Origin of the sequence: Enorma shizhengliae, from assembly GCF_009676995.1 — a bacterium.
Taxonomy (GTDB): Bacteria; Actinomycetota; Coriobacteriia; order Coriobacteriales; family Coriobacteriaceae; genus Enorma; species Enorma massiliensis.
In genome coordinates this window covers 518,245-575,915 of sequence record NZ_VTFZ01000001.1, presented here as the reverse complement: position 1 = coordinate 575,915, position 57,671 = coordinate 518,245, and the positions used below count along the sequence as shown (strand labels likewise).

Genomic DNA, 57,671 nt, shown 5'->3' with positions numbered 1-57,671 from the left:
GGCAACGGGCGAGCTCGATCATGCGGGGCGAAAAATCGAACGCGAGTACATCCACCCCGCGCTCCGCAAGGTAGGCAGCATAGTTGCCGTTGCCACACGCCACGTCAAGCACGAAATCGCCCGGCTGTGGGTTGAGCAAGTCGGTTACGCCCGGTCGAACCGTCTGACGGTGGAAAGCGTTTGACGCATCGCCCATCGCCGCATCCCAGAAGACGGCGTTCGCCTCCCATGCCTCACGACTATCGGCAACCTCGTGCTCCATGATATGGCCGCCTTCCACAGCATTCGCATGAGACACTTTAACCCGGCACAACTGTCTCACCTCGGAGCATGAGACACTTTAACCCGGCACAACTGTCTCATTAGGCGCGCTTGAGGCGGGAGCCGGCGGCGGTGTCCTCGATCACGAGACCCATGTCGCGCAGCTGGTCGCGGATGGCGTCGGCCGTCGCCCAGTCCTTGGCGGCGCGAGCCTCGGCGCGGGCAGTGAGGATGACCTCGGCCGCTTCGTCCACGCTATCGCCCGTGTACCCCGCAAGCCCGGCGGCCACGCCGAGCAGCCCCACCGGCAGCTCCTCCTTGGGCTCGCGAAGCTTGACGCCCAAGATGGAGAACGCGCCCGCGATCCCCGCGGAGCAGGCGAAGCACGCCTCTGCGTCCGCAGCGCCGCCCACCTCGTCGAGGTAGGTATTCGCCTCGGTCACGAGCTGGAAATAGGCAGCCACCGCACCCGCAGTGTTGAAGTCGTCGTTCATCGCGGCCTCGAACTCCGCGGAGGCATGTTCGGCGGCGGCGATCAGCGCTGCGGCGCGGTCGGCATCGGGCTCGCCAGATGCATGATTCGCCGCCCACACGAGATTCTCCACGCACGTGGCGATGCGCTCGAGCGAGTTCTCAGCGCCCTCCAGGCGCTCCCAAGAAAAGTCCAGCGGCGAGCGATAGTGCGTCTGCAGCATAAGCAGGCGGAGCGCCGCAGCCGAGTGCTTCTCCAGCACCTCGGCGAGGGTGAAGAAGTTACCGAGGCTCTTGGACATCTTCTCGCCGTCTACGAGAAGCATTCCCGTGTGCATCCACGTGTTGGCGAAGCCCTCGTGCCAGCAGCAGGTGGCCTGCGCGCACTCGTTCTCGTGATGCGGGAATGCCAGGTCGGAGCCACCGCCGTGGATGTCGATCGGCGTGCCCAGGTAGCGGTGAACCATGGCGGCGCACTCGGTGTGCCAGCCAGGGCGCCCCTCGCCCCACGGGCTCGGCCAGCTGGGCTCGCCCGGCTTGGCGGCCTTCCAGAGGGCGAAGTCGAGCGGGTCGCGCTTCTCCTCCCCCGCCGCGATGCGCGCGCCCACCATAAGGTCGTCCACGTTGCGGCCGGATACTTCGCCGTAGCTGGGGTCGCTGCGCACGGAGAAGTACACGTCGCCGTTATCGGCAGCGTACGCGTGGCCCTGCTCGATCAGGCTCTTGATCATGCCGATCATGGGGCCGATCTCCTTGGTGGCGCGCGGGCGAATATCCGGGTCCATCACGTTGGCGGCGCGCATGACGCCGATGAACTTCTCGGAGAACTCCTCCGCTACCTCGGCCGCGGTGCGCCCCTGCTCGTTGGCGCGATTGATGATCTTGTCGTCAACGTCGGTGAGGTTCTGCGCGAAGGTGACCTCGTAACCGCTCGCGATGAGCCAGCGGCGAATCACGTCGAAGCTGATGAACGTGCGTGCGTTGCCGATGTGGATGTTGTCGTACACCGTGGGGCCGCACACGTACATGCGGACCTTGCCCTCCTCGATGGGCTGAAAGTCCTCTTTGCGGTGCGTAGAGCTGTTGTAGATCTTCATGAGGGTCCTCCTGGGGGCGGTCGCCGTGCTCGCTTGCTGCTCGGGCAGTCCCCGCAAACCCCAGCGCGCTGAGGTTTGCTACGGAACTCGCAACAAGCGAGCACGGCGACCGCCTGTGCATGTCGACTCTTGGTGATATCCTAACCGACTACTGCGTCGGCAGGCATAGGACTCGCCGAAACATCGCGGCGGGCAGGAATCCTTAACAGGAAAAAACTGAAAGCATCAAACCTAACATCGCTGCTCGAGCAGGCAGACGGCCCAGGCACCGATGCCCTTGCCCTCGCCTTCCCAGCCGAGGCGCTCGGTCGTAGTAGCCTTCACGCCCACGCACTCCACGGAGACGCCGAGCGCGCGACTCAGGTTCTCGCGCATCTGGTCGCGGTAGGGCGTGATCTTGGGCTCTTGGCACGCCAGGGTGCAATCGGCGTCTACGAACTCATAGCCGCGCTCGCGCGCGTATTCCATCACGCGGGAAAGCAGTACCAGCGAATCGGCGCCCTCGTAGGCAGGATCGGTATCGGGGAAGAGCTTCCCGATATCTCCACCGCGGCATGCACCTAAAATCGCATCGGCAAGCGCATGGGCCAGCACGTCGGCGTCCGAGTGCCCGAGCAAACCACGATCGTGCGGAATGTCCACGCCGCCGATAATGCAGCGACGCCCCTCCACCAGCTGGTGAACGTCGTATCCGTGACCGATGCGCAGCATGCGCCGACCTCCTTTGCATGTCGTTCTAGACATATCAGGCTTCATACCCAGAACTGCGCCGCAGCGCCCCGGCAACCACAGCCAGGTCCTCGGGCACCGTCACCTTTATATTGTCGCGCGGGCTCTCCACGCAGAGCACGCTTCCGCCGGCGCGTTCCACCAGCGAGGCGTCGTCGGTGCCTACGAAGCCCGTGCGATCGGCAACCTCAAACGCACGTCGAAGCGCCGCGACCGTAAAGATCTGCGGCGTCTGCACCGTCCAAAACTGGCTGCGCGGCGGGGTGTCGATGATGCGGCCATCGGGCTCAACGCGCTTGAGCGTATCGATAGCGGGTTGTCCGCACACCACACCATCGATTTCAGAATTGGCCATGAGGACCCGAGCCGCGCTGTCGATGGTCTGGGGCTTGATGAGCGGCCGGGCTCCGTCATGCACGGCCACGTAGGAAAAGCCCTCCGGCGCCGCATCCAACCCCGCACGAGTGGAATCCTGGCGGGTAGAGCCGGCGTCGGCATAGGTTACGGGCGTCGCATATCCAAAGGGTTCCACGGCGTCGCGGGCCATCTCGCACCTTCGCTCCTGCGGGCACACCACCACGATGTGGCCTACAAGCTCAGCGCGATCAAAGGCCGCGATGCACCACGACACGAGCGGCCGGCCCTCCACCATCACCAGCTGCTTTCCGCCCGGGTTACCAAATCTCGACCCGGTACCCCCCGCAACGATAATCGCGCAAACGGGCGCAGCCATGCAGGGCCCAGCAGAGACCGCAGCCTGTTGTGGAGATGCGAACGCGTGCCGCTGCCCGGTCGGTTCGTACTGCCCCTCGGCCATCTCGCTCACGCAGCACCACCGCGCTTGCCCTGCATGCGGTACAGCGAGTCTGCAAGAATCGTGGGGTTGTTCACGCCGAAATCGCCCAAGCGCTCCGGATCCTTCTGGATATCGTCGAGCAGCTCCTGAAGTGACCCGTACTCGTCCACGATCTTCTCGGCCACGCCATCGCGCACGACCGACACCTGCGAAAGCGTGCGCAGGCCAAGCGGGGTCATAACGGAATCCTCGTCCAGGTCGTCGTAACCAAGAGCCTGCGCCACACGCTGCGGGTTGGTGAGCTCCTGAGGCGTCATCTCGCTAAAGAGGCTGCGGATACGGCGGGCGTTATCCTCCGATGAGTCCGAGGCGTAGTCACGAATCATGAGGTTGTAGTCGTTCTCGATCGAGGTGCCCGCAAGCTGCTCAAGTTGCATCTGAACGAGCTTGCCCTGGCTACCGAGCTTCACGATGCAGAATTTAAGCTCGTCTTTGGCCTGCTGCAGGATCTCGAAACTCGAGAAGATGTCGGTGATGTCCGCAAGGGTCACATAGTCGTCCAGCTCGAGGGCCGTAAGGCGCAACAAGGCGCGGTCGAGCGAGGCGCGCGTGGTCTGAAGCGTCGAGACCAGCTGGTTCACCGATGCCATGATCTCAGAGACCGGCTGGATCTGATACGACTTGCCGCGCACGTACACGTTGACGACGCCGCGGCGCTCGGAAACCGAGATCACGATGGCGTCGGTGAGCACGCTCATGCGCGCAGCGGTGCGATGGCGCATGCCCGTTTCGCTCGTTGCCAGCGACGGATCGGGGTTAAGGTGAAAATTAGCTCGCAGAATCTGCGAGAGATTGTCGTCGATCACGACGGCGCCATCCATCTTGGAAAGCTCGAAGAGGCGGTTGCTGGTAAACGAGATGTTGAGCGGAAACCCGTCGTTGCCTGCCGCAAGCACGTGCTCGGTATCGCCCACGCAGATGAGCGCGCCAAGGTGCCCGGCGATGATCATGTCGAGGGCGGTACGAATGGGCTGTCCGGGGGCAGTGAGGCGAATGGCCTCGTTCATGCGCTTTTGAATCTCGTTCTTATCCAATATGCTCTCCCCTCTCGTACATCTCATACGTCAATCACTCATACGGTGTCTATTTTCTCATGGATTGGCCGATGCTCGGCGGCGCGGCTTAAGAATTCAAAAAAGTCGTGAGGGGCGGTGGGAGCAGGAGCAGCAGCGGTTAGACGTCCGGCGGCGCGGCTTAAGAATTCAAAAAAGTCGTGAGGGGCGGTGGGAGCAGGAGCAGCAGCGGTTAGACGTCGCGGCATATTAATGCCTCCCCTGTCTGCGGGAATCTATCCATATTTGCGCTAAGTCGGTCTATTTTCCTGTGGAACGCGGGTACCTGCCGCCCCACGCGCAGGTAGAGCGCTCGCCGCGGGCCGTCTACCAGCGCGGCGGGCGAACCCGACACCCGAACCGCAGGAAAAAAGACCGACTTATCGCATTTTTGGCTACAAAAGCCCAAATAGGGGGTGCATAAAAAAGGGCCGCGTCCGCATACGTGCGAGCGCGGCCCTTCTACTGAGGCCATGGTTTGCTAACGCGTGCCGCTTCCAGACTGGGCGGCGCCGCCAGGACCACCGGCAAGAGCAGGCGCGGCGGCACGTGAGCGCGGCGCGGGCTCAAACGAGCCGCCGAGCGCTCCGGTGCTTCGCGGAGCCGGAATCTCCCCCGTCCCGTGGCTAAACACAAACGAACCGTCGACCACGTCGCAGAGCACGGTATCGCCCGCGTTCCACTCACCGGCCAGAAGCTCCTCAGAAAGCGGGTCCTCAATGAGCTTCTGGATCGCACGACGCAGCGGGCGCGCGCCATTGGTGAGGTCGGTGCCCTCGGCCACAATCTTGGCGATGGCAGCATCCGTCAGCTTGATATTCATGCCGTTGGCAATGAGCCGCTGACGCAGGTCGTCCACCAAGAGCTCGGCAATCTTGGTCAGGCTCTCGCCCGCAAGCTTCTGGAAGACCACGATGTCGTCCACGCGGTTCAAAAACTCCGGACGGAACAGGCGCTTGAGCTCGCCCATCGCTCGGCTCTTGATCTCGGTGGAAGAGAGGCCCGCCTCCCCGGTGCTGCCAAAGCCCACGCTCGACTCTTGCGCGATCTCGCGCGCGCCAACGTTCGACGTCATGATGACGACCGTGTTGCGGAAATCGACCGTCTTGCCCTGGCCGTCGGTCAAACGCCCCTCGTCGAGCACTTGCAACAAGATATTGAAGATATCCGGATGCGCCTTTTCAATCTCGTCGAAGAGCACCACCGAATACGGGTGACGGCGAACGGCCTTGGTGAGCTGGCCGCCTTCCTCGTGGCCCACATAACCCGGGGGGCTACCGATGAGCTTAGAGACCTCGTACTCGCTGGCAAACTCAGACATATCGAAGCTGATGAGCGCGTCCTTGCTGCCAAACAGGTATTCGGCAAGGGTCTTCGCCAGCTCGGTCTTGCCCGTGCCCGTGGGGCCCAGGAAGATGAACGAACCGCCGGGACGGCGCGAATCTTTGAGCGGGGAACGGGAGCGGCGGATGGCCTTGGCCACCGCGTTCACGGCCTCGTCCTGCCCGATGATGCGCGTCTTGAGCACGTTCTCGCAGTTGAGAAGGCGCCGCGACTCGTCTTCGGTGAGCGACGAGACGGGAACGCCCGAAGCGACCGACACGATATCGGCAATCTGCGGGACATCGATCACGATGGGAGCGGCATCCATCTGGGCGTTCCAGGCGGCGCGCGCCTCGGAAAGCTCGATTTCCGCCTGCTTCTCCTGCTCCTTGAGCTCGGCGGCGCGGTTCATGTCGTCGTTCTCCGCCGCCTCGTCGGCCGCCGCCTTGAGCTCGCCCAGACGGGCCTCGGCCTCGCGCACGGGCTCCGGAGCGCGGTTTCGTGCGATGCGGGCGCGGGCACCGGACTCATCGATGAGGTCGATGGCCTTGTCGGGCAGGAAGCGATCTTGGATGTAGCGGGACGAAAGCGTCGCCGCCGCCTCAACCGCCTCGGGGGTGTAGTGCACATGGTGGTGCTCTTCGTAGCGTGGGAGCAGAGCGGTAAGGATCTTGACCGTGTCCTCGATACTCGGCTCCTCGATATCGATGGATTGGAAGCGCCGCTCGAACGCCGGGTCCTTGGAGAGGTATTTGCGGTACTCCTCCGCCGTGGTGGCGCCGATAATCTGGAACACCCCGCGCGCGAGCACCGGCTTAAGCATGGAGCTCGCGTCGATGGAGCCCTCGGCCGAGCTGCCCGCTCCGATGAGCGTGTGCATCTCGTCGATGAAAAGGATGATGTCGTCCGCCTCGGTGGCCTCCTGGATCACGCCCTTCAGGCGCTCCTCGAACTCGCCGCGGTACTTGGCGCCCGCTACGAGCCCCGGCAGGTCAAGCGACCAGATATTCTTGTTCATGAGGTTCTCGGGCACGTTGCCGGCAGCGATTTCCTGCGCAAGGCCTTCCACGATGGCGGTCTTGCCCACACCGGGGTCGCCCAAGATGAGCGGATTGTTCTTGGTGCGCCGAGAAAGAATCTCCATCATGCGCGAGACCTCTTTTTCGCGGCCAATCACCGGGTCGAGCTTGCCGTCGCGCGCTTCCTGCGTGAGGTTGGTGCCGAACTGCTTGAGAACCGAAGCCTCTTCGCCCTTGCCCTGGCTGGCGTCGCCCGAGAAGAACGGCAGGCCGGAGCCGGGGCGCACGGACGCGGCGCCCGCGAACGGACGGCGCCCCTGGTCCTTCGAGGTGAGCTTCTCGACCGCCTGGCGCACGGAAGCCGCCGAGACACCAAGGCGCATGAGGATGTCCATGGCCATGCATGACGATTCGTCCACGATGCCGAGCAGCAGGTGCTCGGTGGAAACGTAGGTCTGGTTGTTCTCGCGCGCATGGCGGAAGCTCTTCTCCATCACGGTGATGACGGAGGGGGTGAAGGCGAGCTTCCCCTGCCCGGCGTTGCGGCCAGAGGTGCCATCGGGCGTTGGCGCACCGGCAGCGGCCGCACCGGCGCCGGCAGCGCTGGTTGCAGAAGCGGCGTCCGCGGTAGCGCGAGCGCTCTCGCTAGGAGCAGATGCGGCGCCTGGCTCAGAGCTAGCGCCCTCGTCCCCCGAGGGGCGGGCGCTCTCGCTGGGAGCGGAATCGGCGTCATCACCAGCTGTGCCTGAAGCAGCCTCCGACGAGGCTCCGCCGGCAGGCTCGGCCGCAGCGGCAAACCCAGCCGCGACGGCAGGCTTGGTGGTGGCGGAAGAAGCCGCCTCCTTGATCTGGTCCATAACGTCGTCGTATGAGATGTCGAGCGATTGCAGCGCCTCCGAGGCGATGCCCTCTTCCTTGGCGAGCGCGAGCAGCAGATGCTCGGTGCCCACCTTGGTCGACGATAGTGCGATCGCTTCTTCCTTCGCCATAGACATGACGCGGCGAGCACGATCGGTAAATCTGTCTAACATGCTGAAAACCTCTGCTGTGCCGACTTGTTGTCTATCGGAATGCGCAGGCAGCACGCTGCGCATTCCCCTTCTTTACCCAAAGGTGCACCATCATAACAGCTCAGCGCGAGAAAATGAGACGGCAGGCCCACCACATGCGCAAGATGTGAAGGATCGGCACTGCAAGGGCCATGCACCGCGAACCGAACAGAACTCAATGAGCGAAAAGGCGCCTAATCGTGAGCCAAAACGGACCCGTCCCAGAATGACTCAGCAACGTGCCGGCAAGAAAGAGCAGTACCGCGCAAAACGAGAGGCTCCCCGCCGCCACGATAGAGGCAACAAGCCGCGCATCCAGCTTGCGCTCGAATGATTCAACCATGCATTCTCCCTTCTTCTTGGCCCGTCGCGCACGCCTGGTTGCAAGCGCGCGCCTCCGCCGCCTGGGCACGCAAACAGACGAAGGCCGGATGCGCCACCCTCACCCCATAAGGAAAAAGGGTGCCCGCCCAAAGGGGCAGGCACCCTCGACCTTCACCGCTCGCAGGGGTGCGCCCACACGAGCGGAAAGCACAGCAAGCTCGCTACGCCGTCTCGGCAGAGGTCTCGTCGGCCTCTTCCTGAGCCACGAGCTGCTTCTCGTAAGCCTTGTAGAAGGGGTAGTACAGCAGGGCATCGATGGCAATCAGCGCCACGACGAGGACCACGGCCTTCCAGTCGAAGGTCGAAAGGTACGCGCCGAAGATGCTCGGCATGTTCCACGAGAGGAGCGCGAACGTCTTGGCAACAAGGCCCGTCATCATGCAGACATAGGCAATGATGGCGTTCACCGTAGAGGTGAGCAGGAAGGGAATGAAGAACATGGGGTTCATCATGAGAGGCACGCCGAAGATGATCGGCTCAGAGATGTTGAAGAACGCCGGCACGATGCCCACGCGGCCGATGGTACGCAGCTGCTTGGACTTGGAGCGGATGAGCAGGATGGCAAGAGCCAGCACCGAGCCGCAGCCGCCGATCACGACAAAGTAGACCCAGAACGGCGTGGTGAAGATGTTCGGGAGCGCCTCGCCGGCCGCCTGGGCAGCGGCGTTCACCGAGAGGCCGCCATCGCGGATGGGACCGAGCACACCGGAGAGCGCAGCGTCATGCACGCCGAAGAACCAGAAGAACTGCACCAAGAGCGTAGCGATCGCAGCGAATCCGAGCGAATCGGTCGCGTTGAAGACAGGAGCAAGGTTGGTATAGATGAACGCGGGGAGCGTGGTGCCCATCGAGTTGAAAATCGCGAAAATCGCGGTGTCGACGGCAAGGATGATGATGCCGGGAACAAGCGAAGCGAATGCCTCGGAGAGCGACGCCGGGACCGAGGGCGGGAGTGCTATGCGGCCCACATTGTGCTCGCGCATGGCGCGATATCCCTCGACGGTGAGAATCGACAGGAAGATCGCCACGAGCAGGCCCTTGCCATCAAGATAGAGGATATCCGCCGTCTTGGCATCCCAACCAAGCTCCACCGGCCCGAAGCAGATGAGCAGGAAGCCGCCCATCGTGAGCACCAGCGGGATAAAGGCATCGATCTTGTAATGCTTGCACAGGAAGTACGTGACACCGAGCGCGATGTACACCGAGAGCGCGCCCATGGTCATGGTATTCGCCCAGGTGAGCAGCGTCGAGTTGGCCGCAGCGAAGTTGGCCCAGGCCTCAAGCAGGAAGTTGCTGCCTGGCTCGACCGCCGGCGCGGACGAGAGGATGGTGCAGATACCGCCGAAAAGCGTGACCGGCACCAGCGAGATAAACGAATCGCGGATGGCATGCAGGTGGCGCTGCGTGCTCAGCTTGTTGGCTATCGGTAGAACGTGCTTTTCCAAGTACGCTGTCAGAGAGTCCATGACGTTGCTCATATTAGGCTCCGATACGATCGATGATCTGCTGATAGACGGCCTTGCCGTTCATAACGCCGTAGTGCTGCGGAGCGATGGAATCCACCGGACACGACACCTTGGCCTGAATGTTGGGAACGAGGTAGCGAATTTGCGGCCCCACGAGAATCATCTCGACGCCCTCGAGATGGTCTTCGAACTCAGCCTCACCGTAGGCAGAGACCTCCAGGGTGCCCTCGCTCGCCTCCTCGATCTTCTTTGCCATGATGCCGGTGGACATCCCAGCGTTGCACACCAACATGACTTTTCTCATCGTTGCCCCTCCTCCTGATAGGGTTTTCCAGTCTGCTCGCCCGCGATGAAATCGCGATACCAGCGGTAGCTCTTCTTGGGGGTACGGGTGTACCCGTTCTCGAAGTCAACCGCGACAAGCCCATAGCGCTTGCGGCACCCGTTCTTCCATGAATACAGGTCGAAGGTGCTCCATACGAAATAACCGCCTACGTCGGCCCCAGCTTCCTGGGCAGCCTTGATGGCGGCGATATGATCTTTCATAAAGGCGATGCGATAATCGTCCTGGACCTCGCCCTGGCTCACATCCTCGGCCACACCGATGCCGTTCTCCGTGATGTAGATGGGCAGATGGTAGCGACGCGTCACTTCAATGAGGCCACGGCGCAGACCGTCGGGATAAATCTCAGTGCCCCATTCAGTCGTCTGCATGTTGGGATCGTCGAGCACCTGCTCGAACCAGCCCTTGATCACCACGCGTTGGGACCCCTTGAATGCCGAGCCGGAATTGTTCACCACGAGCTGGGTCTCGCCATCGGTATAGGGCCGCACGAGTACGCGCGAGTAGTAGTTGAGACCCAGGAAGTCGACGGTACCCTCGCGAAGCGCCTGAAGCTTGTCGGGCGTAATGTACGACAGGTCAAAGCGACGGTTGAGGTCGGTGAGCAAATCGATGGGGAGCTCGCCTGTAGCAGCGGTATCGAGAATCCAGTTATTGGCGTAGTTGTCGGCGAACCGCATGGCAATCTTGGTCTCGAGGGTGTCATCCACACCGTCGACGGGTCCAAAGCTGTGCACGATGCCGATAGAACCCTCATAGCCGCCCGCGCGGAACGCCTTCACGCCGAGCGCCGACGCATACATGACGTTGAACGCTGCGTGCGCGCACTTCTCGGGATCCTGCAGGGCGGGCGGATAGTTACCGATGAGGTACCCGCTCATGACGAACCACTTGGGCTCGTTGAAGGTCGCCCAATAGCGCACGCGGTCGCCGAAGCGATCGAAGCAGACGCGTGCATAGTGCTCGAAGGCGTGCGCCGTCTCCTCGTTCAGCCAGCCGCCCTCATCCTCCCAGTACTGCGGAAGGTCCCAATGGTAGATGGTTACGAAGGGCTCGACACCGAACTCGTGGCAGGTATCGATCAGGCTGTTGTAGAAGGCAATGCCTTCCTCGTTGACCTCACCCTCGCGATTCTTGATGATGCGGGGCCACGAGAGCGAGAAACGATAGGCGTTCTGGCCACCTTTCGCCATGGTCTCGATGTCCTCACGGTAGCGGTGGTAGTGGTCGCTCGCCACATCGCCATTCTCCAAATCGTTTTCATGCAGGTAGCGATCCCACATCGATTCGGCCTTCCCGCCCTCCTGCCAGGCTCCTTCACACTGGTAGGAAGCAGTCGCGCTCCCCCAGAAAAACGGTGCGGTAGTGTCCATGTTCCCTCCCTGGGTCCCCTGCCGGCATGCCGCCAGCATTACGACAAGTGGCTACGCGTTGCGGACGCGATACAGCTCGATAAGCTCGCGAATGAGCTCGCGCGCGAGGTTCGACGTCATAAGATGGTCCTGGGCATGAACGAGCATGACGTTTACAGGCATGTGCTCGCCGTTTGCCTCCTTGACCAGAATCTCGGTCTGCGTATTGTGCGCACGCAGATAGGCCTCATCCGACTGCTTCATATAGTCATCGCACGCTTCGAAGTTGCCCTGTTTGGCCTCGTTCAGTGCCATGAACGCAAGGCTCTTGGCCTCGCCGGCATCGGCGATGAGCGCAAACGGGATGAGCTCGACATCCTGCCCCCCGACCTGCTGCGCCTCCATGCTCCGCTTTTCTTCAGACATGCTCAGCTCCTTTCCTCGCCATGGGCGATTTCCTGCATCATCACTTCAAAACTTCGGTCGTCCACGATGCGCTTCACGCGCTCTTCGTGAGATAGCAACTCGGCCATGCGCGAGAAGAACCAATCCAGCGCGTTGCGGCCGTCGTCGCCGATCGCTACAAGCAGCACCAGCTCAACATCCTTGTCACCCCAACGGATGGGGCGGTTGGGAATGCCTGCGCACACCCTCGTGGGTCCGGGCAGGGAGCGAATGGGATGAGGGAGCGCTAGACCGCTACCGAAAGCGGTTGATGCGGCGCTCTCGCGCTCCAATGCGAGCTCCACGAGCTCGGCGGGTGCCCCCGCACGCTCGACCATGAGCTCGGCAAGGCCGCAGATAGCCTCATGGGGCGTCTCCGCATCGAGATGGGGGTCGAACCAGGCCGGGTCGAAGAGCCCCGCACCCGCACCCATATCTGCCGAGGCGCGAAGCAGCTCGTTAATCTGCCGCACGTCAACCTCGTTCAAGAATGAGTGAATCTCCTGCACGGGAATCGGGAACTCGCCCTCGAGGGGTACCGTCGTGAAGATGTAGTCGAAGCCGGTGAAGTCCATCGCCTCGACATGCAGGGCGTCGCAGGGTACCACCTTATCGATGCGATCGCCGAATTGCCTCCTAATCGCATGCTCAAGCAACCGTGAGGTCCCGAGCCCCGAAGCGCACACCACCACAACGTTGCGGCGCGGCCCCTCCTCGCGCAAGCGGTCAAGAGCAAGCGCGAACGCAAGGGCGATATAGCCCGTCTCCGCCTGAGAGAGTGTGGTGCCGTAATGCCTACCGAGCACGTCGGCCGCATCGAGTGCCATCGCGAAGGCGAGCGGGAACCTCGTCTTGATATCCGAAAGCAGCGGGTTGTCGATGCTCATATTGAAGCGCAGGCGCGTAACCAAGGGGACGATGTGCCGAGCAAGATTCATGCGCAGCTCGAGATCGTCGCGAAAATCGAAATGGAAGAGCTCCCACACGCGGTCGAGCATCTCGGTGACCACGTTCCACACCTCATCGGGAATGATGACCCCGCGAGCGTCGTGGGGTGCAGCGCCCCTCGCGTCGCCATGGGAGCCCTCGGCGCCTGCATGGGCTCCCTCGGCAGAAGAAGCATCGGCAGCAGCGCTCTCCTCGGGGATGATGCTCTTCTTTCCTGCAAGGTGAATGGCGATGTAGGCGACCTCCGATTCGGGCAGCGTGATGCCAAAGGCCCCATCGAGCTGTTTAGCAACGCTTCTGGCTGCGGCAAACTCGGGCGTGAGGCGAATGCGGTCGAGCGTCTCGTCATCGAGAAGGATCAGGCAGTCCTCTTTGATGCGATAGAACGCAACCATAAGATGCACTACGAGATTCTGGAAGGCGAGCATGCTCATGTAGACCGGATGCTCCTCGAGCGCCCGTTCGATGCAACCGGCGATGGTCTTCACCACCTGGGGAACCGTTTCATCACCGAACGGATTCGAGCCAATCACGCCTTCCGTTGCGATACTTGCAAGGCAGAGGCGGCGGTTGAGCTCGGAGCCTCGAACGCGCACGCCGTAGCGCGGACGCTTCTCGAGCGCCAGGTCGTACTCGCCGAGCTTTGCCTCCACGGCTTTTAGGTCCTTCGAAATGCTCTGAGGCGACACGTAGAGAACCTGGGCCATGCTCGCAACGGTCACCCAATCGTCGCGCATGAGCAAATCATTGATGAGATAGGTGACGCGCTTATCTGAGGCGCTGCCGTCGAGGTCGCCGAACCGGTGCATGCGGTCCAACCATTCGCTGAAGCCCTCTTCGTTGATTACAGAGAGCACATAGCCACCCTGCTTGCGCGCATAGGAGATGTGGGCAAGGCCTTCGAGCATCTCGTTGGTGCGTTGAATATGCAGACGCACCGTGCGAGCGCTCACCTCGAACTCGGACGTCAGTTCATCAATCGATGCAGCCTCGCGCTCATTCAGATATGTTACGAGTTCGATCGCCTTCACTAGCGCCCCCTTCGACAGCTTCATCCTACGGGGCGCACGTTCCCGACTCCATCACAGGCTATGCCGCGTTCGTGGCAATGTGTATATAAGAATGGCCTTTACCTGCATTTATGTCTGGCACACCTGCTCGGCGGGAAATTCGGGCGCCCTTGTGGCGAGCAGGCGGGAACGATAGAGTATCACACCGGCAAAACGAAACGCACAGGAGGGATTGCCATGCAAGCAGATGTAGCCATCGTTGGAGCTGGGCCTTCGGGCATCTTCACGGCGCTCAGGCTCATACGCGAGCGTCCGCAGCTTCACATCGTCATGGTTGAGAAGGGCCTACCCATCGAAAAGCGCTCGTGCCCCAAAGCGCGTGCAGGCCGCTGCGTTCAGTGCAGCCCGTGCCGCATCACCACGGGGTTTTCTGGGGCCGGCGCATTCTCGGATGGCAAGCTGTCTCTCTCGCACGAGGTGGGCGGTGATCTTCCTGAGCTCATTGGGTGCGACCTTGCCCAAAAGACCATCGACGAAGTCGATGGCATCTATCTTGCGTTTGGTGCCGATGAGCACGTCGAAGGGATCGATGCGCCGGATTCTGTACGTAAGATTCGCCTGCGAGCAATCCAAGCCGGACTTAAACTCGTCGACTGCCCCATCCGGCACCTCGGAACCGAGAAAGCCCAGGAAATCTATGGGCGAATCGAGCGCGACCTCATTGACCGAGGCGTAGAGATCGTGTTCAACACCGACTGCCGCGATCTCATCATTGAGGATGGCGCGTGCCGAGGCGTCGTCGCCGAAGGACCCGAGGGGGCGCTGCGCATTGACGCCGAGCGCGTTATCGTGGCAACGGGCCGCCGCGGAGCGGATTGGCTCGAGCACCTTTGCTCCGAGCACGGCATCGACCATGTTCCGGGCGCCGTTGATATGGGTGTACGCGTCGAGGTGCGCAACGAGGTGATGGAGCGCGTGAACGACGTGCTCTACGAGAGCAAGCTTATCGGCTATCCCAACCCCTTCCGCAACAAGGTGCGCACGTTCTGCCAAAACCCCGGCGGCTTTGTAAGCCAGGAAAACTATGACGGCGGCCTGGCGGTGGTGAACGGCCATTCGTACAAAGAGCGCAAAAGCGAGAACACCAACCTAGCCGTGCTCGTGACGCACAATTTCCGTGAGCCGTTCAACCAACCCATCGCATACGCCCAAAATGTTGGACGCCTCTGCAACATGCTTGGAGACGGGCACATCCTCGTCCAACGCTTTGGCGACATCATAGACGGCAAGCGCACCTGGCAAAAGGAGCTCTCGCGCTCGAACATCAAGCCCACCCTCGTGGATGCCGTGGCGGGCGATATCACAAGCGCGCTGCCCTACCGCACCATGACCTCGATCGTGAACTTCATGCTCGCCGTCGACCAAGCCATCCCCGGCTTCGCCTCGGCCGAGACGCTGCTCTACGCTCCAGAGCTCAAGTTCTACAGCAACCGCGTTCGCATGGACGAACGCTTCACCACCAACGTGCGCGGCCTGCACTGCCTGGGCGACTCAAGCGGGTGGACGCGCGGCCTCATGATGGCAAGCGTCATGGGCTACCTCATGGGTGGCTACCTAGCAGAGGAGCTGTAGGAAGAGCGCCCGCCGCACGGGCCGATGCGCGCAGCGCGAGGCCCCCGGCAGAGCTCCCCACCCGCCCATCCCCGTGCCCGCCGCACGGGCCGATGCGCGCAGCGCGAGGCCCCCAAGCCCCTCTCATCCCCTACATCCCCCCACGAGCCCGTAAACGCAGGGAAGCCCCCGGTTATTCTCCTGAGCGCTTCCGCAGCAGCTCGGCTCTGCCGAGCTGCGAGGACCAGCGAAGGAGAAAACCGGGGGCTTCCCGTCGGGAGTTCTAGGACTCGCGATTAGTACATTCCGCCACCCTGAGCGCCAGCGGTCGCAGCAGCAATGGCATCCTCAAGCGCGGTGTTCTTCGGAACATCGGTCACCGTAGCCTCGGTGATGAGGATGAGGGACGCAACGGACGCGGCGTTCTGCAGCGTGGTGCGGGTGACCTTGACCGGGTCGAGCACGCCCATCTCGATCATGTTGCCCCACTCGCCGTTGTAGGAGTTGAGGCCCTCGCCCGCGGGCAGAGAGGCAACCTTGTCGACGACGACGGCACCCTCGAAGCCAGCGTTCTGGGCGATGGTCGCCACGGGGGCGGTCAGCGCCTTCTTGACGATGTCGATACCGATCTTCTCCTCGGGATCCTCGACCTCAATCGAATCGAGCGCGGGAGCAGCGTCCATGAAGGCCACGCCGCCACCAGCAACGATGCCCTCCTCGACGGCGGCACGGGTCGCCTGCAGGGCGTCCTCGACGCGGTGCTTGATCTCCTTGAGCTCGGTCTCGGTGGCAGCGCCCACCTTGATGACGGCCACGCCGCCGGAGAGCTTGGCCAGACGCTCCTGGAGCTTCTCGCGGTCGAAGTCGGAATCGGTGTGCTCGAGCTCGCCCTTGATCTGGGCAACGCGGGCCTCGATGGCCTCCTTGGAGCCGCCGCCATCAACGATGGTGGTGTTGTCCTTGGTCACCGTGACGGACTTCGCGGTACCGAGCATATCGGCGGTGATGTCGGCAACCTTGATGCCGAGCTCGTCGAGCGCAACCTGGCCGCCGGTGAGCGCGGCGATGTCCTCGAGCATGCGCTTACGACGGTCACCGTAGCCCGGAGCCTTCACGGCAACGACGGAGAGCGCGCCGCGGACCTTGTTGAGCACGAGGGTCGGCAGGGCCTCTCCCTCGATGTCCTCGGCGATGATGAGCAGGCTCTTGCCGGCGCGGCTCACAGCCTCGAGCACGGGCATGATGTCCTGCACGTTAGAAATCTTCTGGTCGGTCATGAGGATGTAGGGATCCTTGAGCGTGGCCTCCATACGATCGTTATCGGTAACGAAGTAAGCGGAGACGTAGCCCTTGTCGAACTGCATGCCCTCGACGGTGTCGATCTGGATGTCGAAGGTCTGGCCGTCCTCGACGGTGATGACGCCGTCCTTGCCCACGACGTCCATGGCGTCGGAGATCTTCGCGCCAACGTTGGGGTCACCAGCGGAGATGGTGCCCACGGAGGCAATCTGCTCCTTGGTCTCGACCGGCTGCGCCTGCTTCTTCATCTCGTCGACCGCAGCGTTCACGGCCTTCTCGATGCCGCGGCGAATGGCCAGCGGGTTGGCGCCGGCGGCCACATTGCGCAGGCCGTCGTTCACGATGGCCTGAGCGAGCAGGGTCGCGGTGGTGGTGCCGTCGCCCACGGTGTCGTTGGTCTTGGTGGCGACCTCCTTCACCAGCTGAGCGCCCATGTTCTCGATGGGGTCCTCGAGCTCGATCTCCTTGGCGACGGAAACGCCGTCGTTGGTGATGGTCGGCGCACCGAAGGAGCGCTGGAGCGCCACATAGCGGCCCTTGGGGCCCATGGTGACGGTCACGGCGTCAGCGAGCTTGTTAACGCCCTTGGCGAGCTTGGTGCGCGCCGCGGTATCGAACGTAATATCCTTTGCCATCTTGTGTATCCTCCGTTACCTAAGATGTAGTACTTAATGAATGGCTAAGCCATGCCGGCAGGGCTACTCGACGATCGCGTAGATGTCGTCAACGCGCATGAGGAGGTAATCCTCACCGTCGATCTTGACCTCGTTGCCACCGAACTTGCCATAGATGACCTTGTCACCGGGCTTGACGTCCATGGGGAGACGCTCGCCGTTGTCGTTGAGCTTGCCCTCGCCCACCGCGACGACCTCGCCGCGCTGCGGCTTCTCCTGCGCGTTGCTGGCGATGTAGAGACCGGATGCGGTCTTCTGCTCAGCAGCCTCGGGCTTAATCAGGACGCGATCACCAAGCGGCTTAAGACTCATAGAAGGTTCCTCCTTCAGCGGTTGCGCGGAGCACCTAGCCTCCGCAGCACCATGTCCTTTACGTACGCAGAGAATAGTACCCAGCTCTGAGAACTTATACAACTCGAAGTCAAAAAATCTTATCAATTGACACTTAGATTTCTTGAGCGCCCACCCAGTACCGGCTACGGGCTGTGCGCCATCCGTACGCCATCCGCGCCCCGTGCATCTGCATCAGGCCCCTACCGCCCCTGCATGCGCGCTCCAACATCATGCAGCAGCTCGTCTCGGGATCGCTGCATGGCGGGCGTCATGGGCGAAAGCACCTTTTCGTCGAGAAGCTGGCGCGCAATCTCGGTATCACCGTGCGCCAGCTCATACTCGGCCAGGCGCAGGCACCAGCTCGCGCGTTCGTTGTGGGCCTGGGCCCCTTCAAGGCGACGAACGATGAGCGCAAGATCGGATGCATCCCATGTCTCGACCGGGCGCAGCCTCTGCTCCACGCTCTCGCAGACCGAAGCGGCGGCCGCCTTTGCCGCCCGGCTCCGTGCAAAGCGGTCGCCGAACTCCTGCGCAGATCGGAGCGCCTGTTCGGCAGCCTCCTGGTCTCCCAGCCAGTACAAGCTGAGCGCGCGCGTGTTTAGGATCGTCGCCCACAAGGCGCTTCTCTCGCCAACCGAAATGGACGCCAGACGCCGGATCGCATCGGCATACCTGCCGTCGGCGTAATCTGCCGCTGCGATATTGCACGCGATCCTCCGCCGCACGAACCCCCGGCGGTTGCGCGCGTCGTAAAGCTCCATGAACCTGCGCCACTTAGCGCTGTCGCAATCTTGCGTGATGATTTCCGTGATGCTGCGCTCGCGCTGGCCCACCACGCTCCGGAAGAGGACCGCGGAAAGAATGGCCAGGCCGAGCAATACGAAATACCACACCATATAGCCGAGCATCCCCGCGATGAGGGCGACGGCGGCAAGCCCCAGCACGCCGACGATCTCCATGAGGCGGAGCCGTCTGAACCAACGCCAGTAGTCATCAAATATCTCATCGGCTGTCTGTGCTCTATACCCCGACGGCACATCCCGCGCCATGAGCGCGCGCACCGCCGCAACATCGACGCCGCCCGCTGACAGCACGAGGGAACGAACCTCGCTCTTCTTGGCTCCCGTTTCTTCCCCAGCCATAGAAGCCCCCATTCATATGGCCCAACACCTGCCGATAAAGCGTAAGATTGTTCACAGCTACGAGTATAGCCGATGGCACGCACGCTACCGGAAGCAGGAGGGCGCATGGCAGGCGAACAAGCACGAACGGCATCGGAATCGCAGGCGCGGGGAACGGCCGATGCGACCGCGCGCATCCGGGAGCTCGGGCGCGCGGCAGAGCCGTACGTCATCGCGCAGCGCCGCTACTTCCACCAGCATCCTGAGCTGAGCCTGCAGGAGGTGGACACCACCGAGGCGATCGCCCGCGAGCTCGACGCTATGTGCATCCCCTACGAACGCCCGCTTGACACAGGCCTCGTCGCCACGCTTGCCGGCACTGCACCCGACGCCTACCGGGAGGACGGCTCGCCGCGGCGGCGCCTGCTCATTCGGGCCGATATCGACGCCCTCGCCGTTACCGAACGCACCGACGTCCCCTTCGCCAGCGAGCGCGCGGGGGTCATGCACGCCTGCGGGCACGACTGCCACATCGCCATGCAGCTCGGAGCGCTCCGCGTACTCGCGCAGATGACCGACGCGCTCCACGGCGAGGTGCGCGCGGTATTCCAGCCCTCCGAGGAAAACGGCCAAGGAGCGCGCATGATGATCGACGCCGGCGTGCTCGATGGGGTAGACGGTGCCTACGCTGCGCACATTTGGAGTGAGGTGGACGCAGGGACCATCTCGTGCGAAGCGGGGCCGCGCATGGCGAACACCGATTGGTTCCGCGTCGACGTGCGCGGGACGTCGTGCCACGGCGCCATGCCGCAGCGCGGTGCCGATGCCATCGTGGCCGCCGCCGAGATCGTGAACAACCTGCAGACCATCGTAAGCCGCGACCTCAGCCCCTATGAGCCCGCCGTGGTGACGGTAGGCGAGCTCCATGGCGGAACGGCACGCAACGTCATCGCCGGGACCGCCTACCTCACCGGAACCGCGCGCACCTACAGCGACACGGCGCACGACGCGATGCCGAAGCTCATCGCGCGCATCGCGCAGCATACCGCTGCGGCGCTGGGAGCGGAAGCGGAGCTTACCGACTACACCGTCGCGCATGGGGCGGTGGTGAACGACGAGGCGGCGTCCGCACGGTGCCGGCGCGCGATCGAGCGCGTGTTGGGCCCCGAGGCCGTAGGACGCTACCGGGGCACGCTTTCCGGCGAGGATTTTTCTGAAGTCCTACGCCGCGTGCCTGGCGTGCTCGCCTTCGTGGGCACGCGCAACCCTGCCCTGGGCGCCACCTTTGCCCAGCACTCCTGCTTTTACCGGGTGGACGAGAGCGTGCTCGTGAAAGGGGCCATGCTCGCCGCCCAGTACGCGGTGGATTTCCTAGCTGAATAACGATGGGCCCATGGCCCGCCGAAACCGGGTTCCTGGGCCGCAGGGCGAATCGCAGGCACCGGGTGTCTGCGATTCATCTGCGGCATATCCGTCCAGCAGATGGAAAAGCCTGCATGGGCAGTCTGGATGCTCGCTCGGTTCTCGATATCGCTTGCGCACAACGTCGCACGTGCAGGCCGTCGGCACACACGTGCCCTCAAATTTCAACTTGCATGCCGAGTTACGCAATAAGAGCCGTTTCTCGTCCTCTTATTGCGTAAATCGGCATGTAAGTTTGCCACGCAGAAAGAAGCTGGCTGCCCGCCGCCGATTTTTCAGAGCGGAGCCGGCGAGCCTCTTACGCGCGAATGAACGTTGCATCCTGCGAGGGCACGCCAGCGGCATCGGTCACGAAGCGCTCGACGCGCATGTGCAGGTCGTACTTCTCGCGCAGCTCCGCAATGGTCGCCATCATGGGCGAAGCATGGTGGGCATCGAGTGCAGCCTGGTCGCGCCAGCTATCGATGAGCATGATGGTCTCAGGATCATCGAGCGGCTGAAAGTACCGGTAGCCAACGTTGCCTTCCTCTGCGCGGATGCGATCGGCCGTGCCCGACGACTCCATCTCCTCGGCAAATGCGCGCGCCGCGCCCTCTTTGCCCGTGTAATACAAATTCACCGTGATTGCCACCGCCGGCTCCCCTCGTGATGCAAAATTTCCTCTGTCCTAATTTTGCGCCCTAACGATTCTCACTTCGAGCCGGGTCCCTCCCGAGCCTATGGCTCTTGCTGGCCAAAATCATCGTACTATTTGTAGAAAACTGAAGCGTAAAATCAATATTTTTTACGACAATTATTGAGATGTGACAGATGTACCCGGCACCATTGTCACATTCGGCACTATTGTCACGCTTGCAGGCTTGCACCGAGGTCGTAGGCCTCACGCAGGTGCTTCGACACACGCGTCATGCCCGGCGTGCCGCAGCCATACCCGAGCACGCGGCCCAAGTCGTGCATGCTGAGGTAGCGGCAGAGCGTCTTGTAGTGCGCCTCAAGCGCATCGAAGGTCCAATCGTCCGCGTTCCATGCCACGGCGAGGAGGACCGCACCTAGGCCGCAGCAATTTCGACTTCCGCGCCGAGATGAGCGAGTTCATCGGCATGTGCCTCGACCATATTGCCAAGCGGTAAAAAACGCGACCACTTGCCTGACACCGGTGTCACGCCATCGCCGGGCCCCCGACGTTCGGGCGTTTTTCGCATCATAGAGCCGAAAACACGCATATTTGCGTACATCCCGCCCGGACATAGCGGAAGACCGATGCCGCGCGAGAGCATCCTGGACGGCATCGGTCAAAACGAATTGCAAAAATTCCTCTGTCCTATTTTTGCACGTTGGGGTCGGTGGTGCCGGCAAGAGGCTTCTCACCGGGACGGGCGAGCGGGCCCACGAGCTCGTGCGCTACGTACGGCTCTTCCATGTAATCCAGCTCCTCGGCAGAGAGCTCGACATCAAGCGCCGCAACCGCCTCGTCCACGCGCTGCGGGCGCGAACATCCCACGATGGGCGCCTCAACGCCGCGCGCCCTGTGCCACGCAAGCGCCACCTGAGCCATCGGCACGCCATGGCGCTCGGCCACCTCGGCCACGCGCGCCACGATGACCATATCGTTATCGCGCGCGCCGTCGTACTTGTTGACCATCACGGTATCCGTGCGGCTGCGCGTGGAGTCGGAATCCCAGGTCGGACGTGCCAGGTGCCCCGAGGCGAGCGGACTGTACGGCGTGAGCGCCATGTCGAACTGGCGGCACACGGGGATGAGCTCGCGCTCGTCTTCGCGGTACAGCAGGTTGTAGTGGCACTGCATGCTCGTGAACTTCGTCCAGCCGTGCTGCTCGGCCACCACCTGCATATTGTACAGCTGGTAGGCATACATCTCACTCGCGCCGAGCGCGCGCACCTTGCCCGCGCGCACGAGGCTGTCGAGCGCCTCCATGGTTTCTTCGATGGGCGTCGAGTAATCGAAGCGGTGGATGATGTACAGGTCGAGGTAGTCGGTACCGAGGCGCTCGAGCGTGCCGTCGATCTCGCGCTCTATGGCCGCGCGCGAGAGGCAGCCCCCGTTGAAGAACACCTTGCTTGCAAGCACCACCTGATCGCGCGCAATGCCAAGGTCGCGCAGCGCCTGGCCGATATAGCGCTCGCTCGTGCCCTCTGCGTAGCAGTTAGCCGTATCAATGAAATTAATCCCCTGGTCGAGTGCGCGCTTGATGACCTCGCGCGTGCCGTCCTTGTCGATGAGCCACTGATGGCCATGGCCTTCGGTGATCTCACCAAAACTCATGCCTCCCAGGCAAACCCTGGAAACTTCAATACCGGAATGACCGAGCGTTGCGTACTGCATGAACGCGCTCCCTTCTTTTTGAAAGACAACAGGTTGGCCGATGGACTCGCGCCAAATCTACAGCCCCTCTACCCAGCGCTTTACTTCTGCCTCACGAGCGCCGTTGAGCAGACGCGCCGGGCGAAAGCCCGCGGCCGTCGCGCACACGTCGCGGAAGCGCTCGTCGATCGACCCCGTACCGCCGCCGCCCGACGTGCAAAACGGCACGACGGTCGCGTTTGAGAAATCGTATGCCTCGAGGAAGGTATCGATGATTGAAGGCTCACGGTACCACCAGATGGGAAAGCCGACGAATACCGTGGAGTATGAGCCCATATCATCGACGGTACCCGCGATGGCCGGGCGACACGCAGGGTCGTTCATCTCGATGGTGCTGCGGCTCTGCCTGTTCGTCCAATCGAGGTCCGCCCGCGTATATGGCACCTCGGGCGCTATCTCGAACAGGTCGCCGCCCGTCACTGACGCGATCTGCTGCGCCACGCGGCGCGTCACGCCGCTACACGAAAAGTAGGCTACCAGCGTCTTTGCCATTGCTATCAGCTCCTTTCGGCGCCGCGCTAGACGGCGCTCAAGCCATCTGCCGCCTTTATCCTAAAACTTGGAGCCAGCTCTAAGGCAAGGGCAAACTAGAGTTTCAGCTTTTGGGCACTTGAAGGAAGACCTGCCATGTATAGGGCAGCCGTCGCATAGAAAAACCCCAGCTAAAAGAAGCGCCGCACACCTGGATACTCCGGGTGCGCGGCGCGAAGTGCCCAAAAGTTGAAATGGCACTCTCTCGCAAAGACTACGAAGGCACGTGAGGGGCGAGGAGTCTAATCCCTGCGGCCAAAGAGCGAGAGCAGGCGAATGAACAGATTAAGAATGTCCAAGTAGAGGTCGATGGCGTACCACAGTGCATTCGAAACCGTGGGAACCGCCGTCGATGCGCGGAACACGTCGTAGCCGATGAACCCGCAGAATATCACGATGACAGCAAGGTCGATGAACGTCTGGCCCACGCCCAGGAACATCAAGATAAGCTGGACAACGAACAATGCGATCAGCGCTGTGATGAGCACGCCCTGGATGCGCTGGAAAAATTGCGGGAACATGATGCCCGCAGCACCAAACACGATCATGATGCCCGCCGTCGCCGAAAACGCGAGCGAGATGGTCTGCATGTCGTACATGCCCAGAATCAGCGAGGTGGAGAACCCAAACGTCAGCGTGAAGAGGGCATAGCCGATAAGGCCCATGGGGAGGCTTTCCTTGCTACGCCCGATGCTCATCACGATGCAGCCCGCGATGCTGCCCACGAGCATACCGATGGTGAGGGCAAACGGGTTCCTCAGCATGAACAGCATGAACTCATACGTGCCCGTGATGTACGAGCACGCCGCCATGATGACGAACGACAAGAGCACGAATCCGGTGAGCAGGACATTATATAGGCGGCGAGAGATGAGCTTGGGCGCCGGCCCCTCCCGATAGATGGGGCCATCGAAAGGCTGCTGCCCGTAGCGCTCGACTTCGTTCATGATTCCTCCGATCAACTGGGGCCTCAGCGCCCCGTTCCTCCCAGTGTACCCAATCAACGGGAATCTCACCAGCTCACTGGGACGCCCGCCGGGGTTCGGGTCACTTGGCAGCCTGACGGGGAGCGCGACGGGGTCCCGGGACGTATGGGGCACATGACGGCTCGCCGGGCGCCTGGTCGCTACGAAGGCTTGTCAGCCGGCCGTTTGTCGGCTGGTCGGGCACTCGAGCACACCGGGCGTTTGGAAGCCGGCCGGGCGCTTGGCCACGCTAGGCGCCTGGCATCGCCGGAAAGCGCGCAGGCAGCCTTTACGATGCCGGATGCGCCTCGGCATCGATTCGCGCGATACGCTGGTGGCTGAATACAAGCACAAGGACCGGGAACGACGCGACGAGCACGCTCGCCAGCAAAAGCGTCCCCTGGACCCCGAGCATCGCGGCAAGCCAAGGCGACATGAGCAGCGGAATAACGCCACCCGCACTGGCGCCGAACGTCATCATGGAATTCGCGCGGCCGATCACCTCAACCTCGGCGTGCATCTGTACCAGTGTGTTCTGCAGCGGAACGATCATGCCGAAGGCAAGCCCCAAAAGCACCTGCCCCACGAGAGCGACCAGCACGTACGGCGTGCCCACGTACACCAAGCAACCGATCCCCATGCCGCAAAGCAGGACAAGGAGCGTCCGCACGGTCACGCGGCGTACCGGAATGCGCAGCACGAGCAGCGCGCCCGCCACCGCGCCTACGCCAGACGCGGCAGAGAGCCAGCCCATCCACGCAACGCCCACCTGAAGGACGTCGCGGTAGTAGAGCGATTCGAGCGGGTCGAGCGCGCCATAGCCCAGATACGAGAGAAAGCCCGCCCAAAAGAGGAAGGAAAGCGCCGCGCTGGAGAAAACGGCGCGGATGCCCTCGACAAGCGACGAGCGCGAGCCGGCAGGGCGCCCGCTCGGACCGCCTGCGCAGCGATCTGTTCCAGCGCCGGCAGAGCCCTCCGCCAGCTCCGCTGCCCGCCCTGCATCATGCCCGCCCCCTTCAGCGCGGACGCTGATTACCGGGCGAAACCCCGCTGCCGGAATCACAGCGAGCACCACGCACGCGCCCATGAAAGCGAAGACAGCTCGCGTTGGCGCCACCGAGGCGATCGCTCCGCCGATAAGTGGCCCCACCACCACGCCAATATTCGACACGATGGAGAGCGCCGAGTTGATGCGCTTGAGCTCGATGGCGTCTGCCGTAAGGTAGGCCGGGTACGAGCGAGACACCGGCTCGAAAAAGCCCAGGCTGAACCCCAAGCATGCCGCACCAAAGGTGAGTGCGGACATATCGCCGCCAAACACGATGCAAAACGCGTCAACAGCAAGCATGACGATGACGAGCAACGCGAAGTGCAGCCGGGGGCCTCGCGCGTCGAGATACGCTCCGCCGGCAAACGAGCCTACGATTTGGAAAAGGTTGAGCAGCGCCACCACGACGGCGGTCGAAGCGACCTCGCCGTCCATACTGTAGGTGAGCGTGCCGAGCACGCCGATGAAATAGCAGGACTGAATACCCACGTATATGAGAAAGCGCATGAGCACGAGACTGCGCGCTGCCGGTGCGAGCGCGCGAGCCTCGGCAAGAATACGGTCGAGCATAGGGGCTCCTTGGATTCGAGCGATGGTGCGGGCAGAGAACGAACGCGGTGCGCCCGCTACGGTTCGTAGACGAATCCTTGTGTCATGCCACGTCCCCATCATCCGAGGCCCCAGTATGGGCACCACTCTAGCACAACGGATGCGCACCCTGGGTGGCAGGGGCGAGCCCCGCGCAACCGAGAGGCCACCCTCCATCAGCTCGGATGCCCAGCCCCGCGTGCTGCGAGCCACGCGCAACCCAGAGGCTAGCTCAGCTCGAGCATGCCGGTATACAACTGGTAGTAGCGTCCATGCTGGGCAATAAGCTCGTCGTGGCTGCCGCGCTCTACAACGCGCCCCTGCTCGAGCACCATGATCGCGTCGGCATCGCGCACCGTGGAGAGCCGGTGGGCGATCACGAACGTCGTGCGCCCGCGCATGAGCTGATCCATACCGCGCCCAATGAGCATTTCGGTACGCGTGTCAATGGAACTCGTCGCTTCGTCCAAAATGAGAACCGGCGGGTCGGCCACGGCCGCGCGCGCAATGGCGAGGAGCTGCCGCTGCCCCTGGCTCAGGTTCGCCCCATCCGAGGTCACCATCGTGTTATATCCATCTGGCAAACGCCGGATGAAGCTATCGGCGTTGGCGATCTTCGCGGCAGCGCGCACCTCTTCGTCCGTCGCATCGAGCTTGCCAAAGCGAATGTTGTCGGCAATCGTGCCGGTGAACAGGTGCGTATCTTGCAGCACGATGCCAAGCGAAGAGCGCAGCGCGCTCTTCGCGATGTTCTTGACGTTGATCCCGTCGTAGGTAATCTCGCCGTGCTGCACGTCGTAGAAGCGGTTGATAAGGTTGGTGATGGTGGTCTTGCCGGCACCCGTAGACCCCACGAACGCGATCTTCTGGCCAGGCTTGGCAAAGAGGTTGATGTCGTGGAGCACCTCGTGCTCTGGGGTATAGCCGAAGTTCACGGCATGGAAGCGCACATCGCCACGGAGCGGGATGAGGCCCGTCGTGAGCACCGTGCCGTCCGCGGCCATATTGCGCTCCGCCACCGGAACGAGCGCGCCCCAGGCACCGATGCCATAGCCGTCGGGCACCTTCCAAGCCCATGCGTCCTCGCCCGTCTCAACGAGCGTCACCTTGCCCTCGTCGGCCTCGGGCTCCACGCGCATGGCGGCAAACACGCGCTCCGCGCCGGCAAGCGCCGAAAGCAAGAAGTTCGACTGCTGTGTGAACTGGTTGATGGGCAGCGCCGTCTGGCGCACGAACACGAGATAGCTCGCGAGCACGCCCACATCGGTCTGGCCGGTGAGCGCCATCCATCCACCGAGCACGGCGACAATCGCATAATTCACGTAGCTGATGGACACGACCGCCGGCACCATCGACGCGGCATACGATTGGGCGCTTGTGCCCGCCACGCGCAGGCGCTCGTTCTTATCGCGAAACCCCGCGAGGTTCGCCTCCTCATGGTTGAAGACCTTCACAACCTTCTGCCCCGTGACCATCTCCTCGATGTAGCCGTCGAGCTCGCCCAGCACAGACTGCTGCCGCTGATAGAAACCGCGACTCTTGTTGGTCGAATAGCGAATATAGGCGAACATGCAAACATAGCCCACCACCACGACGAGCGAGAGTTGCCAATTCAAGATGAAGATCATGGCAAGCGTGCCCACGATCTGTATGGCGCTCTGGATGACCATGGCGAAGCTGTTGTTCATAGCCTCTGCCACGGTGTCCACGTCGTTGGTGAAGTAGCTCATGATATCGCCCCGATTGTGCGTGTCGAAGTAGCTCAGCGGCAGCTTCTGCAGGTGCGCAAAGAGATCGCGGCGGATGTCCACGAGCACTTTTTGCGCAGCGTGCACCATGACCTGCGTATATGCGAACGCTGCCACCACACCGGCAGCGTAGATGAGGGCCGTAGCGATGATGCCTGCCACGAAGTCCGCATACGCGCCGCCCGCGAGGCTGTCGACCACGGGCCGGATCATGTACGTGCCGAGCAGGTTGGCGATAGCCGACACGCTCACCAGCAGCGCCACCGCCAAAAAGAGCAGCTTATGGCGTCCCATATACGCGAGGAGCTCATGCAGCGTTGCAATGAGGTTCTGCGGCTTGTTTCCAGGCGCGGCCATTACCGCTCACCCCCTTCTGATCCCTTTTGGGACGGGGTCGTTTTGACCCATCCGGCGTTCCCGAGCGCGGCCTGATGGTCTCTTTTGACCCCGTCCCCATTTGGACCATGCGTTTGAGATGCATAGATTTCCTGGTAGATGCTATCGCTCGCCAGGAGCTCGGCATGGGTGCCCACGGCATGCACGCGGCCGTCGTCGAGCACGACGATCTGGTCCGCATCCGCTACGGAACTCACGCGCTGGGCGATGATGATCTTCGTCACGCCGGTAAGCGCAGCGAGGCTCGCGCGAATATCGGCATCGGTCGCCGTGTCCACAGCCGAGGTCGAATCGTCAAAGATGAGCACGCGAGGCCGCTTGAGCAGGGCGCGAGCAATGCAGAGGCGCTGCTTCTGCCCGCCCGAAACGTTCACGCCGCCCTGTCCCAGGTCGTACTCGAGCCCACCGGGCAGCCGGTCGAGGAACTCGTCCACGCGGGCACGGCGGCATGCCTCGAGCAGATCTTCGGTCGTTGCCTTGGGATTCCCCCAGCAAAGGTTCTCGCGAACCGTACCGCTGAACAGCACGTTCTTCTGCAGCACGATCGAAACCGCGTTGCGGAGCGCTTCAAGATCATAGCTGCGCACATCCCGCCCGCCTACGAGCACCGAACCCTCGCTCGCATCGTATAACCGCGGTATGAGCTGCACGAGCGTTGTCTTGCCGGAACCGGTGCCACCGAGCACGCCGACGGTCGAGCCGGCGGGTATGTTCAGGTTCACGTGCTCAAGCGCGTTCTCGGCAGCATCCTCACGGTACTTGAACGAGACGTCGCGAAACTCCACGGACCCATCGGCCACCTCGGTGATGGGGGCCTCCGGCGAAACGAGGTCGACCGGCTCATCCAGCACCTCGCAAATGCGATGGATGCTCGCCAACGAACGCGTGAGCAGCAGGAACACGTTCGAGATCATGATGAACGAGTTCAAAATCTGCATGACGTATGAAAGGAACCCGGTCAGCTCACCCACTTGAAGCTCCCCGCCCAAGATCATCTGGCCGCCGAACCACATGATGAGCGTTGTCGCTGTGTAAAGCGAGACGTACAGCACGGGCATATTCAGCACCGCGAACTTGAACGTCTGCTCGCTCGTGCGCGCTAAGCCCTCGTTAACCGCACGAAATTGCGCACACTCGTAGTCCTCGCGCACGTATGCCTTCACGGCACGCACGGCGGTAAGCATCTCCTGAACTACGTCGTTGAGCCTATCCACCGTGGTTTGCAACACGCCGTAAAGGGGCCCCACATGACGCACGATGAGCGCAAGCGCCACGATCATGAACGGCGAGACTCCCACGAACACGAGCGCGAGCTGCATGTTGAGATAAAACGCTAGGCCGAAGCCGATAACAAGCATCACCGGACCACGCACCATCGGCCGGAATCCCGCGTTGAGCGCGTTCTGAATTACGGTGACGTCGGTGGTCATGCGCGTGATGAGCGACGAGGTCTCGAAGTGATCGAGGTTCGTGAAGCTCATCTCCTGCACGTGCTCGTACTCCGCGGCGCGAAGCCGTGCGCCGAGGCCATACGTAGCGCGGGCGGCGTGACGTGCGTAGAGCTGGCCCGTGATGAGCGAGAGAGCGGCGCACGCGAGCATGAGCACGCCTTGGCGGAATATGAAGTCGAGGTCGCGGGTAGCCACGCCCACATCGATGATATCGGCCATGAGGATGGGGATGACCATCTCGAACGCGCTCTCGATGACCACGAGGAGCATGCCGAGAATCGCGTCGCGGCGATAGGGACCAAGGAAACCGACGATGCGGCGGAGCTCATGCATGGGATGCCTCCTCAGGAGCAGAGGGCCGGCGAAGAGCAGAAGCGGGCCGGGGCTCCTCTCCCGCAGGCATGGGATCTAGCCGCTCCGTGGTGGGCCGGGGCTCCTCCCCTGCCAGTTGCCGCCCGTAGGCACGCAGGTTCGCATGCGCGCGAACCAGGTAATCCGCGAATGCGGCGCGCTCCTCGGGCGTGAAACCCTCCAACATGGCCGCCGCCTCCTCGCGACACGCAGCACTCCACGATTGGGAAACGCGCTTGCCTTCCGCCGTGAGCGAGACCACCTTGCTGCGACGGTCATCGGCCGCGGGCGCTATGGCCACAAGCCCCTTCTTGCTGAGCGCATCAAGCATGCGCGAGACGCCCGCCGGGTCGAGCTCATAGTATTCAGCGAGGCCGCGGGGCGAACTCGGACCGTTTTCCTCAAGATATGAAAGCAGCCTGGGCTGCCCGGTGCCAAGGCCGATGCTCGCCATGAATGGATGCATGAGCTGCCGCTGCGCATGGCTCGTGCGGTAAAGCAATGCACGGAATTCAAACAGGTCGGGATCTTCCACGCCGATCCATCCCCTTAATTACTTGATATATCAACTGTTGATGCGTCAAGTAATAATCCTGAGCAAAGCTGCTGTCAAGCAACAACCTCTGCGTACACAGATGCGAAATGAAAGCAAGCCCGCTCACCGCACCGCCACCAACGATGTGCTAAGCACGAGCGAGCCCCTCCGCACGGGCGGCTTCGGCCACGGAGGCGGCAACCACGGGCACGACACGCTTATCAAGCGCCGAAGGGAGGATATAGTCGGCTCGCAGCTCATCTTCCCCCACCATGCCGGCAATGGCATGCGTCGCGGCAACCATCATGCCGTCGCTGATATCGCGCGCACGCACATCAAGCGCACCGCGGAACACGCCGGGAAATACGAGCACGTTGTTGATCTGGTTAGGAAAGTCCGAGCGTCCGGATGCGCATACAGCGGCGCCCGCAGCCCGCGCCTCGTTGGGCATGATTTCGGGCACGGGATTTGCGAGGGCAAACACGATGGGATGGGGAGCCATGCTTCGCACCATGTCTTGAGATAGCACGCCGGCAACGCTCACGCCCACGAACGCATCCGCGTCTGCAAGCGCATCGGCAAGCGAACCCGTAACGCCACGTGGGTTCGTTTGCGCCGCAATGCGCTCCTGTGCGGGATTCATGCCCGGCTTTCCCTCATAGAGCGCCCCGTCAACGTCGCAAAGCACGATGTCGCGCGCGCCAAGCTCGAGCATGAGCGATGCGATGGAGATGCCCGCCGCGCCCGCGCCCGAGAACACGATGCGAGCCGTTGCGAGCTCCCTCCCGGTAAGGCGGCACGCATTGATGAGCGCTGCGCTCGCCACGATCGCGGTGCCGTGCTGGTCATCGTGGAAGATGGGGATATCGCAGACCTCTTTGAGGCGCCGCTCCACCTCGAAGCAACGCGGAGCCGAGATATCCTCGAGGTTAATCCCGCCGAAACTGCCGGATATAAGCCGAATGGTCTCGACGAGCTCGTCCACGTCTTGCGTGCCTACGCACAGCGGGAAGGCATCGATATCGGCAAACGATTTGAAAAGCGCGCACTTACCTTCCATGACGGGCATGCCCGCGACCGGACCGATGTTGCCCAAGCCCAGCACCGCCGAGCCGTCGGTAATCACCGCGACCAGGTTCCCACGACGCGTGTAGGTATACGAGAGGTCGGGATCGCGCTGAATCTCGAGACATGGAGCGGCAACACCCGGCGTGTACGCAATCGCAAGGTCCTCCGCCGTCTCCACCGCAGCGCGACTCACGACCTCGATCTTTCCATGCCATGCCGCGTGCTGATCAAGCGCCCGCTCGCCAATACCCATTGCGACCTCCTTCTCAAAATGATAAAACGAACCGGGTTCGTTTTATCATTTTGCTGGCAACGTGCCCGTGGCGAGCACGCGCTCAAGCTGTTCCTCATCGAGCACGGGCACGCCCAAGCTTTCGGCCTTGGTGAGTTTACTTCCTGCGCCGGGGCCTGCCACCACGTAGCTCGTCTTCTTCGAAACCGAGCCCGTAACCTTGGCGCCGAGCGCCTTGAGCGCCGCGCCGGCCTCGTCACGCGTCCGGCGCTCAAGCGTACCGGTAAGCACAAAGGTCAAGCCCGCAAGCGGCTGCGCCTCCGCAAGGTCAACCGAGACGCCGGTTTCCTCGGCCGCACGCGCTGCCTCGCCCGAAAGGTCCTCTTCCAGCGTAAGGCCGGCAACGCGCAGGCGCTCGAGCACCGCCAGGTTCTCCGGCACGCTGAAGAACTGTTTCACGCTCGCCGCGATCTTGGGCCCCACGCCGTCGATGGCCGCGATATCCTCTTCGTTTGCCACAACGAGCGCATCGAGGGTGAGGAAGCGCCGCGCGATGGCCTCGCCCACGCTCTTGCCCACGTGCCTGATTCCCAGCGCGAAGAGCACGCGCGAAAGGGGCTGCTGCTTCGACTTGTTGAGCTCATCGATGACCTTGGCCGCAATGGTCGCGCCCACGGGGATGGAATCGCCCGCGCGCACGCCGCGACGCTTATCGTCTTTAAGGTAGGTTCGGCCCGTGTCGAGCGCGGCGACGGTGTCGGCGGTAAGCGTGTAGAAATCGGCCACGTCGCGCACGAGGCCCGCCTCCATGAGCTTATCGATGAGCTCGTCGCCCACGCCGTCGATATCCATGCAGCCGCGACTCACCCAGTGCGCCAAGCGCTCCTTGGTCTGAGCAGGGCAATCGATGGACACACAACGGTAGGCGACCTCGCCTTCCTCGTGCACCACAGGGCTTCCGCAGGCGGGACACGTCGCGGGCATATCCCACTCCTGCGCGCCCTCGGGGCGCTTCGCGAGCACCGGGCCCACAACCTCGGGGATCACGTCGCCAGCCTTATGGACGACGATGGTATCGCCCTCGCGCACGTCCTTGCGGCGGATCTCGTCGATGTTGTGGAGCGTCGCGCGGGCGATGGTGGAGCCGGCCACCACCACCGGGTCGAACTCCGCGACCGGAGTGAGCACGCCCGTGCGACCCACCTGGATGCGAATCTCGCGCAGCACCGTCTCTTTCTCCTCGGGCGGGAACTTGAACGCGATGGCCCAGCGCGGGGCGCGCGCCGTGAAGCCCAGCTCGTCCTGCTGAGCAAAGCTGTCGACCTTCACCACCACGCCGTCGATATCGTAGTCGAGGTCCGCGCGGTGAGCGAGCGCCTGCGCGCAGAATTCGTGCACCTCGGCGGGGGTGGTGCAGCGCGCGACGTTGGGGTTCACCGAGAAGCCGGCATCGCGCAGCCAGCTCAGGAAGTCGTGCTGCGACGTCACGTGCAGAGGGGCGGTATCGGCAACGGCATACAGGAAGGTAGCCAGGTCGCGACGGGCCGTGACCTTGGGATCCTTTTGGCGAAGGCTTCCCGCAGCGGCGTTCCGCGGGTTGGCGAAGGGGTCGCGCCCCTCGGCATCCGCCTCTTCGTTCAGGCGCAGAAAGCTCCCCTTGGGCATGTATACCTCGCCGCGCACCTCGATGGCCGTAGCGGCATCGGCCCCCATGTGAGCGAGCGCCGTTTCGGAAAGCCGCGCCGGGACGTCCTTGATGGTGCGCACGTTGAGCGTCACGTCCTCCCCCGTCGTGCCGTCGCCACGGGTGGCTGCGCGCACAAAGAGCCCGTTTTCGTAGGTGAGAGCCACGCCCAGGCCATCGATCTTGAGCTCGCAGGTATAGGTGGCTTGGCCCGCACCGAGCGCTGCCTCCGTGCGGTCGAGCCACTCATCGAGCTCTTCGAGGTTCATGGCGTCGTCCATGGAATACATGCGCGCCATGTGCGTGACCGATTGGAACTGCGGCGACACGTACCCGCCCACGCGCTGCGTGTAGGAATGCGCCGTCACGAGCTCGGGATACGCAGCCTCCAGCTGCTGGAGCTCCACGAGCATCTTGTCGAACGCCGCATCCGTAATCTCGGGAGCGTCCAGGGCATAGTAGCGATATGCATGGTATTCCAGCTGGTGGTTGAGCTCCGCCGCCCGAGCTGCGGCCGCGCGGCGCTCCTCGTCTGCGCGCTCCGGCGTTGGCTCATGGCTCTCGGCTGCCTCATCCGATGCGCGGCTCAAATCAAACAGGCTCTGCTGCTCTGTCATAGTTCTCCCATCACCTATTGGTCGCTTTCATAGCGTAACATCTCGCTCGCGCAAAAGGTTCTTTGTCCCAATTTCACATGGAGAGCGGCTCGCGCAACCTACGCCCAAACATCAAAAGGCCCGCCGCGGATGCGTTCCGCAGCGGGCCTATCGGTTCACCATGTCAGATGAGGAGCTATCCCTCACTTGGCATTACATGAGTCCCTCGAGATACTGACGCAGCTCCTCTTCGCTGAGCGAGTTACCGGAGCCTTCACCCGTCGTGCCGTCCTGGCTCTCGGTCTGCACCTCGGCATCGGAGCCAAGCGTCACATCAACCTCGATGGTCTCGTCGTCGCGCACCACGGTAAGCGTGACCGTATCGCCGATGCTATGCTCGCGCGCTGCGATGATGAGACCGTCGGCCGAGGTAATCTGCGTGTCGTCGACCGCGGTAACGATATCCCCCTCGCGGAGCCCCGCCTCCTCGGCCGGACTGCCGGCGTTCACGGAGTTCACGTACGCGCCCTCGCTGACCGCAAGGTTGTTCTGGCGCGCGGAGTATGCGTTCACCGTGGTCACCGTCACGCCGATGTACGGGTGCGCGGGGGTCTCGCCATCGATGATCTGCTGCGCAATGTTGATCGCGTAGTTCACCGGAATGGCAAACCCAACGCCCGAGCTCGAGCCGGAGTAGGATTCGATCATCGAGTTGATGCCGATGAGCTCGCCGTTGTCGTTCACGAGCGCGCCGCCCGAGTTACCGGGGTTGATGGCGGCATCGGTCTGGATCATGTTCGCGTAGATCGTGGTGCCGGAAGTGGACTGCATAGCGGTCGAGCGGTAGAGCGCGCTCACGATGCCCGTGGAGACGGACTGCTCGTTGCCGAACGGGCTACCGATCGCCATGACCCACTCGCCAACCGTGAGGTTGTCGGAGTCGCCGATCTCGATAGGCGTGAGCGAGCTTGCGTCCGCACCCTGCAGGCGAATGACTGCAAGGTCGCTCGACTCGTCCTGCCCCACCAGCTCGGCTTCGTAGCTCGCGCCATCGTTCGTTGAGACGTTGATAGTCGTCGCACCCTGGATGACATGGTAGTTCGTGAGGATGTTGCCATCGGTATCGAGGATCACGCCCGACCCAATGCCGCCCTCGCCGGAGCCCTCGTTCACTGCCGTGATGGAGACCACCGAGGGCAGCGCCTTGGCAGATACCGCCTCGGCGAGCGTCGTATCCTCGGCATCGATCTGAATCGTCTGGTTCGAGCCGCTATCCGAAAGTGCGGGCGCATCTACGTTAGTGCTGCCGATGCGAAGCGCGCCGGTCATGACCAGCGCGATCACAAGCACCGCGCCAACTACCAGGCCGGCGAGCGACGAGACGAAGACCGGGAGCTTCTTGGTTTTCGTCTTCACCACGGTATGGGTGACCGTTTCGGCCGGCGCGGAGGGCGCCTGAGACGAACGAGGGTCGCGGCCCGCGGCAGACGTGCCTGCGCCTGCTGCTGCCTGCGGGGCAGCGTACTGCTGCGTTTGCTGCGCCTGGCCCGCGGTGCCGGAGGGGTTTGCCCACGAGGCACCGGATGGGGCCGCATGGGTGCCTGCCTGTGCGGCGCCAGCCTGCGGAGAGCCAGCCTGTACGCTCCCCGTCTGAGGCGCGGTCGGCTGCGTAGGAAACGCACTCGCAGGGGCTGCCCCCTGCGGCGCCTGAGGCGTGGGCTCGATCTCTATGCGCGGTGAGGACGCCGCGCCCTCGCCCGCCGCGGTCCCCTCGGGACGCTGGGGATACTTCTCATCCATCGTAGCTGCTTCCTTTCAACTTCCATACAGAATCGTTGTTCAGCAAGCGTTGTACCCAAGCCCGCGCGTTTGCACGAGACAACACGCGAGCTTCAGTCATTTTTAACTAATTGTAACGGCACGTGAGAGGTATCGCGCTATCGGAAACCGGCCTATCGTCGCACGTCGTAAACCGGCCCGCCGCGGCCCATCGCACGCCGGCCCGCGCTGCATGCCGCAAGCCGGCGCCAACACACGCTAGTCTTTGAACAGGTAACCCACACCGCGGACGGTGGTGATGTGCGCGGCGATCTGCGGGCCCACCTTCGAACGAATGCGACGGATATGCACGTCGACGGTACGCGTGCCGCCGCAGTACTCAAAGCCCCACACGCGATGCAGCAGCACCTCGCGCGAATAGGCCCGGTTAGGATGAGTGGCCAAGAACGAGAGCAGCGAGTACTCCATGAGCGTGAGGTCGACGGGCTCGTCATCGAGATAGACCTGATAGGTCGCGAGGTTAATGACAAGATTATCGATATGAAGAATGTCGTCGAGGTTGAAGGAGTCGTCATCTCCCATAAGGCGACGCGCACGCGCCTCGAGCTCCGCGGGGCTCGCCGAGGAGCAGATGAAGTCGGAGCGGGAGTGCGCGGGCAGACGCAGCGACGGAAGGGTCTCGTCATCTACGATCACGAGCATCGGGATGCCGCCGCGGTCCTCGAGCCATTTCGCGATCTGGTCGATGCGGTCGTTGCGAATGCCGTCCCCATCGAGCATCAGCAGGTCAAAATCGTGTGCCGCGTTAGGAGAATCGGGAGTCGCCAAGCTCACCTCCACACCCAGCGATTGGGTGAGGGTCCGGGCAAACTCGTGGAACCGCGTTGTCCTGGCCATAAACAAAATGCACTTCTCGGCCATGCAGCACCTCCTAACGCGTTGCTTTATCTTACCGTAAAACACCTACCACTTGCAGCTCAGATGCACATTTCCGCACGTCGGAGAGGTCATAAATCCCTTCCTGCGGCTTTGCGCGCCTCCGCTGGCCCGTGCCCCGTTGCCAAAACCTTCAACTGGCCGGCGAGACAGCGCGCTCGGCTGCACGGTGGGCACAAGGTCGTTGCCGCGCAGCCGCCCGAACTTCGCTAGGAATTTGCGAAGTAGTGCTTGATCTCCCACTCGGTGACCGTCGAGGTGAACTTCGCCCACTCGGCGCGCTTCTTCTTGAGGAAGAACGAGTGGATATGCTCACCGAGCGCGTCCTTCATGAACTGGGAGTCCTCGAAGTAATCGAGGGCCTCGTCGAGACTGCGCGGCAGGGGCGCATAGCCGGTAGCGGCCAGCGCCTCGGGGCCCTGGTTGAGCATCTCGGCCGTAGCCTCGGGCGGTAGCTCCAGCTTTCGCTCGATGCCGTCGAGGCCTGCGGCGAGCGTCACCGCGTTTACGAGATAGGGATTCGACATCGGGTCCGGGGAGCGCAGCTCGATACGCGTGGAGAGCTGCTTGCCCGGCTTGTAGATGGGAACGCGGATCATCGCAGAGCGGTTGCGCAGCCCCCACGTGGCGGACTCGGGCGTATTCCCCTCGCCCGTGGTGAGGCGCTTGTAAGAGTTGACCGTGGGGTTGGTGATGGCGCTGATCTCTTGCGCGTGCGCAAGGATGCCCGCCATGTAGTGCTTGGCAAGATTGGAAAGATGGTACGTGTTGTCGTCCTCGCCCCAGAAGACGTTGTTCCCCTGGCGATCGAAGAGCGACTGGTGGAGGAACATGGCGCTCGACGGCGCCCCCGCGATGGGCTTGGGCATGAACGAGGCATGGATGTCGGACGCATAGGCCTCGAGCTTGATGATGTACTTGGCCGTCATGATGGCATCCGAGGTAGTGAGCGCCTCGGCATGGCGCAGCGAGATGCCATGCTGCGACTTACCCGACGAATGGAAGGTGTACTCAACCGGGATGCTCATCTTCTCGAGGGTAAGCACGGTGTCGCGGCGCAGGTCGCGCGCGGAATCAGACGGCATGAGGTCGAAGTAGCCCACCTCGTCCATGGGAACGGGCGTGTGGTCGTCGGGGAAGTAATAGTATTCGAGCTCCGTGCCGACGTTCATGATGTAGCCGGACGACTCCGCCTTGCGGAACATGCGACGCAGGCACTCGCGCGGATCGCCCTCGAAATACGTGCGGTCGGGCTTGCGAATGTCGCAGAACACGCGAGCCACGCCGTCGTGCGAGGGACGCCAGGGAAGCACCTGGAACGTGGACGGGTCCGGGAAGGCGAGCATGTCGGCCTCCTCGGGTGCGGTGAATCCTTCGATGGCAGAGCCGTCGAAGCCGACGCCTTCCTCGAAGGCAACCTCGAGGTCTTCGGGGCTAATGGCGAAGCTCTTGAGCCTGCCGAGCACATCGGTAAACCAGAGATGCACAAAGCGAATGCCGCGCTCCTCGACGGTGCGAAGAACGAAATCGATGTTCTGCTGCTGATCCATGAGCCAGTGTCCTCCCTAATACTGGGGTTCACACAGTACGCGCACGTACCCGTTCACTGTGCCATACGATTGTTTCAGCAGCGTTTCCGGGGCACGGTAGGCGGTGCCCGCAAAATGGTGCAGCGAGCCCAATTTGATAAAACGAACCCGGTTCGTTTTCTCATTCTACTGTGCCTAGAGAAAATGAACCGGGTTCGTTTTATCTCTTTACACTTTGCTCGAGCTCCTGCGCCACAGCGTCGACGCCCTTCATGGCCGGGCAGCTCTTCTTGGTGCTCGAACTGCAATGACCCGTGCACACGCCAGCCGAGGCGCAATCCGCGCACGACCCCTTGCGCCGCACACGCACGCACACCGCCACAAACGCGACAGCCACCAATGCGAGCACGATGATGTCGGCCAAAGAAAGCACCGCGTTCACCTCCTACGATACGATCATCGTACCCCATGCAGCTAAGACGCATGGGGTACGCATAGCTTCTCCAACGCGGAGCGGATCCCATCGAGGCTGGAAACTGTTGGATAACAGAGGGGATGGGCGCCGCGAGCAATCCGCTCCGAGTTGAAGGCCAGGGCGCCGCGCGGGCTCAATGCAGGCACCGTGCGGGCGCCCTGGCGAGCAACCGAATCTTATATGGGCAAGAGCCCCATCTTATGCAGCAGCGGCAGCAGGAGCCACGCCATCGTCCTCGCCCATAGCTCCCTTGGGCATGGGCCGTAAGAGCTGGAAGAGGATGAGCGCAATGAACGCAAAGGCCACAACGGTCCACAGCCCAAACTCACCGAGCACGATGAGGTTATAGAGCTGGTTGATGATGAGGCCCACGACCCATGCGAAGGCGCACTCGTAGCCCAGCGCGATGGCGGTCCATTTGCCGGAGTTCATCTGGGCGCGGATGGTGCCCATGGCGGCGAAGCACGGCGCGCAGAGCAGGTTGAACGCACCGAAGGCAGCGATGGCGCCCGCGCTTGGGAACATGGCGGCAAAGGCCTGCCAGAGCGCCGGATCGGTCTCGCCGGCATCGGCGATGTGCAGGAGCGACGCCGCCGTGGCGATCACGTTCTCCTTCGCCACGAGGCCGGTAATCGACATAGCCGTGGCCTGCCACGTGCTGAAGCCGAGCGGAGCGAAAATCCATGCGATGGCACCGCCGAGCATGGCGAGCACGGAGTAGTCGGTGAACTCCTCGGGCACGCCCTCCATGGCGGGCAGGAACCCGAAGGCGCCCGTGCCGCCGTCCCAAGAGGCAACTCCGAAGTTCGACAGGAACCACACCACGATGGTGGAGGCGAAGATGATCGTGAACGCCTTCTTGATGTACGCGCTCACGCGCTCCCAGATATGCAGCCACCAAGACTTCAGCGAGGGGAAGTGGTAGCTCGGCAACTCCATGACGAACGGCGTGGGGCGGCCGGCGAAGAGCTTCGTCTTCTTGAGCATGATGCCCGAGACGATGACAGCCACGACACCCAGGAAGTAGAAGAGCGGCGCGATCCACGTAGACTCGGCATCGCCCACGAGCGCACCCATGAGCAGCGCGATGATGGGAAGCTTCGCGCCGCAGGGGATGAATGTCGTGGTCATGACCGTCATGCGGCGGTCCTTCTCGTTCTCGATAGTCTTCGTGGCAAGCACGCCCGGCACGCCGCAGCCCGTAGAGACGAGCATGGGGATGAAGCTCTTGCCCGAGAGGCCGAAGCGACGGAACACGCGGTCCATAACGAACGCGACGCGCGCCATGTAGCCGCAGTCCTCGAGGAAGGAAAGCAGGATGAAGAGGACGAACATCTGAGGGATGAAGCCGAGCACCGCGCCCACACCAGCAACGATGCCGTCGTTTACCAGGCTGATCACGAGATCGCTTGCGCCGAGTGAGGTGAGCCAGCCCTCGACCACCATGGGTACGGACGGGAAGCTTTGGCCAAAGAGCTCGAAGCCCTCGCCGAAGAGGTTGTCGTTCACCCAGTCGGTGCCCGCGGTGCCGAAGGTAGAGATGGCCAGATAGTAAACCACGTACATGATAAGGAGGAAGATCGGCAGGCCGAGGATGCGGTTCGTGACCACGCGGTCGATCTTCTCGGACGTGCTCATGCGGGCAGGCGCCTTCTTGAGGCAACCGTCGATGATGTGCGCGATCACGGCATAGCGCTCGCCGGTGATGATGGACTCGGCGTCGTCGTCGCAGTCCTGCTCGCATTTGGCGATGAGCTCTTCCACGCGGTCGGCTGCACCCTTGGTGAGGTTCACGAGCTTGGTTGCATCGGCGTCGCGCTCGAAGAGCTTGACCGCGTAGTAGCGGCGCTTGTGCGCGGGCACCGAGCCGGGAAGCTGACCCTCGATGTGGTCGAGGACGTCTTCGATGGCAGAGTCAAACTTGTGCGGCGTCTTTCCGGAAGCGCTGCCCACTGCCTGCTTGGCCTCAGCGATGAGCTTGTCGAGCCCGCGGTTCTTGAGCGCCGAAATCATGACGACCGGGCACCCGAGGCTCTTGGAAAGCGCCTCGGTATCGATCTTGTCGCCGTTCTTCTCCACGAGGTCGGCCATGTTGAGCGCCACGACCACGGGCACACCCGTCTCGATAACCTGGAGCGCGAGGTACAGGTTGCGCTCGAGATTGGTGGCATCAACGACCTGGATGACCACATCGGGCTCGCCGCTCATGAGGTAATCGCGCGAGACGCGCTCCTCGGGGCTGTAGGGACTGAGCGAGTAGATGCCGGGAAGGTCGGTGATGATCACGCTCTTGTCGGCGGAGAGCCTGGCCTCCTTCTTCTCGACCGTAACGCCGGGCCAGTTGCCCACATAGCCGTTCTGGCCCGTGATCTGATTGAACAATGTGGTCTTACCGCAGTTGGGGTTACCTGCCAACGCGATATGGAGCTGTGAAGCTGCCATGTAATCCTTCTTCCATAGGCTTTGAAACTTATTGCAAGTTACCGAGCTAGCAATCCTTAGCCCTTAACACCCCAAACCGGATCGTGGCGAACGTCCCGAAGCCTGAACTCCGCGGGCTTTGCGGCGCTTGGCTCCTAGTTGGTTCGTGGCTGATTCCTGGGACCCGGGCCACAGCGAACCATTTGGTTCGCGGGAACCGGGTTTTCGCGTGCCAATAAGCTGAGGCTAACAAATGTCACTGGAGCTGTGATATTTGTTAGATTCCGCTAACTCTACCTTCAAAAAAAGAGGTGCGCTGCACCAGAAGCTATGCGAGGCGCGACACGATGCCCCGCCCACCATGAGCGAGCGGCGCGCGACGTGCCTCGGCAATCGCCGCGCTACTGCACCTCGACAATCGCTGCCTCTTCCTTGCGAATCGAGAGCTCATAGCCGCGAACCGTTATCTCGATCGGATCGCCGAGCGGCGCAACCTTGACAACCGTGAACGGCGTACCCTTGATGAGGCCAAGGTCCATGAGATGACGGCGGAGCGCCCCCTCGCCATGGAGCTTCACGATGGTGGACGAACCACCCACCTGCACATCTCCGAGCGTTTTCATTGCATCCCCCTTTCCACGTTCCGAACGGCGGAAGGCTTAACCGCGCGCGACGGACCCGCCTTAAGCGGGCGCTGCACGCAGAGGCGTGCCTATGCCGTCATGACATGTGCGGCGACCTTCGCATCGAGGCCGAACCGCGCCCCCTTGATGGTCACGATGATGTTGCTGCCGCTTGAGCTCACCACATGCACCTCTGAGCCCTCGACAAAGCCAAGGTTCTCAAGATGGTGCTTGATGTTCTCGTTGCCGCGCACGCGTGCGACCGTAACAGTGTCTCCGCTGTGGACCAGCGATAGCGGCATCGCCGGCATCTGCGGCCCCTGTCCCATGTCAAACCACCCGTTTCATCGTTTCCGCCTTACGATCCGTGCGCACCTTTGCCACAGCATGCGTTGCGCAACAGTTCACCTAAGTAAACTACCACGACAGCCTTGCGAGGGGAAGATTGAATTAGCCATTGGTAACAAAAAAGTTTGTATCGGCACACTTTTCCCATGAGACAGTTGTGCCAGGTTAATCTGTCTCACGCATGAGACAGTTGTGCCAGATTGAGACAGTTGTGCCAGGTCAATCTGTCTCCTTCCCTGCTTCGACGTCTCGACAAACAAAACCCCGCCCGCAGAGGCGCGGACGGGGCCGAAACACGAGAGCGGGATAGATAAATGAGACAAATTAACCCGGCACGATTGTCTCGGAGACAGATTGACCCGGCACAACTGTCTCTCTACAGGTAGGAGAGCACCACCTGCATGGTGCCGGAGAGCTCCAGCGTATCGCAGGCGGAAAGGGCCAGCAGGTGCGTTCCCTTCTTGACCTCCCGGCCGTTCACGATGCCCTCACCCTCGATCATGCTGATGCACGTAAAGGGATGCGGCGTCTCGACGACGAGCTCCGCAGCGTTCCCGTCTTCGCCGACGCGCACGAGGTCGACGGTATAGCACTCATTCTGCTCGAGTGTGGTAACAGGGCCTGCGAGCTCGACCTCGCCCGAGGTGAGCGGGGCACGATCAAAATCGATAACGTCGAGCGCCTGCTGCATGTGGAGCGGGCGCAGCGTTCCGTCGTCCTGTTTGCGATCGTAATCATAGACGCGATAGGTCACATCGCTCGACTGCTGCGATTCCAAAATCACCGTGCCGCCCTTGATGGCGTGCACCGTGCCGGGGTCGATCTGGAAGAAATCGCCCGCCTTGATGGGGATCTCGTTCAAGAGCTCGCTCCAGCGCCCCTCTTCGACCATCTGGGCGAACTCCTCACGCGAGCGAGCGCGCTGGCCCACAACGATGGTCTGGCCCGGCTCGGCGGAGAGCACGTACCAGCACTCCTTCTTGCCCAGCGAACCATCTTCGTGCTCTGCTGCGTAGTCGTTATCGGGATGCACCTGAATCGAGAGGTCGTCCTTCGCATCGATGATCTTGACGAGCAGCGGGAACCGGTCGCCTTCGCAATTGCCGAAGAGCTCGCGGTGCTCGTCCCACAACCACGAAAGCGTCTTCCCGGCGTACTCGCCCGAGGCGATCTCGTCGTCGCCCGCCGGGTGTGCAGAGATTGCCCAGCACTCGCCCACGGGCCCGGCGGGGATCTCGTAGCCAAACTCGGTCTCGAGCTTGCGCCCGCCCCAGATCTTCTCCTTGAACACCGGTACGAGCTCGATGATTGATTCCATGGTACAGCTCCTTGCCACGAGGTGAACGCCCTGCCGCCCCATTGTATGCCAAGAACGAGGCGTCTCCAATAAGACATCCGAAAGGGGCGGCGCGTGCAGGCGCGTTGCCTCACCTGGCGCATCTTGTGATAAAACGGACCGGGTTCGTTTTATCACTCCACGTAGACCGTGATGAACTTGCAGTGCTTGAGCACGGGCAGCTCAACCGTAGCGCCGTCCACGGCAAGCTCCTCCGTTTCGCGCTCGCGCAGGTCGCAGATGCATGCGCGGTGCACCGGCTCCGCGAACACGAGCCTTGCCGTTGCATCCCCCTCGTGCATTCCGCAGAACAGGCGCACGATAATACCCGGCTTCTCCGGATCCTCCGCCGCTTTCACAGCCGACACAATGGCCGAACCCTCAAGCGTAAAGACCGAGCCATGTGCGGGCTGATCGCCCACGACCTCGGGTTCCGAGAAGATGAGGCGACCGTTCAGGAACGCCGCATACTCATAGACCTCGAGCTCCCGTCGTAGCAGCGTGCCAGCTCGGCCACGCCGGCCCCGACCAGTAGTTAGAGGCAAGACTCGAGCTTGGCGCGAAGGCGGTCGGCGGTGGACTGCTCGTCGGGGCCCTCGACCGAAAATCGCAGCTCATCCCCTTGACGCGCACCCAGCCCCATGACGCCCATGATATCGGTCGCCGAGACCGTTTGCCCGGAGAACGCAAGGGTGATCCTGCCGTCGTAGGAACCGGCGAAAGAGCAGATTTCGGCCACGGGACGGGCGTGCAGACCCGCTCGACCCTGCACCACATGCGCGAACTCGACCATGCTCCTCGCCTTTCTATCGGGTTCCTCAATAGTAACAATACCAAGCAGCCCAGCCGCCGTTGGATGCGGGGCTGGGCCAAGGTGTAACAAAGATGCTCAATGCTAATGCGGGGCAGTCAAAATGGGACTGTCCCATTTTTTGTCAAAGCGGTCAAAATGGGACTGTCCCAAAATCGCCAAATTCGACATTACATGAGGCGTAGCGAAACCTCTTTGAGCTGGCCGAGCGACACCGCGCTCGGCGCGCCCGACATGAGGTCGGAGCCAGAGCTCGTCTTGGGGAAGGCCATCACGTCGCGGATGGAATCACTGCCCGCAAGCAGCATGCACACGCGGTCGAGGCCGAGCGCGAAGCCGCCCATCGGGGGCGCGCCGAAGGTGAGCGCCTCCATGAGGAAGCCGAACTGCTCCTTCGCGCGCTCTTCCGTAAAGCCCATGAACTCGAGCATCTTAAGCTGCAGCTCGGCATCATGGATGCGCATGCCGCCGCCGCCCGCCTCGAAGCCGTCCATCACGAAGTCGTACGTGCAGCTGCCCATGGCAAGCGGATTGGTCTCGAGCAGGTCGAGCTGGTCCACATGCGGCAGGGTGAAGGGCTGGTGCTCGGCCTCGTAGCGCTTGGCATCGTCGTCCCAGTGGAAGAGCGGGAAGTCCACGACCCACAGGAAATCATGCCCCTCGCACTCGATGCCCAGCGCATCGGCCATGTGGCTGCGCATGCCGCCGAGAATCTCGTCGGAAGCGAGACGCGGGCCAGCGGCGAACATCACGAGGTCGCCGGGCTCCACGTCGCAGCGGCTCTTGAGCTCGGCCATCTCCTCGTCGCTGAAGAACTTCACGATGGGCGAGTTCATGGAGCCGTCCTCGCGGAAGGCGATCCAGGCCAGGCCCTTGGCACCGAAGGACTCGGCAACCTTCGCGAGCTTATCGATCTGTGCGCGCGGCCAGGTGCCGGCACCCTTGGCGTTGATGGCCTTGACTACGTGGCCCTCGGTGTTGGCGGCGCCGGAGAACACCTTGAACTTGGAGCCCTTGAAGACATCGGTGAGGTCGACGAGGTGCATGCCGAAGCGCGTGTCCGGCTTGTCGGAGCCGTAGGTGTCCATGGCATCCCAGTAGTTGATACGGCGGAGCGGCGTGGGCATCTCGACGCCAACCTGGGCGAACGCGTCGGCAAGCACGTCTTCGAGCGCGCCCATGACGTCGTCCTGGTCAACGAAGCTCATCTCGATGTCCACCTGCGTGAACTCGGGCTGGCGATCGGCGCGCAGGTCCTCGTCGCGGAAGCACTTAGCCACCTGGTAGTAACGCTCAACGCCACCAACCATGAGCAGCTGCTTGAGGAGCTGCGGGCTCTGCGGCAGGGCGTAGAAGCTGCCCGGCTGCAGACGGCTGGGAACGATGAAGTCGCGCGCGCCCTCGGGAGTGGACTTGAAGAGCGCCGGGGTCTCGACCTCGGTAAATGCGCGGTTATGGAGCGCGGAACGGATCGCGAAGGTGAAATCCGAGCGCAGCTTGAGCTTCTCGGCCATCTCCGGACGACGAAGATCCAGGTATCGGTAGCGCAGGCGCGTGTCCTCGGCGGTCTCGATGCCGTCCTCGATCTGGAAGGGCGGGGTCTTGGAGCGACCGAGCACCTCGATATGGTCGACAAGCACCTCGATCTCGCCGGTGGGCAGCTTGGGGTTGACCGTCTCGGCATCACGGGCGATCACGGTGCCGTGCACCAGGATGGGCCACTCCGGGCGCATGGTCTCGGCGGTGTGGAACGCGCTGCCTTGAGCATGCTCGGGGTCGAACGTGCACTGCGTCATGCCGGTGCGATCGCGCAGGTCGCAGAAGATCAGGCCGCCGTGGTCGCGGCGACGCCACACCCATCCGGTGAGGGTAACCTCCTCGCCGATGTTCTCGGCGCGAAGCTCGCCGGCGGTGCGGGTGTGCATGGAATGGATGTTCTCGGGGTTCTGGACGCCGGATGCAGCGGGCGTAGCGGTTACGGCGCCGGTTGGTGCGCCAGCAGTGGTCTGGGTCTCTGCCACAGAGTCCTCCTTATAATCTGTGCCGCCCCGTGCCGGAGCGGGCGGCGTGCGTACAGATTGCCGAGCCTGCGTAGACCGCGCAGCCCGGCATGCGAGGGTCAATGGTACCAGCTCCCTGCCCCGAGCGCGAGCAAGCCACCCGATTCATACACTGTTAATGATGGAGGCCGCGGCGTCTTGCGCGACGCACTGGCGGTGCGCCGCACCGTATTTCGGCTTTATATCGTGCCGCGCGATGCACATGACGTAAGGAACCGCCCGTCATGCGAGCGGTCTTGATTTATCGGACGCGCGGCCTATCGAAACCATGCTGGTCGCAGGCGCCTGGAGACCGCATCAGGCGCTCATAGCAAATTAATAAACCCCCTACTTTCGATTATTTAGCCAAAAATGTGCTAAGTCGGTCTTTTGTCTCGGGTTTTGACGGTGCCATCTGGCAACCGTGCTGGTAGGAAGCCTATCGCATTCCTCCGTACCAGCATACTTATGAAAGCGCACCCACAAACCAAAGGAAAAAAGACCGACTTAGCGCTTTTTGGCTAACTTTGGAGAGACAGGGAGGGCACTAAAAGCATTGCTTGCCTTGGCAAGCAACAGCCGGGCGCCGCACCAAGTCCTTCACCAACGCGATGCAACCAACCGCGCTTGGCGCCGCGCATCGCATTGGCCCGCTCTTCGCCATGCGCCACGTCAATCCGGTCTGCGTCCCCGCGTGCTGGCGGCGGAAACCATGTTTGGCGGACATTTTAACCAACCCATGGTTGCGGAGGCTCTGAGCTGGAGTTTTCCTAACTGGTAGAATAAGGCCGGTTTGCTGCACCGCACGACCAATCAGAATTGATAAAACAAACCTGGTTCGTTTTATCATATGCGGGAGAACGCGAAGACCGGAGGGGTGCCATGCGCTGGCTCGGAATTGATGCAGGCGGAACCAAGACAGCATTCGCCACATATGACGAGACGCTAACGCAACTCGACCGCTTCGAGTTACCAACGAGCCACTACGCACAGGCTGGCTTCGATGGCATGGAAGCTGTCCTCGCCGAGGGCATCGCCCGCGCCGAGGCGGCCGGGCTTTTGAGCGAGCAATACGGCATCGGCATCGGTATGTGTGGGTATGGCGAGGGAACCGCGTCGACGGCGCGCATCGAACAGATCGTGGCCAAAGTTGCCGGTGCGCACCCCTACGCGCTCGTCAACGACGTGGAAAGCGCTTGGGCCGCAGGGCTGAACCTTGCCGACGGCATCGTGATCATCGCTGGCACGGGCTCCATCGCCTACGGCGTACACGGCGAGCGCTCGCTACGCTGCGGCGGCTGGGACTACGAGCTCGGAGACGAAGGCAGCGGCGGTTGGCTGGGCAAGGAACTGCTGCGCGCGTTCACCCGCCAGTGCGACGGACGCGACCCGGCGGGGCCCCTGCGCAGCCTCGTACGGCAGGAACTCGAGCTTGCCGACGATTTCGATATCATCGCCTTCGCGCAGGAGCACATGGCGAACCGCTCGCGCATCTCGGCACTTGCACCCCTGGTGAGCAAAGCCGCAGCGGTGGGCGACGCAAGCGCGCAGCGCATCCTTGAGCGCGCAGCGACGGAAGAAGCCGAGATGGTCGCGGCCATTGTGCACGGCATCTTCGATGAACCGGATAATCAGGCAGCGGGCAGCATCCCCGTCACCTATGTCGGCGGCACGTTCAAGGCGGGCGAAGCCATCCTCGGGCCGCTGGGCGCAGCTCTCCCCCGTTGCTGCCGCCTTGTCGCTCCGCTCCACGAACCAGAGCTCGGCGCGTGTCTCATCCTTCAGAAGCGCCTCGGCCTGAGTCTGTAGACACCCCGGCATAGCAGAAGCTGGCTAAAGCCACTCCCGCCATCGCGCCGAACCCACTTCGCAAAAGCAAACGGGCCGGCAACCGCAAACGGCTACCGGCCCGCGAAGGGGAGGCAAATGCGTGGCTCGTGGAAACCCGCTTTCTGTAACCCACTTGGTTCGTAGACACCCGGTGTCTGTGAACCACTCCGCAGCTATTCGCCCTTGGTCATCTCGCGGGCGCCCGTGGCACGGAAGACTGCCCAGTCGGCGATGCGCACGGCGTCGTCGCCCATACGCTCGAAGTACTTAGCCACCATGAGCAGCTCGGGCAGGTACTTGGCGCGGGTCTCGCTCGCCTTGATGAGGTCGATGACCACGCCCTCAGCGGCCAAGTAAATGTCGTCGATGTCGTCGTCCATGGCGAAGACGCCGCGGGCCTTGTCCACGTCGGTGGTACGGAACGCCTCAACGGCCTCCTCAACCATCGTCGCCACGCGGTCGGCGGCGAAGTCGAGGTGCTCCCTGAGCTTGGCGGAAACCTCGGCAGGTAGGCTCTTGGCCAGATACGCCACGTCGCGGCTCATCTCGTCAATGTGAGTGAGATCCGAGACCAGGCGGAACGAGCCGCTCACGAAACGCAGGTCTCCGGCGATCGGCTGCTGGAGCAGCATGATGTCCAGGCAGCCATCCTCGATGGCGGTGCGCAGACGACGCTCGGACTTGGCACCGCCAAGCACCTCGTCAATCGCGTCGGCGTCACCGGCAAGCGCCAAGGCGAGCGCACGAATATCCTTTGCCGTCTTCTCACTGAAGCGACCGAGCGTCTCGTCGATCTCTTCAAGCTGATGACGAAATTCGGAACGAGTAATCATTAGCTGAACCTTCCCGTCAGATAGTCGTTGGTGAGCTTCTCCTTGGGGTTGGAGAAGAGCTCCTTGGTGGGCGCTGCCTCAACGAGCTCTCCCAGGTAGAAGAAGCAGGTTTTATCGGCAACGCGCGCCGCCTGCTGCATGTTGTGCGTCACGACCACGACGGTATGGTCCTCGGAGAGCTGCATCATGAGCTCCTCGACCATCGAGGTCGAGATGGGGTCGAGCGCCGATGTGGGCTCGTCCATGAGGAGCACCGAAGGGTCGGTGGCAAGCGCGCGGGCGATGCACAGGCGCTGCTGCTGGCCGCCGGAAAGCCCAAGGCCGCTCTGGCCAAGCTTGTCCTTGACCTCGTCCCAAAGCGCCGCACGCGTGAGGCAGCGCTCCAAGATCTCGTCCTCCTCCGAACGGCTCATGCGGCCCATGCGCTTCACACCGTAGAGCACGTTTTCGCGAATGCTCATGGGGAACGGGTTGGGGTGCTGGAACACCATGCCCACGTACACGCGGAGCGCGTTGGCGTCCATCTTGAAGATATCCTGCCCGTCGAACTCGATCGTTCCCTCGGTCTTGACCGTCTCCACGAAGTCGCACATGCGATTGAACGTGCGCAGCAGCGTGGACTTTCCGCATCCCGAAGGCCCGATGAAGGCGGTCGCGCGGTTCTTGGGAATCTCGAGCGTGATGTTCTTCAACGCCTGGAAATCGCCGTACCACAGGTTGAAGTCGCGGATGGAGAGCATGCTCTCCACGCCCTCCACGCTGCGGTGGATATCCTCGTTGAACTCTCTATCCATAGTCTTCTCCATCAGCCGAACCTACCCGTCAGGTAATCGGCAAGACGCTGGTCTTTGGGTGCCGAGAAAATCTGCTGGGTGGTGCCCGTTTCCACCATATCGCCCACGTAGAAGAAGGCGGTGCGGTCACTCACGCGGCCGGCCTGCTCCATGTTGTGGGTCACGATGATCTGGCAGAGCCCCGTGTCGCAGAGCGAGCGGATGGTCTCCTCGATCGTATAGGTCGAGATGGGGTCGAGCGCCGAGCACGGCTCGTCATAGAGCACCACGTCCGGCTTCATGGCAAGCGTGCGGGCGATGCACAGGCGCTGCTGCTGGCCACCGGAAAGGGCGTGGGCAGACTGCTTCAGCTTGTCCTTGACCTCGTCCCAGAGCGCCGCCTGGCGAAGCGACGTCTCCACGAGCTCGTCCTCCTCGTCCTTGCCGTGCAAGCGGCCATGCTTCTTGGGAGCGAACAGGATGTTCTCGCGAATGGACTTGCGGAACGGCGTGGGCTGCTGGAACACCATGCCGATGGACTTGCGCAGCTCGAAGAGGTTCTCGGTCTTGGTATTGATGTTGTGGTCGTGGTAGAAGATCTCTCCGCCAACCTTGCAGCGCGGAATCTCACGGTTCATGAGGTTCAGGCAGCGCAGGAAGGTGGACTTGCCGCAGCCGGAGGGGCCGATGAGGGCCGTGACCTCGCCCGCACGGAACTCGAGGCTCGTCTTGTGGAGCGCCTCGTGCGTGAGGTCGTAGGTAACGGTCACGTCCTTGGTAGAGAGAAGCGCGGCCTGCGCGTTGGTGTCACTCATTCGGCGGTCAGCCTCCTCGCGAGGAACTTGCCCAGCACGCGTGCGAGCACATTGAAGAGCAGCACGCACACGAGCAGCACGGTGGCCGTGCCCCACACGATCTCGGTCGAACCAGGCGTGGGCTCGGAGGTGAGGCGCCAGATATAGACGGCGAGCGTGCAGGCGGGACGGAAGATGTTGAACGGGTTGGTCGGGCTCATGAGATTCGTGCTCGCGAAGTTGAGGCGCGAGGGCGCGGAGCCCGAGGTGAAGATGAGCGCGGCAGCTTCGCCGAACACGCGGCCCGCAGAGATGACGATGCCGGTCACGATAGCGGGCATGGCAGCGGGGAGCAGCACGTTCACGGTGGTCTCCCAGCGGGTGAGCCCCATGGCGAGCGCGGCGTCGCGCTGGCTGCGCGGCACGTCTTCGAGTGCCTGCTGGATGGTGCGAACCAGAATGGGGATGTTGAACATCGTGAGTGCCACGGCACCCGAGATAATCGAGATGCCCCAGCCCATCACCACGACGAAGAAGAGCGAACCGAACATGCCCACGACGATGGAGGGCAGGCTGGAAAGCGTCTCGATGGCCGTGGATGCCGCGGAGGTGATCCAGTTATCGGGCGCGTACTCCACCAGGAAGATGGCGCCGCCAAGCGAGATGGGCACCGAGATGAGCAAGGTGATGAGCAGCATGTAGAACGAATCGAACAGCTGGTACAGAATTCCCGACACCGCCTCGTCGGTGGAGGGGTTGGTGAGGAACCCGGGCGTGAGCGCGATGCCACCGCCTCGCGCAAGGATGTAGACGATGATGGCGGCAAGGAGCAGCAGGACGAATCCAACGATCGCCGTCAGGATGCCGGTTGCGATCTTATCCTGCTTGCCGATGCGAGCCACATGAGCGGAAAGGTCGCGCTGCTGCGTGGGAGTTGCAGCCGGAGCGTTTGCCTGGTTAGCCATTCTGCTTCGCCCCCTTATGACCGATGAGGTGAATGATGAGGATGAACACGAGCGACATGGCGAGCAGGATGAGACCGAGCGACCACAGCGCATGGTAGAACTCGGTGCCGCTCACCGCGTTGTTAAGGCCAGAGGTGAGGGTGGCCGTAAGGGTTGAGGCCGGCGAGAGAAGCCCGGTGGGCATATTGCGCTCAACGCCGCCGATGACCATCTGCACGGCGAGGGTCTCGCCGAACGCGCGGGTCATACCCAAGATGACCGCCGTCATGAGCGAGGGCATGGCGCTCTTGAGCACCACGTGCCAGATGGTCTGCCAGCGGGTGCAACCGAGCGCGTAGGAACCCTCACGGTACTCGTTGGGCACAGCAGCGAGCGCATCGATGGAGAGCGTCGTCACCGTGGGCAAGATCATGACCGCCAGCACGATGGCGCCGGAGAGGATGCCCGCGCCGGTGCCCGCGGAAGCACCGAAGATCATGCGCATGGCGCTGTTCACCACATAAAGACCGAGCACGCCGTAGACGACCGAAGGAATGCCCACGAGCAGCTCGACGAGCGGCTGGAACACGCGACGGCCGAAACCGGGCGCAATCTCCACCACGAACATGGCCGAGCCAAGCGCGATGGGCAGAGCGATGATCGTAGAGAGCAGGGTGACCGAGAACGAACCCACGATCATGGGGAGCGCTCCGTACATGTCCTGCTCGGGAATCCAGTGCGTTCCCGTGAGGAACGCGATGGGATCGAAGCCGTCTACGAAAAACGTGGTCAGACCCTGCTGGGCGACCATGAAGATCAAGGTGATCACCACGAGGGCCACAAGGGCCACGCACGCACCCGTGATGGTGAGCCCGATGTTCTCCAGACGGCGTTTTGGCATAACCTTAGCCATGTGACGCCTTTCTCCACAGACTAATCCAAAGAAAACGGGGCACCCCGCGCGAACGAGGGGTACCCCGTCGTACTACCACTGCACCGCTTTTGCGGGCGCGCTACTCGACAGGAGTGACGTTGCCGTCGACGTCCTTCTTGACCTTCATGTTGCTCACAGGGATGAAGCCCTGCTCGATGACGGTCGTGCTCTGGACGTCCTCGGACATGATGTAGTCGATGAACGCCTGGGTGACGGCAGCCGTGGCCTCGTCCTCGTCGGAGCGGGTGTACATGTGCTCGTAGGCCCAGATGTTGAAGTCGCCGTTCTCGACGTTCTCCTGCGTGGGCTCCACGCCGTCGACGTTGAGCGCCTTGATGCCCTCGTTGGTCTCGTAGTAGTTGAAGGCAACGTAGGAGATGGAGCCCTCGGTGGCAGCAACCTGCTCAACGACGGTGCCCGAGGAGTCGACCTCGGCAACCGGGGTGAAGTCCGCGGGGACCTCGGCGCCCTGGAGCACGGCGGCCTCGAAGGTGGCACGGGTGCCGGAGCCGGCCTCGCGGTTGATGACGTTGATGGTGCCGGCGGTGCCGCCCACCTCGGACCAGTCGGTGATCTGGCCGGTGAAGATGCCAGCGAGCTGCTCGGTGGTGATGTCGTCGATGTCAACGCTGGCGTTCACGATCGGGCCCATGCCCACGATGCACACCTGGTTGTCAACGAGGCCCTCGAGCTGGGACTCGTCATCGACCTTCTCCTCGGCGAACACGTCGGAGCGGCCGATCTGGAGGGAGCCGTCAACGATGCCGGAGATGCCGTCGCCCGAGCCGCCGCCGGAGATGGCGATGACCACGTCGGGGTTGGCATCCTGGAAATCGCCAGCCACAGCCTCAACGAGCGGCTGGAACGAGGTGGCGCCACCGCAGTTGATGGTGCCGGAGAGGCTGGCGCCCGCAGCAGCGCTGCCGGTGGAGCCGGCGGTAGTGGTCTGGCCGCTGCAGCCAGCAAGGCCGAGGCCCGCGACGGCGGCGATGCCACCGGCGAAGCCGAGGAACTGACGACGAGAGCACGAATAATCGAACATGAACGATTCTCCTTCCAGAATCTAATACGCACGATGGTCGCAGGCAAAATCGACAGACGCCTGCGCTCGTCTGCAATGCACCATACGCGTTCGATTCTTGGCAGAAGTGCTCGTCGGCCAGTTATTACATGAGTCTTATGAAGCATTACCCAGCGTAAACGACGAGTTTACAAATTGCTAACAAACGGTGGCGGTATGTTAAGCATCCGCAGCGGGGGCATTTGGCCGCGGCGGACGCCGGCGTGCAGCGGCTTGCGAGGCTCGACGGCGCTCGCATACGGCGGCTCTCGGCGCGCGATGGCCCACAGCATGCAACCGCCCCAGCGCGCGGCGGCCCTCAGCGCGCAACCGCTCCCGCATGCGGCAGCCCTCAGCGCGCAACCGCTCCGGCGCGCCAGGGTTTTCGGGCGAAAAACGGACGCGCCGCTCGTTCTCGGGCAAGATCTGGACGCTCAAAGCGTCCCGAGCGTACGAAAGTCGCCCGACAACGCCTTCAGTGTCCGAATCTCGCCCAAAAACGAGCGGCGCATCCAGAATGTCAACCTGGGGAACGTCAAATTGGGGGCGGTCAAATTGGGACAGTCCCATTTTGACCAATTTGATCTTTGCGCATTACCCCTACGCAGTGGCCTTGTCCACGCAAGCGAGCGCGTTGAGGCTGCGCGGATAGCCTATATAAGGCAGAATTTGCGAAACCACGCGATACAGGAAGTCCTTGTCGTTTCCCAGGTTCATGTTGCCCGCAGCATGGCTCGTGAGCTGAGGCTCGCAACCGCCCTGCGCCGCGATGAAGCAGAAGGTGATCATCTCGCGGTCGCGATCGGAAAGGCCGTTGCGCGTGTAGTAGTCACCGAAGCAGTTGTCGGCGAGCCACTTGTTGATATGCGCGCGCTCAGCAGGACCATGGAGCCAGGTCTCGCGCATGCCCTCGCCAAAGTAATCGACCTGCACCTGGTTTCCCGCGGTGAGGCGCGTCTCGAACGTGGTGGTTGCCTGGCCCTCAAGGGGCAACTCGATGCCGCGCTCGGCAAAGACCTCGTTCACCGCGCGGATAAACGGCAGAGTGCGCCCCATGCCAAGGTACGCGGTGCCCTGGTAGGCAACCTCTTTGATCTCGACGGGCGTCACGCCGAAGTTGAGAGCACCCACCACCATGATGCGGAACTCATCGATGCCCTGGCAACCCATGAGTGCGGCGAGGATCGCCAGGAAGCGCTCGCGATCGGGCAGCTTCGCCGCCTCCTCGTTCACGACCTCGTCGAACGCGAACGTGTTATAACGCTCAGCGAACTCGGGATCGGTCGCGGCGAGCGAGCCTCGCGCTCCGGGATTCATGCGCTCGAGATATGCCGCGGCTGCGTCAGACTGTGCCATATGGTAGCCTCCAATCCGGATGTAACATTGATGCGTCAAAATGGACCCGTCCCATTTTGACCGCTCGGTGCATCCGCTTCGTACTAGGCGAGCTTGCCGTATTGCTCGTCATCGACGGGCTCGAGCCATTCATTAGACTGCTCGTCGCACCCCTTGACCGGCATGGCGATGGCAATGTGCGTGAACCAAGAATCCTTGGCGGCGCCGTGCCAGTGCTTGACCTCGGGCTGGATGTCGACCACGTCGCCCGCATGGAGCTCCTGCGCGGGCTGGCCCCATTCCTGGTACCAACCGCGCCCGCCGGTGCAAACGAGCACCTGGCGCTCGCCATGATGCACGTGCCAGTTGTTGCGGCAACCGGGCTCGAAGGTCACGTTGGCCACACCGCCGGCGAGCGGCGCAAGGTAGCTGTTGCCGATGAAGTACTGCGCAAAGGCGGTATTGGGCTCGCCCAGCGGGAATGCGCTCGACGCCCCGAGACTCTCACGTGCCTGCTGCTCAAGATCAAGATCCATTGGAGCTCCTTTCACTCAACTGTTAGTTTCCGAGGGCATCGTAGCCCTTGGAGTACGCTCCAGGTCAAGAAAATGTCCAGGCGCCGCGCACATGGGTGCCGACCCCTAATGCGGCGCGCCCATGCGCGCGTAGGAGCTGCCCAGAACACGGCGTTCTGCCTACCGCTCGTCACGGCGCCCTGTACACGCGCCGGACCCTATGCCCGCGCGTGACCGCCGAAAACCGCAAGGTCCATGCCATCGAGCGCAGCATCGATGCGAGCGACTTCCTCAGCCGAAAGCGATACCTGGGCGGCTTCAAGGTTCTCCCGCAGGCGCTCGGGCTTGCGGCTACCCGGAATGGGGATGATCCACGGCTTCTTGCAGAGCATCCACGCGAGCGAGATCTGAGCCATCGTCGCATTCTTTTCGCGCGCAAGATCGCCGAGAAGCCCGAGCACCGCGCGGTCCTTCTCGTAGCCCTCAGGCGTGTACTGAGGCATGCCGTCACGATAGTCCTGCGCACCCTCGAACTTCGTCTTCGGACTATACGCGCCGGTCAAAAAGCCGTTCGCCATGGGGCTGAACGCCACGAGCGCCACATTGAGCTCCTCGAGCACGGGGAAGAGCGGCTCGTGCCAGCGCGCGAGCATTGAATAACGGTTCTGGACGGCAGCCACGGGGCACACCGCATCCGCTCGCCGCAAGTAATCCTCGTCCACCTCCGAGATGCCCCATGCGCGGATCTTGCCCGCCTGCATAAGCTCGGCCATAACGCCGGCAACTTCCTCAGGCTCCACGTTAGGATCGATGCGATGCTGGTAGTAAAGATCGATGTAATCGATGCCCAAACGACTCAGGCTGCCGTCGATGGCGCGGCGGATCGTCTCGGGCCGCGAGTCAACGGATAGCGTCTTGTCTGGGTTGTGGTGCACGCCGAACTTGGTTGCGATAACCACCTGATCGCGCACGGGGCGCAGTGCCTCCCCCACCGCGACCTCGTTGTAAAGCGTCTCGCCCGCCGCGTTCTCACCCACGTAGCTCTCGGCCGTATCGAAGAACGTGTAGCCCATCTCGAACGCCTCGCGAATCACGCGGGCGGCAGCGGGCGTATCCATCGCGTCGCCGCTTGCATGAGTGAGCCCCATGCAACCGAGCCCCAGCGGAGACACCTCGATACCGCTTTTGCCAAGCACGCGCTTCTTCACGTTTGCCATGTATGACCTCCTTGTTCGACAACAGAATCGGTTTTCATTGTCCGACGGAGAAATGGCGGCGCGCGCCGCATTCTGGGCATGTTGGTATGCACTGCGCGCATAGCGGGGGCGGCCACGCTCCTTTTGCGCTTCGTTTCCTTCCCCGGAAAAAGCTCGAGGCTCGAGTCGGAAGGTTTTTATCGATGGGTTGAGTAGACCGAGCTTCCGGTTCCACGCGACCTGCTCTTTTGCTGGCTCGCGCAAGGTGTCTACTCGGAGGGTCGCGAAATACCTTCCGACTCGAGCCTCGAACATTCTGTGCGGCGTGAGACAGTTGTGCCAGGTTAAACTGTCTCATGCTGTCTCACAGACTGGCCTTGTTGCGAAAAGAGACAGTTTAACCTGGCACATCTGTCTCATTCAACGCCGCCGCCTACCTGTAGTTGCATGGCATTTTAGCCCCGAATCGCATCCTGCAGCAGCCTGCGCAGGTTGTCGCGGAAGCGCTCGCGATCCTCATCGGTGAAAGCCGCGGGACCCTTGGTACGGCCCCCAGCGCGCCGCACTTTCTTTTCCTCATGCCGAAGAAATAGCTGCATGTCGATGGTCTCTTTACGGTAAACATGCCCGCGCACGCCGATTGCCGCCGCGCCGCGCCCAAGCGCCATGCTCGCCAAGCCAATATCTTGCGTGACCACGATGTCGCCCGGCTTCAGGCGCTCCGCGATGGCAAAATCCGCCGCGTCGGCTCCCACGCCAACGGCAAGCGTCTCCACCCAGAAGCCCCCGTAGGCCTCCATCGGCGAGCGCGGGTCGTCGGGGCGCACGTGCCGTTCAAGATTCTGCGTGGTGTTTCCCGCGACGACCACGGGCACGTGCGCTTTTCGCGCAAGCGCAAGGGCATCGCGCGTGACCGGGCAGGCGTCAGCATCGATGAACAAGGTGGCCATGAACCCTCGCATTCGGAACGGCGGCTTCGGGTGGTAATCGAGTACCCGGTGCTAGAGTACCATGCCGTGCAATAAGGCCGCCGGCCAAAGCGACCCCAGCGCCCCTTGCCCAGGCCGAAACGACCCCGGCACCCTTTCGACATGCTAGGCTGTCGCGCTAAACGAGGGCAGCGCCGAGGGCGCGGCACGCGTCGGATGCCTCCTCGTCGGGATAATTCTTAGCAATGACCGTCTCGCTCACGGTGACGCCCGCAGCCTCCGCGCGCTCACGCCAAAGGTCCATCCACTCGCCCTCGGCCCAATCGTAGCTACCGAACAACGCCACCTTTCGGCCGGGCAACGCCGGCTCGACGGCGTTCCACATGGGCTC

Annotated in this window: 51 protein-coding genes (2 of these 51 only partly in view); 3 read left to right on the top strand and 48 right to left on the bottom strand. The window is 62.5% G+C overall.

Features of this window, described 5'->3' with window-relative positions; all coding sequences use genetic code 11:
- The 12 genes from GJE22_RS02400 to GJE22_RS02340 all read right to left on the bottom strand — a co-directional run.
- A protein-coding gene (locus tag GJE22_RS02400) for a class I SAM-dependent methyltransferase (protein ID WP_144687122.1) crosses the window boundary here: on the bottom strand, window positions 1-262 show its start. 452 nt of this gene lie to the left of the window's left edge; only the first 262 of its 714 coding nucleotides appear in the window; its start codon is at window positions 260-262; the stop codon falls past the left edge of the window.
- Window positions 263-362: 100 nt separating this feature from the next.
- Window positions 363-1,829: a cysteine--tRNA ligase gene (gene cysS, locus GJE22_RS02395; RefSeq protein ID WP_144687123.1), complete on the bottom strand. Its 1,467-nt coding sequence runs from the start codon at window positions 1,827-1,829 to the stop codon at window positions 363-365.
- Window positions 1,830-2,060: 231 nt separating this feature from the next.
- Window positions 2,061-2,540, bottom strand: coding sequence for a 2-C-methyl-D-erythritol 2,4-cyclodiphosphate synthase (ispF, locus tag GJE22_RS02390; protein ID WP_087186777.1), 480 nt, complete (start codon window positions 2,538-2,540; stop codon window positions 2,061-2,063).
- A 34-nt stretch (window positions 2,541-2,574) separates the two neighbouring features.
- A complete protein-coding gene (ispD, locus tag GJE22_RS02385; RefSeq protein WP_235895743.1) occupies window positions 2,575-3,375 on the bottom strand; it encodes a 2-C-methyl-D-erythritol 4-phosphate cytidylyltransferase in 801 nt (266 codons plus the stop codon).
- 5 nt (window positions 3,376-3,380) lie between these two features.
- On the bottom strand, window positions 3,381-4,475 hold the full coding sequence (disA, locus tag GJE22_RS02380; protein WP_407923523.1) for a DNA integrity scanning diadenylate cyclase DisA: 1,095 nt from the start codon (window positions 4,473-4,475) through the stop codon (window positions 3,381-3,383).
- 472 nt (window positions 4,476-4,947) lie between these two features.
- Complete coding sequence (locus tag GJE22_RS02375) at window positions 4,948-7,839, bottom strand: ATP-dependent Clp protease ATP-binding subunit (protein WP_235895713.1); 2,892 nt, start codon at window positions 7,837-7,839, stop codon at window positions 4,948-4,950.
- A 193-nt stretch (window positions 7,840-8,032) separates the two neighbouring features.
- Window positions 8,033-8,200 (bottom strand): hypothetical protein, encoded by a 168-nt coding sequence (locus GJE22_RS02365; protein ID WP_154324058.1) that lies wholly within the window; start codon window positions 8,198-8,200, stop codon window positions 8,033-8,035.
- 202 nt (window positions 8,201-8,402) lie between these two features.
- A complete protein-coding gene (locus tag GJE22_RS02360) occupies window positions 8,403-9,719 on the bottom strand; it encodes a PTS sugar transporter subunit IIC (RefSeq protein ID WP_235895714.1) in 1,317 nt (438 codons plus the stop codon).
- Between the two features lies 1 nt (window position 9,720).
- A complete protein-coding gene (locus tag GJE22_RS02355) occupies window positions 9,721-10,011 on the bottom strand; it encodes a PTS sugar transporter subunit IIB (protein WP_144687124.1) in 291 nt (96 codons plus the stop codon).
- Window positions 10,008-11,423 (bottom strand): glycoside hydrolase family 1 protein, encoded by a 1,416-nt coding sequence (locus tag GJE22_RS02350; protein WP_144687125.1) that lies wholly within the window; start codon window positions 11,421-11,423, stop codon window positions 10,008-10,010. The genes GJE22_RS02355 and GJE22_RS02350 overlap by 4 nt, the downstream gene beginning before the upstream one ends.
- A gap of 51 nt (window positions 11,424-11,474) precedes the next feature.
- Window positions 11,475-11,828, bottom strand: a complete 354-nt coding sequence (locus tag GJE22_RS02345) for a PTS lactose/cellobiose transporter subunit IIA (RefSeq protein WP_019127792.1) — start codon at window positions 11,826-11,828, stop codon at window positions 11,475-11,477.
- A 2-nt stretch (window positions 11,829-11,830) separates the two neighbouring features.
- A complete protein-coding gene (locus GJE22_RS02340) occupies window positions 11,831-13,825 on the bottom strand; it encodes a BglG family transcription antiterminator (RefSeq protein ID WP_186297339.1) in 1,995 nt (664 codons plus the stop codon).
- 216 nt (window positions 13,826-14,041) lie between these two features.
- Here GJE22_RS02340 and GJE22_RS02335 point away from each other — a divergent pair, with 216 nt between their 5' ends.
- Complete coding sequence (locus tag GJE22_RS02335) at window positions 14,042-15,436, top strand: NAD(P)/FAD-dependent oxidoreductase (RefSeq protein ID WP_144687127.1); 1,395 nt, start codon at window positions 14,042-14,044, stop codon at window positions 15,434-15,436.
- Window positions 15,437-15,711: 275 nt separating this feature from the next.
- On the opposite strand, the gene groL is transcribed toward GJE22_RS02335, so the two are convergent.
- From groL to GJE22_RS02320, 3 genes are all read right to left on the bottom strand, one after another.
- Window positions 15,712-17,349 (bottom strand): chaperonin GroEL, encoded by a 1,638-nt coding sequence (gene groL / locus GJE22_RS02330; protein WP_087186782.1) that lies wholly within the window; start codon window positions 17,347-17,349, stop codon window positions 15,712-15,714.
- Between the two features lie 63 nt (window positions 17,350-17,412).
- Window positions 17,413-17,700 (bottom strand): co-chaperone GroES, encoded by a 288-nt coding sequence (gene groES / locus GJE22_RS02325; RefSeq protein ID WP_019127788.1) that lies wholly within the window; start codon window positions 17,698-17,700, stop codon window positions 17,413-17,415.
- A 221-nt stretch (window positions 17,701-17,921) separates the two neighbouring features.
- Window positions 17,922-18,863 carry a hypothetical protein gene (locus GJE22_RS02320; protein ID WP_144687128.1) on the bottom strand — a complete coding sequence of 314 codons (942 nt, stop codon included), beginning with the start codon at window positions 18,861-18,863 and terminating at the stop codon, window positions 17,922-17,924.
- A 105-nt stretch (window positions 18,864-18,968) separates the two neighbouring features.
- On the opposite strand from GJE22_RS02320, the gene GJE22_RS02315 reads away from it, so the two are divergent.
- Complete coding sequence (locus GJE22_RS02315) at window positions 18,969-20,225, top strand: amidohydrolase (protein WP_144687129.1); 1,257 nt, start codon at window positions 18,969-18,971, stop codon at window positions 20,223-20,225.
- 337 nt (window positions 20,226-20,562) lie between these two features.
- Here GJE22_RS02315 and GJE22_RS02310 read toward each other — a convergent pair whose 3' ends face one another.
- From GJE22_RS02310 to aspS, 22 genes are all read right to left on the bottom strand, one after another.
- Window positions 20,563-20,895, bottom strand: coding sequence for a putative quinol monooxygenase (locus tag GJE22_RS02310; protein WP_144687130.1), 333 nt, complete (start codon window positions 20,893-20,895; stop codon window positions 20,563-20,565).
- A 215-nt stretch (window positions 20,896-21,110) separates the two neighbouring features.
- Window positions 21,111-21,296: a hypothetical protein gene (locus GJE22_RS02305; protein WP_144687131.1), complete on the bottom strand. Its 186-nt coding sequence runs from the start codon at window positions 21,294-21,296 to the stop codon at window positions 21,111-21,113.
- Between the two features lie 289 nt (window positions 21,297-21,585).
- Window positions 21,586-22,608: an aldo/keto reductase gene (locus GJE22_RS02300; RefSeq protein ID WP_144687132.1), complete on the bottom strand. Its 1,023-nt coding sequence runs from the start codon at window positions 22,606-22,608 to the stop codon at window positions 21,586-21,588.
- A 57-nt stretch (window positions 22,609-22,665) separates the two neighbouring features.
- The gene (locus tag GJE22_RS02295) at window positions 22,666-23,139 is read right to left on the bottom strand and encodes a flavodoxin (protein ID WP_144687133.1); all 474 of its coding nucleotides are present in this window, start codon (window positions 23,137-23,139) and stop codon (window positions 22,666-22,668) included.
- Between the two features lie 281 nt (window positions 23,140-23,420).
- Window positions 23,421-24,125 carry a Bax inhibitor-1 family protein gene (locus GJE22_RS02290; RefSeq protein WP_144687134.1) on the bottom strand — a complete coding sequence of 235 codons (705 nt, stop codon included), beginning with the start codon at window positions 24,123-24,125 and terminating at the stop codon, window positions 23,421-23,423.
- Between the two features lie 307 nt (window positions 24,126-24,432).
- Entirely contained in the window at window positions 24,433-25,761 is a 1,329-nt protein-coding gene (locus GJE22_RS02285; RefSeq protein ID WP_186297340.1) for an MFS transporter, read from the bottom strand.
- Between the two features lie 245 nt (window positions 25,762-26,006).
- Window positions 26,007-27,884 carry an ABC transporter ATP-binding protein gene (locus GJE22_RS02280; RefSeq protein ID WP_144687136.1) on the bottom strand — a complete coding sequence of 626 codons (1,878 nt, stop codon included), beginning with the start codon at window positions 27,882-27,884 and terminating at the stop codon, window positions 26,007-26,009.
- Window positions 27,884-29,707 carry an ABC transporter ATP-binding protein gene (locus tag GJE22_RS02275; protein ID WP_144687137.1) on the bottom strand — a complete coding sequence of 608 codons (1,824 nt, stop codon included), beginning with the start codon at window positions 29,705-29,707 and terminating at the stop codon, window positions 27,884-27,886. The genes GJE22_RS02280 and GJE22_RS02275 overlap by 1 nt, the downstream gene beginning before the upstream one ends.
- Window positions 29,700-30,260 (bottom strand): MarR family winged helix-turn-helix transcriptional regulator, encoded by a 561-nt coding sequence (locus tag GJE22_RS02270; protein WP_218957877.1) that lies wholly within the window; start codon window positions 30,258-30,260, stop codon window positions 29,700-29,702. Before GJE22_RS02270 ends, GJE22_RS02275 begins: the two co-directional genes overlap by 8 nt.
- Before the next feature lie 148 nt (window positions 30,261-30,408).
- Entirely contained in the window at window positions 30,409-31,581 is a 1,173-nt protein-coding gene (locus tag GJE22_RS02265) for an NAD(P)-dependent malic enzyme (protein ID WP_144687138.1), read from the bottom strand.
- A 45-nt stretch (window positions 31,582-31,626) separates the two neighbouring features.
- Window positions 31,627-33,861, bottom strand: coding sequence for an NAD-dependent DNA ligase LigA (gene ligA / locus GJE22_RS02260; protein ID WP_144687139.1), 2,235 nt, complete (start codon window positions 33,859-33,861; stop codon window positions 31,627-31,629).
- 192 nt (window positions 33,862-34,053) lie between these two features.
- Window positions 34,054-35,640, bottom strand: coding sequence for a S1C family serine protease (locus GJE22_RS02255; RefSeq protein WP_144687140.1), 1,587 nt, complete (start codon window positions 35,638-35,640; stop codon window positions 34,054-34,056).
- Between the two features lie 237 nt (window positions 35,641-35,877).
- On the bottom strand, window positions 35,878-36,540 hold the full coding sequence (locus tag GJE22_RS02250) for a response regulator transcription factor (protein WP_019127776.1): 663 nt from the start codon (window positions 36,538-36,540) through the stop codon (window positions 35,878-35,880).
- Window positions 36,541-36,764: 224 nt separating this feature from the next.
- Window positions 36,765-38,105, bottom strand: coding sequence for a glutamine synthetase family protein (locus GJE22_RS02245; RefSeq protein ID WP_144687141.1), 1,341 nt, complete (start codon window positions 38,103-38,105; stop codon window positions 36,765-36,767).
- Window positions 38,106-38,304: 199 nt separating this feature from the next.
- On the bottom strand, window positions 38,305-38,517 hold the full coding sequence (locus GJE22_RS02240) for a hypothetical protein (protein WP_144687142.1): 213 nt from the start codon (window positions 38,515-38,517) through the stop codon (window positions 38,305-38,307).
- A gap of 240 nt (window positions 38,518-38,757) precedes the next feature.
- A complete protein-coding gene (gene feoB / locus GJE22_RS02235; protein WP_144687143.1) occupies window positions 38,758-41,001 on the bottom strand; it encodes a ferrous iron transport protein B in 2,244 nt (747 codons plus the stop codon).
- Window positions 41,002-41,381: 380 nt separating this feature from the next.
- On the bottom strand, window positions 41,382-41,603 hold the full coding sequence (locus tag GJE22_RS02230) for a FeoA family protein (protein ID WP_019127772.1): 222 nt from the start codon (window positions 41,601-41,603) through the stop codon (window positions 41,382-41,384).
- Window positions 41,604-41,692: 89 nt separating this feature from the next.
- Window positions 41,693-41,932 carry a FeoA family protein gene (locus GJE22_RS02225; RefSeq protein WP_019127771.1) on the bottom strand — a complete coding sequence of 80 codons (240 nt, stop codon included), beginning with the start codon at window positions 41,930-41,932 and terminating at the stop codon, window positions 41,693-41,695.
- 395 nt (window positions 41,933-42,327) lie between these two features.
- Complete coding sequence (locus tag GJE22_RS02220) at window positions 42,328-43,269, bottom strand: type I phosphomannose isomerase catalytic subunit (RefSeq protein WP_144687144.1); 942 nt, start codon at window positions 43,267-43,269, stop codon at window positions 42,328-42,330.
- 152 nt (window positions 43,270-43,421) lie between these two features.
- Entirely contained in the window at window positions 43,422-43,832 is a 411-nt protein-coding gene (locus GJE22_RS02215) for a glycosyl hydrolase-related protein (RefSeq protein ID WP_144687145.1), read from the bottom strand.
- Window positions 43,823-44,080, bottom strand: coding sequence for an HPr family phosphocarrier protein (locus GJE22_RS02210; RefSeq protein WP_144687146.1), 258 nt, complete (start codon window positions 44,078-44,080; stop codon window positions 43,823-43,825). The genes GJE22_RS02215 and GJE22_RS02210 overlap by 10 nt, the downstream gene beginning before the upstream one ends.
- Window positions 44,081-44,268: 188 nt before the next feature.
- Entirely contained in the window at window positions 44,269-46,023 is a 1,755-nt protein-coding gene (gene aspS / locus GJE22_RS02205; protein ID WP_144687613.1) for an aspartate--tRNA ligase, read from the bottom strand.
- 996 nt (window positions 46,024-47,019) lie between these two features.
- On the opposite strand from aspS, the gene GJE22_RS02200 reads away from it, so the two are divergent.
- The gene (locus GJE22_RS02200) at window positions 47,020-47,946 is read left to right on the top strand and encodes an N-acetylglucosamine kinase (protein ID WP_144687147.1); all 927 of its coding nucleotides are present in this window, start codon (window positions 47,020-47,022) and stop codon (window positions 47,944-47,946) included.
- Between the two features lie 194 nt (window positions 47,947-48,140).
- Here GJE22_RS02200 and GJE22_RS02195 read toward each other — a convergent pair whose 3' ends face one another.
- From GJE22_RS02195 to GJE22_RS02145, 11 genes are all read right to left on the bottom strand, one after another.
- Window positions 48,141-48,800, bottom strand: coding sequence for a phosphate signaling complex PhoU family protein (locus GJE22_RS02195; RefSeq protein ID WP_144687148.1), 660 nt, complete (start codon window positions 48,798-48,800; stop codon window positions 48,141-48,143).
- Complete coding sequence (pstB, locus tag GJE22_RS02190; protein ID WP_144687149.1) at window positions 48,800-49,594, bottom strand: phosphate ABC transporter ATP-binding protein PstB; 795 nt, start codon at window positions 49,592-49,594, stop codon at window positions 48,800-48,802. Before pstB ends, GJE22_RS02195 begins: the two co-directional genes overlap by 1 nt.
- Before the next feature lie 11 nt (window positions 49,595-49,605).
- Entirely contained in the window at window positions 49,606-50,388 is a 783-nt protein-coding gene (locus GJE22_RS02185; protein WP_022349989.1) for a phosphate ABC transporter ATP-binding protein, read from the bottom strand.
- The gene (gene pstA / locus GJE22_RS02180) at window positions 50,385-51,332 is read right to left on the bottom strand and encodes a phosphate ABC transporter permease PstA (RefSeq protein ID WP_144687150.1); all 948 of its coding nucleotides are present in this window, start codon (window positions 51,330-51,332) and stop codon (window positions 50,385-50,387) included. Before pstA ends, GJE22_RS02185 begins: the two co-directional genes overlap by 4 nt.
- The gene (pstC, locus tag GJE22_RS02175) at window positions 51,325-52,224 is read right to left on the bottom strand and encodes a phosphate ABC transporter permease subunit PstC (RefSeq protein ID WP_019127761.1); all 900 of its coding nucleotides are present in this window, start codon (window positions 52,222-52,224) and stop codon (window positions 51,325-51,327) included. The genes pstA and pstC overlap by 8 nt, the downstream gene beginning before the upstream one ends.
- A 100-nt stretch (window positions 52,225-52,324) precedes the next feature.
- Window positions 52,325-53,287, bottom strand: coding sequence for a phosphate ABC transporter substrate-binding protein (locus GJE22_RS02170; protein ID WP_144687151.1), 963 nt, complete (start codon window positions 53,285-53,287; stop codon window positions 52,325-52,327).
- Between the two features lie 618 nt (window positions 53,288-53,905).
- Window positions 53,906-54,661, bottom strand: a complete 756-nt coding sequence (locus tag GJE22_RS02165; protein WP_144687152.1) for a carboxymuconolactone decarboxylase family protein — start codon at window positions 54,659-54,661, stop codon at window positions 53,906-53,908.
- An 83-nt stretch (window positions 54,662-54,744) separates the two neighbouring features.
- Window positions 54,745-55,176 carry a cupin domain-containing protein gene (locus tag GJE22_RS02160; RefSeq protein WP_144687153.1) on the bottom strand — a complete coding sequence of 144 codons (432 nt, stop codon included), beginning with the start codon at window positions 55,174-55,176 and terminating at the stop codon, window positions 54,745-54,747.
- A 197-nt stretch (window positions 55,177-55,373) separates the two neighbouring features.
- Window positions 55,374-56,372: an aldo/keto reductase gene (locus GJE22_RS02155; RefSeq protein ID WP_154324057.1), complete on the bottom strand. Its 999-nt coding sequence runs from the start codon at window positions 56,370-56,372 to the stop codon at window positions 55,374-55,376.
- A 434-nt stretch (window positions 56,373-56,806) separates the two neighbouring features.
- Entirely contained in the window at window positions 56,807-57,301 is a 495-nt protein-coding gene (locus tag GJE22_RS02150) for a YaiI/YqxD family protein (protein ID WP_144687154.1), read from the bottom strand.
- A gap of 157 nt (window positions 57,302-57,458) precedes the next feature.
- Window positions 57,459-57,671 carry the 3' portion of a flavodoxin gene (locus GJE22_RS02145; protein ID WP_144687155.1) on the bottom strand. The gene runs 207 nt beyond the window's last position, so the window shows 213 of its 420 coding nt (coding positions 208-420); the start codon falls outside the window, past its right edge; it ends in the stop codon at window positions 57,459-57,461.

Bases quoted from the DNA above. Each gene is read 5' to 3' on its own strand.
- GJE22_RS02210 (WP_144687146.1), bottom strand. From the start codon at position 44,080: ATGGTCGAGTTCGCGCATGTGGTGCAGGGTCGAGCGGGTCTGCACGCC.
- GJE22_RS02150 (WP_144687154.1), bottom strand. From the start codon at position 57,301: ATGGCCACCTTGTTCATCGATGCTGACGCCTGCCCGGTCACGCGCGAT.
- GJE22_RS02365 (WP_154324058.1), bottom strand. From the start codon at position 8,200: ATGGTTGAATCATTCGAGCGCAAGCTGGATGCGCGGCTTGTTGCCTCT.
- GJE22_RS02285 (WP_186297340.1), bottom strand. From the start codon at position 25,761: ATGCTCGACCGTATTCTTGCCGAGGCTCGCGCGCTCGCACCGGCAGCG.
- feoB (WP_144687143.1), bottom strand. From the start codon at position 41,001: ATGGCAGCTTCACAGCTCCATATCGCGTTGGCAGGTAACCCCAACTGC.
- pstB (WP_144687149.1), bottom strand. From the start codon at position 49,594: ATGGATAGAGAGTTCAACGAGGATATCCACCGCAGCGTGGAGGGCGTG.
- GJE22_RS02290 (WP_144687134.1), bottom strand. From the start codon at position 24,125: ATGAACGAAGTCGAGCGCTACGGGCAGCAGCCTTTCGATGGCCCCATC.
- GJE22_RS02250 (WP_019127776.1), bottom strand. From the start codon at position 36,540: ATGGCCGAGAAGTGCATTTTGTTTATGGCCAGGACAACGCGGTTCCAC.
- ispD (WP_235895743.1), bottom strand. From the start codon at position 3,375: ATGGCCGAGGGGCAGTACGAACCGACCGGGCAGCGGCACGCGTTCGCA.
- GJE22_RS02355 (WP_144687124.1), bottom strand. From the start codon at position 10,011: ATGAGAAAAGTCATGTTGGTGTGCAACGCTGGGATGTCCACCGGCATC.
- groL (WP_087186782.1), bottom strand. From the start codon at position 17,349: ATGGCAAAGGATATTACGTTCGATACCGCGGCGCGCACCAAGCTCGCC.
- GJE22_RS02345 (WP_019127792.1), bottom strand. From the start codon at position 11,828: ATGTCTGAAGAAAAGCGGAGCATGGAGGCGCAGCAGGTCGGGGGGCAG.
- GJE22_RS02300 (WP_144687132.1), bottom strand. From the start codon at position 22,608: ATGCAGTACGCAACGCTCGGTCATTCCGGTATTGAAGTTTCCAGGGTT.
- GJE22_RS02220 (WP_144687144.1), bottom strand. From the start codon at position 43,269: ATGGAATCAATCATCGAGCTCGTACCGGTGTTCAAGGAGAAGATCTGG.
- GJE22_RS02360 (WP_235895714.1), bottom strand. From the start codon at position 9,719: ATGAGCAACGTCATGGACTCTCTGACAGCGTACTTGGAAAAGCACGTT.
- GJE22_RS02320 (WP_144687128.1), bottom strand. From the start codon at position 18,863: ATGGCTGGGGAAGAAACGGGAGCCAAGAAGAGCGAGGTTCGTTCCCTC.
- GJE22_RS02375 (WP_235895713.1), bottom strand. From the start codon at position 7,839: ATGTTAGACAGATTTACCGATCGTGCTCGCCGCGTCATGTCTATGGCG.
- GJE22_RS02335 (WP_144687127.1), top strand. From the start codon at position 14,042: ATGCAAGCAGATGTAGCCATCGTTGGAGCTGGGCCTTCGGGCATCTTC.
- groES (WP_019127788.1), bottom strand. From the start codon at position 17,700: ATGAGTCTTAAGCCGCTTGGTGATCGCGTCCTGATTAAGCCCGAGGCT.
- GJE22_RS02170 (WP_144687151.1), bottom strand. From the start codon at position 53,287: ATGTTCGATTATTCGTGCTCTCGTCGTCAGTTCCTCGGCTTCGCCGGT.
- GJE22_RS02155 (WP_154324057.1), bottom strand. From the start codon at position 56,372: ATGGCAAACGTGAAGAAGCGCGTGCTTGGCAAAAGCGGTATCGAGGTG.
- ispF (WP_087186777.1), bottom strand. From the start codon at position 2,540: ATGCTGCGCATCGGTCACGGATACGACGTTCACCAGCTGGTGGAGGGG.
- GJE22_RS02185 (WP_022349989.1), bottom strand. From the start codon at position 50,388: ATGAGTGACACCAACGCGCAGGCCGCGCTTCTCTCTACCAAGGACGTG.
- GJE22_RS02350 (WP_144687125.1), bottom strand. From the start codon at position 11,423: ATGGACACTACCGCACCGTTTTTCTGGGGGAGCGCGACTGCTTCCTAC.
- disA (WP_407923523.1), bottom strand. From the start codon at position 4,475: ATGAGATGTACGAGAGGGGAGAGCATATTGGATAAGAACGAGATTCAA.
- GJE22_RS02200 (WP_144687147.1), top strand. From the start codon at position 47,020: ATGCGCTGGCTCGGAATTGATGCAGGCGGAACCAAGACAGCATTCGCC.
- GJE22_RS02295 (WP_144687133.1), bottom strand. From the start codon at position 23,139: ATGGCAAAGACGCTGGTAGCCTACTTTTCGTGTAGCGGCGTGACGCGC.
- GJE22_RS02160 (WP_144687153.1), bottom strand. From the start codon at position 55,176: ATGGATCTTGATCTTGAGCAGCAGGCACGTGAGAGTCTCGGGGCGTCG.
- aspS (WP_144687613.1), bottom strand. From the start codon at position 46,023: ATGCACACCCGCACCGCCGGCGAGCTTCGCGCCGAGAACATCGGCGAG.
- GJE22_RS02165 (WP_144687152.1), bottom strand. From the start codon at position 54,661: ATGGCACAGTCTGACGCAGCCGCGGCATATCTCGAGCGCATGAATCCC.
- GJE22_RS02225 (WP_019127771.1), bottom strand. From the start codon at position 41,932: ATGGGACAGGGGCCGCAGATGCCGGCGATGCCGCTATCGCTGGTCCAC.
- ligA (WP_144687139.1), bottom strand. From the start codon at position 33,861: ATGACAGAGCAGCAGAGCCTGTTTGATTTGAGCCGCGCATCGGATGAG.
- pstC (WP_019127761.1), bottom strand. From the start codon at position 52,224: ATGGCTAAGGTTATGCCAAAACGCCGTCTGGAGAACATCGGGCTCACC.
- GJE22_RS02255 (WP_144687140.1), bottom strand. From the start codon at position 35,640: ATGGATGAGAAGTATCCCCAGCGTCCCGAGGGGACCGCGGCGGGCGAG.
- cysS (WP_144687123.1), bottom strand. From the start codon at position 1,829: ATGAAGATCTACAACAGCTCTACGCACCGCAAAGAGGACTTTCAGCCC.
- GJE22_RS02315 (WP_144687129.1), top strand. From the start codon at position 18,969: ATGGCAGGCGAACAAGCACGAACGGCATCGGAATCGCAGGCGCGGGGA.
- GJE22_RS02280 (WP_144687136.1), bottom strand. From the start codon at position 27,884: ATGGCCGCGCCTGGAAACAAGCCGCAGAACCTCATTGCAACGCTGCAT.
- GJE22_RS02265 (WP_144687138.1), bottom strand. From the start codon at position 31,581: ATGGGTATTGGCGAGCGGGCGCTTGATCAGCACGCGGCATGGCATGGA.
- pstA (WP_144687150.1), bottom strand. From the start codon at position 51,332: ATGGCTAACCAGGCAAACGCTCCGGCTGCAACTCCCACGCAGCAGCGC.
- GJE22_RS02245 (WP_144687141.1), bottom strand. From the start codon at position 38,105: ATGGATCAGCAGCAGAACATCGATTTCGTTCTTCGCACCGTCGAGGAG.
- GJE22_RS02195 (WP_144687148.1), bottom strand. From the start codon at position 48,800: ATGATTACTCGTTCCGAATTTCGTCATCAGCTTGAAGAGATCGACGAG.
- GJE22_RS02230 (WP_019127772.1), bottom strand. From the start codon at position 41,603: ATGAAAACGCTCGGAGATGTGCAGGTGGGTGGTTCGTCCACCATCGTG.
- GJE22_RS02275 (WP_144687137.1), bottom strand. From the start codon at position 29,707: ATGCATGAGCTCCGCCGCATCGTCGGTTTCCTTGGTCCCTATCGCCGC.